This is a genomic window from Filomicrobium sp. (assembly GCF_025698805.1).
Lineage (GTDB): Bacteria > Pseudomonadota > Alphaproteobacteria > Rhizobiales > Hyphomicrobiaceae > Filomicrobium > Filomicrobium insigne.
Genome location: NZ_JAILWT010000006.1, coordinates 1 through 57,671, shown reverse-complemented (window position 1 = coordinate 57,671; position 57,671 = coordinate 1). Strand labels below are relative to the sequence as shown.

Below are 57,671 nucleotides of genomic sequence, written 5' to 3'. Positions count from 1 at the left end.
GTTAGAGGTAGAGGTGTATACGGATTGATACACTGACGATTTGGGCGATTGTGGAACGATCCCGAAGGCGGCTGCCAACTGTGCTAATTTTGTCAGTGCGTTGAGAGCACTCTTACGGAAAAAGGTCAGGTTCTCCAACAATCTCGGTCGAGCATTGGTTGCGAGGAATATCTTAATGAACTATTTTTTCGTGGGGTAAGCGAGGCACCATGAGCAATCTTAAGAACGAAGTGATCCGAGCAGTGAGGCTTGGCGACAGCGACACTGGCCGCATCGTTGGTCAATCGTTGAAAAAGTTGCGTGAACTAGCAGGTCTTACGCAGAAAGAGTTAGCCGCACGCCTTGATATCAGCCGCAGCTCAATATCAAACATTGAAAACATAGGTGACGTACACATCCATTCTTTACAGCGTTACGTCGCAGCGCTCGGTGCAACATTGCGAATCGAGGCAACTTTTCCTGCTACCGAACAACTGGCGAATCAGTTCAATTTAGCGTTCGATCCTGACACGCCCGACGAAAACCAACTTGTCTTCCCTATCTTTGGTGATGATATTTTCCGTCGCCAACGGGATGTTGTTCTTAGTATCCGCCCACAGTACACCTCCAAGATTATGGAGGGAAAAAAGACTGTAGAACTTAGACGACGCTTTCCAATTTCTGCACCCCGCGGAACGGTAGCATATATTTATTCAACATCTCCCGAGCGTGCCATGGTAGGCCGCGCCGAGATTGCTGATGTTGTAAAACTCCCGATTGAACAGATCTGGAAAAAATTCGGGAAATCCGCTTCTATTAAACGTTCCGATTTTTATGCGTACTTTGATGGTCTAAAAGAAGGCTTCGTGCTGCAATTTACTAACCCGCAACTCTTCCCTCGGTCCCTCTCTTTGTCAGAGCTTCGCGACCGGTTTGATTTCGAACCACCTCAATCCTTTCTCTATGCGACGCCGATCTTAAGAAAGGCCCTACACGATGAGTTCCCAAACGTATCTTATTGATACGAACGTCATCATAGGCCTCGAAGACAACCAAGCCGTTGAGCCCGCATTTTCATCCCTCCTCTCAGTTGCCGCCAAACACAAAGTCGACGTAGTTGTTCACGAGGTCGCTAAAGACGACCTTCTCAGAGATCGCGACCAGATCCGTCGCAATATTTCGCTGAGCAAAGTCGCAAAATTTCAGATACTTGGGAAGGTACGGGGCCTCGCAACGACCGATCTCGAAAGCGAGTTTGGTCCACTCCCTCGTGCGAACGACATTGTCGATGCGACACTATTGGATGCTCTCCATCGCGGTGCCGCAGATTTCCTTGTTACCCAAGATCGCGGGCTTCACTTGCGGGCCCGGCGCCATTCGGCAGAACTCGGCCGTCGCGTTCTCTTCGTTGCCGACGCGGTCCAACTTCTCAAAACTACGTATGAACCCATCGCGCCCCCTGTTCGTTACATCGAAGAGGTGTCAGCAAACGAAATTCCTCTTAAAGACCCGATTTTCAATAGCCTTCGTCAAGGCTACCCCGAGTTCGACACTTGGTGGAAGACAAAGTGCGTCCACGAACGCCGCACATGTTGGATCATCGATGACAACGGACTCGCGGGAATTGTCGTAAGAAAAGACGAGACAGAGACCGACACCGACGCCACCACAAAAGCCCGCAAGATCCTAAAAATTTGCACTTTTAAAGTTAGCCCAGAAAAACGTGGGGTTAAGCTCGGCGAACTCCTTTTTAAGAAGATTTTTTGGTTCGCGCAGGCAAATAGTTACGACCTCGTCTATGTCACAACCTATGAAGACCAGGAATCGCTGATCGACCTTCTCGAGTATTACGGATTCACACGAACCGCGATCAAAGCCGATGGCGAATTGATATACGAAAAGCTGTTCTCTACCGATAAACTAAAGCGCCAGCCCGACCAGTCTGACTTCGAAACCAACCGTCTCCACTATCCCCGATTCATTACTGAGCCAAACACCCGGGCCTTTGGCGTACCAATCCTTGAGGCATATCACGATACTCTGTATTCAGAGCTTTACCAGGGCACACTTGATCTCTTTGACTCCTTAGGTTTTGGAGGACCGCGCCAACCTGGCAACACAATTCGCAAAGTCTATCTTTGCCGTGCCCAATCGAATTTGGGACCAGCTGGCTCGCTGCTATTTTTCTATAAGAGCAAGTCAGATAGCCCCCCCTCTCAGGCCATGACGGCAGTCGGTGTTTTTGAGGAATGGCAAAGCGCGGAATCTACAAAAGAATTAATGCTGATGACCGGTGGTCGATCTGTCTACTCTGAAACAGAGCTCGCGGCATGGAAAGCCACGCCAGAAAAACCTGTTAAAGTGATCAACTACCTGCTGACCAACTACATTGAACCTCCGGTCTTTTTCACGGATCTCCAAAGCCTGGGAATTTTTCGGACACATCCCCCACAATCGATCTTCGAAATCAGACAGCCTAATCTTCTAAAGCTTCTACAGCGACTAAACCTCGACTTTAACACATGAATCAACCCGTTATTGCGTTTGTCGGCATCTCGGGCGTTGGAAAGTCCACGTTACTTAGAACGCTGTCCCAACGAATAAAGTTTCAGCATTTACAGGCGGGCGTATTGATTAAAGCCGCACGCGAGAACGTGCCCTCTGAAAACCTCCGGAATCAGGATATTGAAGACAATCAGCTTCTTCTTATCGAAGGCTTCCATGCCGCTAAGGATGCCAACGCTCCGTTGATCATCATAGATGGGCATACTGTAGTCGACACCCCGAAAGGGCTGATAGGAATTGAACCCATAATTTTTGCGCAACTGGGGATCACGCAATTCATATTTTTAGCAGACGACTCTCAAGCTATCAGCGCTAGAAGACTCAACGACACTACGAAAAACCGTCCAAAGAGAACTCCTGTAGAACTCGAAATACATCAAAGGCAAGCACTCTTAAGCGCCTTTAGCTCAGCGCGACACCTCAACATTCCTCTTCTTGTTGTCAGCGCGGAGCAGTTCGAAAACATCTACTCAAATATACGAAGCCTGATCCACTGTCAGGCACGTTCCAGTCGCGGGCGATCTTGACGGCGTACGCCTCCGTCGTCACCGGATAAAAAATAGGTTGCTCCGGCAGGCGCGGCGGAAACGCGCGCATATCGCTCTGCCGGATCAACTCGAGTTCAATCGGCCCCACAGGCCGCCACAACGTCACCGTTTCATCCATGGCGGTGAAGCTACAATGGCTTGAAGTGGTTTTCCACTTGGTCAGATATTCAGCCGGCAAATCAATGCATCAGGCACTCGGCATCGCCGACATATCCATCCATGCCGGCTCGAACACGTGCCCGTCGGGATCGACAAAGCTGCGCACGTACATGAAGCCCATGTCCTGACGCTCGCGCGGATCGGCCGTGCCACCCGCCGCCGCAGCAGCCTCCACCATCTCGTCCACATCCGAGCGCCGGTCACACGACAAGGCGATCAGCATGCCGACACTCCTGTGCGCGTCGGCAATCGGCTTATGCGCGAACGTCGAAAAATAGTCGTGCGTCAGCAGATGAAACATAATGGAGTCCGACCACATCATGGACGACGCGTTCTCATCGCTGAACTGGTCGTTCTTCGTGCATCCGATCGCTTCATAAAAGCGGGTCGCGGCGGCGAGGTCTTTCACCGGCAGATTGAGGAAGATCATCTTGGGCATTTCGGGCATCCCTTCGTTATGGGTTCATCTCGTAGCGAGCGCGGCCGGAGAGGCCGCGCGCGCAGATCACATCCGTCTCACTTGCCCTCCAGCTTGTCGCGAACCCGGTCGTGCACCGCCTCGGCTTCGGGCGTCATGATCTCGTTGAAGTCGGCCATCTCGTAAACCGGGCGGATCTCGATCTCGCTCGGGCCCATCATCGGATTGGGGCAGCGCTTCACCCACTCCACGGCCTCGGCCATGTCTTTGACTTCCCACATCCAGTACCCGGCAACCAACTCGCGGGTCTCCGCGAACGGCCCGTCGATCACGGTGCGCCCCGGCCCGTCAAACGCGACGCGCTTGCCCTGCGAGGAGGGCTTGAGACCATCGCCCGCCAGCATGATGCCGGCATTGACCAGTTCTTCGTTGTACTTGCCCATCTCGACGAGCAATTCCGCCGGCGGCATGACGCCTTCTTCGCTGTCCGTCGTCGCCTTCACAAAAACCATCACACGCATTGTCTCGTCTCCTTATGATCCAAGGCAGCCCCACTGGCCGTCCTGCTCATACGACGAACGGGAAACGGCCAGATCGACATCCCGGTGGATTTTTTTTTGAAAAAGAGGTCGAGAGTGGGACTTCGCCCCGTAAAATCGGGGCTGAAGCGGCGGCCTGGCACGCCGGAGAGAAGGCAAAATGGGCGATTCATTGCTCCGCACGCCCAAACACATTATCTAAAGCGTGAACACCGTACGGCGCGCCGCGTATCGAACACCGCCGCGCCGTAGTCCTGAAATCCCGAAAAATTTGATTGCAGCCCATGACCCTTGCCGAAATCAGTGACGACTTTGCCCTTCTCGACGATTGGGAAGACCGCTACCGCTACGTCATCGAGCTGGGCAAGGCGCTGCCGGAAATGAGCCCGGAGCTGAAGACGGACACAAACAAGGTCCGCGGCTGCGCCAGCCAGGTCTGGCTCGCAACCACGACGGAAGATGGCCGCCTGCAGATCATCGGCGATAGCGACGCCCATATCGTGCGCGGCCTCATCGCAATCCTGTTCGCCATCTATCAGAACCAGACGCCGGACCACATTCTGAAAACCGATGCTCGCGCGGTCTTCGCCGACTTAGGGCTGAAAGAACACCTCACCCCGCAGCGCTCCAACGGGTTCTCATCCATGGTGGAGCGCATCCGCGCCGACGCTCAACTCGCCGCCGCCAGCACGTAATAGCGGCACGCATCTTGTCGAGCTAACCCGCAACATCACCCTCGGGTCGGAAGTCAGCGGCACCCCAGTGCCGGATGCGGTTTCCGCCCGTTTGCGCGTCCGCGTGGCCAATCATTCCGTAATGCCGGGCAAGCGTCGTCAGTGCGAGCAGCAGCACAACCTTGGCCGTGCGTTGCGGCCACCCCGCACCACGCTCGACATCGGCCAGCCCCTTCAGGTGACAACAAACGTCAACCAGAATTCCAGAAAGCTCCGGCCCTGCTGCCGCTAACGCCGCCCGAACACGCTCGCGCGCGGCAAGCGCATGCCCGCGCAACGCGATCTCTCGGTCAGGCCCAACCGAACCCGGCGTCACACCACCGGTACTGCTCCAGTTGGCCGTAACCCGAGCGCCCATACTCCCACGTTCAAAATCTGCCCGCAGACGCTCACCCGCTTCAAACTGCGCCTGAGAAATCAACGGTTGCCCGTGCCGGTCGGTGCGCCGGCGCAGCCACGCCAGCGGACTTTCCGCCAAGTTCATCTCCGGCCGGGCACGCCCTCCCCCCGAAGTCTTAGGTGGATGCGAAGCAGCTGTCAGATCAGAGAGCCCCTCTCCCCTGCTCATAAGTCTCTTGAGATGAATCCGGCCGGCATTGGCAAGCCGCCATCGTCCCTCCGTCTCGCGGACAACCCAGCCGCGACGAACGAAGTCCGCCCACAGATCCGGTTGGATCTCGCCGCAAGCCGTCAGACCATCCTGACCGTCCCGCTCCGCGAGGATGGTGACGCCCCCATCATCCGTTTCCTCTGCGAGCGCAGTCCGCAATGAAAGCTTTTTCAGCGCTCGGCGCGTCGAGGCATCACGCGGAAGCTCTCTGGCATTCTCAGCCATCAGCACCTCTTTTTACTGACGAAAGGAGGTCAAAGATTCACGGCAGGATCAAATCGCGGCGACGTCACGGCAACGGTGACACGCTCCAGAAGCTCCAGGATGCGATCGAAGCTCGGATCGTCACGGCGATCCTCAACCAGCCCGCACGCATGGGCAACGGTCGTGCGGTCGCGCTCAAAAGTTCGCCCCACCTGCGTGAGGCTCATGCCGCAAACCACGTGAGCCAGATACATCGCCACCTGACGCGCCAGCGCCACTTTCGCGCGGCCACGCGTAACACCTCGCAGATCGGAAAGCGCAACGCCGAACACTTGGCTCACCGCGACTTCGATGACGCATCGCCGGGTCTTCATGACAGCCTCGCAGTAAGGCGCTGGCCCCGGCGGGGGAGCTCCGCTCTCAACAAGTGACGGCAAGTAATGAAACCCAACATCCATCATACTGTTCATCACCATGGTAATGACTCGGAAACCTTGAAGTAATCGGGTCAATTGATGTGATATATACAGCCTAGAGGATATCTAGGTGATGGGGATAAGTCGAAAAATCACATGTATTCACATAAGAAAACATAATCTATGCACAGGAGCGCATGTAATTCCGTTATATTAGTCCACACTCATCAACGGATCGGTGACAATTTCAGCTCTGCTCCAAAAGCCGAAAAGTTGAAAATGCCACCCAACACAGCGCCCCCGATCCACGCCGTCCACCCTCGAGTTAACCCGTCTATCGTCCAGGGCACTCTTGAGAGTTTACGGCGCCTCATCGCCGTCTGGCCTTGTGACGTCGCAAGTGGCGACGCCCCAGCGGCAATGGATCGATTGCTTCGCCAGCTTCGCAAAGCACTTCGGGCTGAACGGCAGCGCGGGATAGCCGGTCACTGGGCTTATGACTTAGCGCGGCATGCCGAACTACTCGCGGCCTATCGCACCCTCGCCGCCGCGCATAATGCGGCCAACCTCAGGCAACAACCTCAGACCAAAGAAAAACGGCCCCGCTTCAACACGAGACCGCTTCCTGATCGTTAACTTGCATCGCGGACTCTAAAGGCCCGCGCAATATTGCAGTTTACTTCTCGCGACGCGTGCCCAGACCCATCTTCTTGGCCAGATCCGAGCGCGCCTTTGCGTAGTTCGGCGCGACCATCGGATAATCGTGCGGCAAACCCCACTTCTCGCGATATTCCTCCGGCGACAGATTGTAGTGGGTTCGCAAATGCCGCTTGAGGGATTTGAATTTCTTGCCGTCTTCCAAACAAATGATGTGATCCGGCATAACAGACTTCTTGACCGGCACCTTGGGTCGCAGCTCTTCCCGCTCCGGAGGGGTCACGCCACCCGAAGCACGGCTCAAAGCCAAGTGCGTCTCGCTGATCAAATGCGGGACATCGGTGGCGACCACGGTATTGTTGCTCACGAACGCCGAAACGATTCTTGCGGTCAGTTCGACGAGTTCCGGCTGCGAAGAGTTCTCCATAACAGTCCTCTCTATTGCGGGTTAGGCGAACAGTTCGCGCGCCGTCCCGGCAATTTACTTCAAGTCAATACCACAAATCTCGCCAGTCTTTGTCGTTAAGACGCTAGCAATGCCTAAACAGACTCTATAAGAGTTCTAGAATTGGAGCGTCTCCGCGACAGATCCCAAGAGCCACCTTCTTGGTCATAGCGGAACCCCATTGTCAACTAAAAACCAAGTCGTCGATGACCTGAGAACTACAAAACCAGTGAATCTCCCCTCACGAATTCATCAACACTGCCCCGTTTTTCATGACTGACGTTGCCCTCAGCCAGGCGCGACATTGCGCCACCAAGTTAACATCAAATACTTAGCCACAATCGTCGAAAACTTAATTTCCCTCTTTCGAAACCCTCGTGGTCGGATATCAACTCGCTCAATTCCGTCGCCCACCCTGGCCCAAACCGCTACGCCCCGTTACAACAACCGGCTAACCCGCATCCGACAAAGCACGTACCGGAGCCATCCAACATGACCGCTCACTCCCTCCGGCCCACCGGCATTAAGCCGCCGCGCGCCACACGCAAATCAACTGCCGCTACCCATCACGGGATCACGATCGAGGACGAGTATTCGTGGTTGCGGGCAGAAAACTGGCAGGAAGTGATGCGGGCACCAGATAGGCTCGATTCCGCCATTCGAGCTCATCTCGAAGCCGAAAACGAATACACCAACGCCGCGCTTGCGAGTACCGCTACGTTACAATCCGAGCTGTTTGACGAAATGAAGGCTCGGATCAAGGAGGATGACAGCACTGTTCCCACACCCGACGGATTATGGGCTTACTCATACCGTTTCGTCACAGGGGGACAATATCCGCAACTTTGCCGCCAGCCCCGTGAGGGCGGCGACGTCACTATCCTGCTGGATGGAAACGAGCTCGCGAAAGATAAGCCGTACTGGAGTTTAGGCGGAAGCCAGCATAGCCCCGATCACAAACGCCTTGCCTATGCTGTCGACGAGAAGGGCTCGGAACTTTACACGATCCGTATTCGCGACCTCGATACGGGCCAAGATCTTGAAGACGTGATTCACGACACGCGAGGCGATTTCGTTTGGACAAACGACTCCAACACGATCGTCTATGTGCGCCTTGATGAAAATCACCGTCCGTTGTCCGTCTACCGCCACGTTATAGGGACACCCCACGCGGACGACGTACGAGTCTACCATGAGCCAGACAGCGCCTTTTATGTCGGAATCGGCAAGACCCAGTCTTCCCGTTTCATTCTGATCGACGCACACGATCACCAAACGAGCGAAGTCTACCTAATCGACGCCGACAATCCCAGCACAGAACCGCGCTTGGTTGCTCCCCGTCAAGCCGGCCATGAATATAGCATCGAGCACCACAATGATGCGCTTGTAATCCTGACCAATTCGGGCGACGCGGTAGACTTCCGGATCGTTGAGGCTCCCGTCAACAATCCTGGGCAAGAGAACTGGCGCGAAATCATCCCGCATCGCCCTGGGCGCCTTATCATCGAGGCCGTTGCCTACAAAAATCATCTGGTCCGGCTTGAACGGGAAGACGGCCTGCCGCGTATCGTCATCTCCAAATTCGACGATAGCTCAGAGCATGAAATATCGTTCGATGAAGAAGCCTACGCGCTCGGCCTGTCACACGGCTACGAATACGACACAACGGCAATCCGCTTTACGTATTCCTCCATGACCACCCCCGCCGAGGTCTATGACTACGATATGGAAAGCCGCGCACGCACATTGCGCAAACGCCAGGAAGTGCCCAGCGGCCACAACCCTGCCAACTACGTGACACGACGCCTGCAAGCGCCAACTGCCAATGGGGAAACAGTTCCAGTCTCCCTCCTGTATCACAAGGACACCCCGCTTGACGGCTCCGCGCCCGCACTTCTGTACGGCTATGGCTCTTACGGGATTTCGATCCCGGCGTCGTTCTCCACGACGCGCTTGTCACTTGTTGATCGAGGCTTTGTCTATGCCATCGCCCATATTCGTGGGGGCAAGGAAAAAGGCTATCGCTGGTACACGGACGGAAAGCTCGAAAAGAAGACAAATACCTTCAAGGATTTCATCGCGGCCGGAGAGCATTTGGTCAGTGAGGGCTTCACCAAACGCGGACGCATAGTTGCCAACGGCGGGTCCGCCGGAGGCATGCTCATGGGAGCCGTCGCAAACATGGCACCAGACCTGTTTCTCGGCATTATCGCCGACGTGCCCTTTGTCGACGTTCTAAACACGATGCTCGACGCAACACTTCCGCTCACCCCGCCTGAATGGCTGGAATGGGGCAATCCGCTGAAAAGCCCTGAGCAGTTCGAAATCATCCGCTCCTACAGCCCCTACGACAACGTGAAGGACCAGCCCTATCCACACATCCTCGCCTATACCGGACTGACAGATCCTCGCGTCACGTACTGGGAGCCTGCCAAATGGATCGCAAGGCTGCGGGAACACAATACATCCGACAAGCTGGTCCTATTACGTATCAACATGGAGGCTGGCCATAGTGGAGCATCAGGTCGTTTCACGGCACTCAAAGAAACAGCCCACGATTATGCGTTCGCATTGTTGATCGCCGGCAAAACCGAAACCGCCGTCAGCTAAATTTCAGGCGCTCATGCGCGAAAGCGGCAGCCATCCAAACCACAAAAAAGGGCAGTCCCAGGACTGCCCTTTTTTTCGCAACTTGAAGATCGTTCGTAAAAAAAGAAAAGGCCCCTTGCGGGGCCCCTCCGAATGCCTGGATCTCAGGCTGCCTGCACCTTGAAGGCCGGCGTATTCTTAACCTCCTCGAGCGCTGCTCCGGAGCGTAACGCGATACCAATATACCGGACTCGTCCTGCAATCTTCGCTTTCTGAATACCCAACTCTCCAAAATCTCGGCCGAAAGTTGGAAGTGCTAGAGGCTCCTTTTGCTGTTCTTCACACCAAGCACAGTAGTCTTCATAAAGTGCAGTTGCAGTAAGGCTCGATCCATCCTGTGTTTCTATCCGTTCCTTATAAAAGCGCTCCACATCGTTTTCTGGAGCAACGAGTCTCTGAGGCACAATCGACTTGTTGATGTTGTCGTTTGCGCCAGAACGCGGCTTTTCAATCGCAACGGGCACCGGAACCACAGCTGGGTTCGGGACCGCCACCGCTGCCGCGGCGGTGCTGGCCGATGCCAAGATTGGCGCGGCCGGGCTTTGGCGTTCGTAGAGACGCCACTGACTAAAGGCAATGTACATACCGAAACCGGAACCGATCTCGAGCAGCAGAGCAATGAACAAGGTCATCGCAAGCTGGATCTTATCGACATCGAAACCCGTAATCTTAGCAATCACCGCAGCCTGCGGATCCGCCTCTGTCATTGCCTTTGAGCTATCTACCTTCCCAAGCTGGGTTTGCACTTCAGCAATGCGAGTCTCAAGCACAGATGCCTGCTCGGCTGAAGCCAACTCCGAGACAAGAGCGTGATAGCCCTCACAGAAGGTTCGACTCTTAGAAGCCGTAACATCCGTACAGCCACTGGTCGAAGCCCAACGTCGCTCATTCTTCGCAGCATCAATCTCGGCCTGAATCGTTCCAGCGGGGCGATGCTGCGGCACCCAGCCGAGCTGCTCCTTGGCACGCGCGAGATCAGCGCTCAAATTTTCATACAGCGTTTTCTCGTGAGCGCGCTCACCCGCAACATCGAAGCGGTTAAGAGCAGCATGACCAAACGCCGAAGTGAGCGAATACGCCGTGACGACAGTCCACACGACGAGCGACGCGGCCGCCTGGCTCCATGCCTTGTTTTTTATTGCGGCGAACAGAAAAAATGGCACCAGCGCCTTTAGACAGTCTGCGGCGGCGCTGGCCGCTCCATATATCTGGCCATCAAGCTCGGTCCTACCGAGACTCAAGCCAAACCGCCAATTCATGGCGGCTGATACCGCCAACAATACACCGGCGGCAAGAATTCCTAATACCCCTAGAGCATGCCTCATAGCCCTCTTTCCCTCAGTAGGGCTGGCGTGTGACGCGAAACAATAACTATCCAGCCTCGTGCACGCGTCCTGCAGAAGAGGCTTGCAGGCAATCCAGAAACACGCGGAACCGGCGTCAAAACATCACCGCGCATCAGATCTTTCCGTGAGCGTCCGGCACCATCCCCAAATAGTGACCGGCAGGCAGATCGAAGCGTGACTTTGCAGACGCACTAGAACCTGGACACTCCCACTCTTGATCATCAATCCACAGGAGCGATCGCCGCTTGATTCAACCTGTGGAACGTTTTTCAACTGAGCGGGAGATACTTGAAATTAACGCAATACGAATGCCCCTCTCCGCCGAGGACTACGCGATTCGTAGCTTATTGTTAAGAGAATCAGCTTCGTAGATGGCGAGCCAAACGACCACGCAAAATTCACCAATTTCGCAATTCTCTGGCCCACCAGCAAACTATCAACAACAGAGCACCAAAAGACTCACCATTCATCCACACTTGGTGAAGCACACTGCCCACAAGGCCCCAATGTAGCAAGCATGCAACAAGAGGGCTGATCTCGGTACGCAATCCCCCCGCCTGCAATTTCATCTGCCTCAATCGCTCAGCAATTCGTGACCCAATCTGCGCCCCGCCCAGTCAATCAGGACTAGCGAACAGGCAGGGAACGCACTATTCTGAAGCGGATCACGTCCGGGGAATTTGAGGAGGTTTAGGCAGCGGTTGGATTCGGAACCGCGACGGCGCGCGCACGTTCACCTGGAGCGACCGGGCGCACAGTACAGGGTTCTTAGTTATGCGTAGTCTGTTTGGGTTATTCTTGCTGGCAGCGGGGCTAGGCATTGGCGCCTACTCATTTTTCCCTGACGCGATGGAAGACCACGTCCGTCTCGGTCAGCTCTCGAGAATTATAACGCCCGTCTCCTCCAGCACGGGCGCGCCTGCTCAACGCCAACTGCGCTCCTTTTCGCCGTCTTCGCCCTTGTTTGCGCAAAGCTCGAACGACGCAGCAGAGCACGGCGTAATCTCTGCAGAAAATAACGGTCCACCGACTGTGGTCGCACGCCGCAATCTTGTCCGCCCCGCAACAGGAATCGCGGCCACTACGCCGGCGACATTGATAGAAACCGGCACGACATACGCAATCCATTCATCGCCGCACACGCGTTTCACGCGTATTGTCGAAGTACAAGAAGAACTAAAGCGTGTCGGATGTTATTATGGCTATCTCGACGGCGATTGGGGCCCAGCATCGAAACGAGCCATGCAAGCCTTCGTCCGCAAGGTGAACGCGTCCCTCCCGATCGAAGAACCCAACGAAATACTTCTCGCGCTGTTAAAGGCCCATCCAGCAAACACATGCGCTGAAGGTTGCGACCCTGGTCTGGTTGAAAATGCGAACGGCCAGTGCGTCCCCAACACGGTATTCGCTCAGGACACGTCGCACAGCAGTCCGAATCTTTTCGCCCCGCCACGTTTAGCGCAGCGTTCGACAACAACAGGATGGCAGGCCGACGTGGAGACAAGCGGCTATAACAATTTGCCACCTCTGGTATCCGTCTCAGAAGCACGTGAAGCTCCTCCTGGTCGTATGTCAGTCGGAGGACCAATCAGCGGAACAGTCACGCAGGGAGTGGCAGACGGTGGTGCAGCACTCCCCCAGATCATGCCGGCACCAAAAGACAGTGGGCCTGAGCTACGTACCGCGACAGCAGTCGCAGTAGCAGACCCCGTCGACCAGCCGGTGGAGATCGAGCGGCCGGTGACCGTCACGAAAAAACACTCGAGCCGACGGCGCTATAGTAAGGAGACCCGCCAAAAGCGGCTGATGCGTCAAGCCTTCGGCGACGTTTTCTAAAACTCGCGTGTGGTTTCCCAGCAACAAGCATCAACTAGGCTTGCGTCTGCGACGCAAGCCAATCCAAATATCCCTGTGCACCATGCGTGACTTCGAACACCAGGAGTGCGGGGGTCTCATAAGGATGCTCGACCTCAACAGCCGCAATCACCTTCGCCGCCAATGCTGCCCGTGTTTTTATCAGCATAATCGCTTCGGAATCGGTCGTAAGCGCCCCCTCCCAACGATAAATAGACGTCATCTGCGGTATTATGTTGACGCAGGCCGCTAGTCCATGATCGACGAGCTTTCCGCCAACGTCCTTCGCGGTAGCCGTATCGGGAAAGGTCGAGTAGATCATGACCATCTTTTCAACCTCGCTCATCTCAACCGAGCCTCCTTGCCTCTTTTAACCATCTGATCGGGGCCTACGCGAGCAGACTGATGTCCAAATCTGCCAAAACCTTCGAACGTATTGCCTTCGTCGCCTCTGGTGTGCCGGAGGCCCGCGATGCGTTACGTCGGCTCGCTCACCGCTACGGCAACTCGCCGCCGACTGACGCAGACGCCATCGTCGCCCTCGGAGGCGACGGCTTGATGCTACAAACGCTGCACCGCTACATGAACAGCCGCATTCCAATCTACGGTATGAATCGCGGTTCGGTTGGTTTCCTGATGAACGAATATCAGGAAGACGACCTTCCCGATCGGCTGCGCACGGCGCGCATTTCACGCATTCACCCACTCGCAATGCACGCCTACGATTGCAACGGCAAAGCTCACAAAAGCTTAGCAATCAATGAGGTCTCCCTCTTCCGTCAAACACACCAGGCCGCCAAGTTGCGCATTTCGGTCGACGGTAAAGTACGCATGCAGGAATTGATCTGTGATGGCGTACTGATTGCAACGCCAGCCGGATCGACAGCCTACAACCTGTCAGCCTATGGCCCGATCTTGCCGATCAATGCGCCTTTGCTGGCGTTAACGCCGATCAGTCCGTTCCGACCGCGTCGCTGGCGCGGGGCCCTTCTGCCCAATAGCGCCCGTATCGTCATCGAAGTTGTTGAGCCAAACAAACGCCCGGTCAGTGCGGTCGCCGACCATTTCGAAACTCGCGACGTCCAACGCGTCGAGATCGAACAAGCGCATCATGTCGAGTTGCTGATGATGTTCGATCCCGGCCACGACCTCGACGAACGAATTCTGGCTGAACAATTCCGATATTGACGACAGGAGGCCTCGCTCATTCCCGACGAGGCCCGTCCCATCTCACCATCAGGCGCGCCAGTACGTAACGTGTTCGCTCAGCAGCGGGCGATCACGATCTGCCTGAGGCTCTTGTGCGGTGCCGATATAGACGAAGCCGGCGATCCGCTCATCCGCCCCGATGCCAAAAGCCTCACGGACCATGGGGCTGTAAGCAACCCACTCCGTAATCCATGCTGTCGCAAATCCCATGGCATTTGCGGCAAGGCATAAGTTGTAGGCAGAAGCTCCAGCCGACAGAACCTGCTCCCATTCCGGCACAGCAGGTATATTCTGGGCTCGGGACACGACGGCAATCACGACGGGCGCCCGTTCAAAGCGCTGCCGCTCAAAGATAATACGAGTTTCGCTCGGCGGCTCGCTTTCTTCCGCGACACATGCTTGCGCGAACACATCTCCCGCCTGTCCGCGCGCCCCACCGGCAAAAACGATAAAACGCCATGGTGCCAATTTCTTGTGATCCGGCACCCGCGCGGCAATTTCCAGAATCTGCGTAAGCTGCGCATCACTGGGGCCGGGTTCCATCAACATTGCCGGCTTCGCTGAACGACGCGTCCGCAAAAAATTCAGCAACTCGGCATCCGGTGTTATCGTCATTGTGTATTTGTCCTTGAACGTATCGATGCGACAAAGCTCTACCTTGAGCATGCTCTCCTAAATGGGCTGTCTCGCTTCCGCAAACGCGAACCGCTACAATCTCCGCCATGAGACCTGCGCGATTCTCCATAGCCCTAGGGCGTTCCATCCTGCTCATGCTGCTTCTGGCAGTATTTGCAGCTCGGCAAACCGTCACCGCAGCCGAGACAACGGACGCGGGCCCGACGCTGATCATCCTTTTCGACAGTTCCGGATCAATGTGGGGACAGCTGCCTGGCGGATCGCAGGCCAAATACGCCGCTGCACGTGACGCTCTCCTCCAAGCGCTGCCGGCCCTGGATCTCAACGCCCGAACCGGGCTCGTTACCTTCGGCCGGGGCTGTAACGGGGTCGATGTGGTTTTGCCGCCCGACGTTCGTCCGAGAGACCGGACAATCGCACCTATCAACAGTCTCAATCCGCGTGGCAAGGGCCCTCTGGCCGATGCCCTGTCGCGTGCTGCAGAGGAAGTTGAACCTGGACGCCGGGCCAGTCTGGTCGTGATACACGACGGTCCGGACAACTGCCGCCAGGATACTTGTACGATTGCACAAAGAATTGCGGCTGCCCACCCCGGCATGCCCATTCATCTCGTCTCTCTCGGTCTCGATGCGACCGAAACGGCGGCAGTTTCATGTATTCCAGAAGCAACGGGCGGCAAAGTTTTCCCGGTACGCTCGTTGTCCGAAGTGCGTGGCGCGATTGATCAGGCCATAGCGTTAGCTATGACGAGCGGAGTTCCCGCGCCCTCGCCCGCACGACGCAAGGGGGCAGAGCCAGAAACACCCAAGCAAAAGCTGCCGGAAATACCCGCCGATGCCCCGCCGCATTTGGTCGTCTCAGCCACTTTGGGTGACACGCAAGCTGTCGACAAGCCCGTCCACTGGCGCATTTTTCGCGAAGATGACAAATCGAAGCCCGTTCTCGACATTTTGGAAACGCAATTCGCGGTGCCGTTACCAGCAGGCAAATATATCGTAGAAGCCGCCCTCGGTCGGGCAAAGGCAACCCAAACCACTGAAGTCGCTGGAAAAGGACCAACAGCTGTAACGATCAGCTTTTCCGCAGGTATCGCCCGTGTCGCAACCCGAATTGGCAACAATCAAACATCCAAGATTCCAGTGCTCGTAAGCGTCGCGGAGCTCTCAGAGCCGGCAGCAAACGGCGCAGCAAAAACATCTCCGCTGATGGTCATTCATTCTCCATCGAGCGAATTTGTGCTGCCCGCAGGCTATTATCGCATCACGGCAGAGAGCGGATTAAGTCGGGTGACACGGGACATCGCCATTAAAACTGCCGAGATAGAAGCGGTGAATCTGGACCTAAGCGCAGGCCAGCTTCATCTAAGCGCGGTTTCTGCCAGCGGGGCCCCGGTAACGGACAACTTGACGTACTACTTATCCGTCGATGACCCCAATACACCCGGTGGCCGTCGCGAGGTGCTGCGCACGGCGGCCAGTTCACCGATCCTGGCCGTTCCGGCAGGGACGTATTACGTCAAGGTCCGCTCCGGTCTCTACGAGAAGTATGACCAGATCGCCGTTGGTGCGGGGAGCACTGTGGAGCGCGCAATTATCTTAGATGCTGCACGCTTGCAGGTTGTCGCAAATGTCTCGCTGGAACCTAGCAACGGCGAATTCCCAATCGTATACCGAGTTCTCTCGCAGGGACCTTACGCACAAGAGGTCGCAATGAGCTGGGAACGGACACCACAGTTCACCCTTCCGCCCGGACGCTACCGGATTGTCGCTGAAATTGGCGCACGCAACGTCAGTGTAACGCAGGACATCGAACTCGCCCCCGGAACGAACAAATCCGTCACATTGGCGGCACAAGCTGCCGAGTTGCGGCTCCGTATAGCCGAAGGCGCCGGAGTCGTAGCAACAAACCGTTTCTGGGAAATCCGCTCAGCCTCCGGCCAGATCATCTGGCGCACTAGTCAACATACGCCACGCGCGCTTTTGGCACCGGGCCGCTACGAGGTACGCTGCGAACTCCGGGACCGCACATTGAAGGGCACAGTGGAACTGGCCAACGGCCAATCGCTTATCGCGAAACTAAGTGAGCAATAACAAAGACCCCACTGTCGAAAGTTGCCGCGTCCCGATTTCCGCCTGTATGCACTATTATAGCCGCAACAGCTTATCCGCGGACGAACCCGGACCACCGTTATGACTAACTCTCTCCGCCACATCCTCCTCACCGCCCGCAAGTGGGGCGGCGCTGCCGTTATCAGCGCCATCGCCGCCAGTTCACAGGCGTTGGCGCAAAACCCTCCTTCCATGGAGCAGCCCAATGAATGGGGCGCAGGTATCAGCGTCGACCAACCAGATCCGGCCGATCAATCTTCGACAAACACAACGATCATCAAGCGCAGCGCACCGGCGCCGGCGGAAGCCTCGAACGACGAAAACGATGCTTTAGATAACGTCGCACAGGTCCGCTTCGTCGCGATGTTAACGGCCGACGGGCAGTACATCGACAAAGGCGTAACGTGGCGCATATTCGAAGACCCGGGCGACTGGCAAGTGTCTCCGAAACTGATTGAAACGCACCGCACCGCCAGACCGTCGCTTCAGCTCAAACCTGGAAAGTACATCGTAAACGCAGCCTTCGGTCGAGCGAATTTAACTCGGAATCTGACCTTCAAAGGAGGCGATACCGCCACTGAGAGGTTCATCATCAACGCAGGTGGACTGCGAGTTCAAGCGCGCGTCGCCGACAAAAACGCCACGGAAAATACTGTGTCCTTCGATATATATGAGGGCGAACGAAACCAGCTTGGCGAACGAAACCTCGTCATGAGCGGAGCAACACCCAACGTCATCATCCGTCTCAATGCCGGCATTTATCACATTATTTCGACGTACGGAGACAGCAACGCCGTTATCGCAACAGATGTGACCGTGGAGGCGGGAAAACTGACGGAAGCCACCCTATCCCACGCCGCAGCAAAGGTGACGCTAGGTCTGGTAACGCGTCCAGGCGGCGAAGCTCAGCCTGCCACACAATGGACGATCGCAACCCCGGAAGGCGAAGTCATCAAGCGCAGCGTCGGCGCTCTTCCAACCCATATCCTTGCGCCTGGAACCTATAAAGTTACGGCAAATCACGCCGGCCGTATCTTCGAGCAACAATTTCAGGTCGAAGATGGACAGATGGCGCGCATCGAAGTCCTGATGCAGTAACCGGAAAGCCGCTCTACCAGCTTACCCTAGGGCCCACAGCACCCTCTCAGAAGTCAGTCAGGACCCAATCTGTAGGGCAGCCATTCCGCTGCATGCGCGCATCCACGTCCACCTTCTCATCGGCCAACTCGGCAAGCTCAAAAAGGCTGCGCGCCATTTGCCAATGCTCACACGCCATGGTCAGATCCCCGGCACGGTGCGCAATATCGCCAAGCTCCAAACGTGCCCGGGCGTGGACCCCTGGATTGTTGGCTTGGCTTGCAAAAACGACTGATTGCCGCAAAGAAGCCGCTGCACCCGCTTCATCTCCTGCCTCCCGATCCAACAGAGCGAGGGAGAGATAAAGCGCTGCCAACGGCCCCGGATCACCGACGCGCTCAGCCGCGGCAATATCAGCTTGAACTTGGTTACGCTGAGGCGCGGCATGATCAACAGCTGCGCCGCCCACACCCGCCACATCGGACGCCTCGGGCTCAGACACGACAGCGTCTGTCCCTGCGGAAGCTGCGCCCGGCTTAGGAGCAAAGTCCGCAACCCGCTTAACTGTCTCCGCAACGGGCGAGGTCAACGGCGCGACAGCGTGTCGTTCGTGTGAATCAAAATCGATAGAAGCGTCCTTTCGTCCGCTCCAACCTGCCCATAGGGAGGTGAGCGCAATGATCGCCAATACGGCGAGCGGCGATGCGACAATTGCCCATCCGACGGGCCCGTCGATCGACACAAGAGGGTTCATCCCTCGTCTCCCAAACGCCTACCTCAACGGCATAGCATACATAAGACCGCCCTCTGCCCAGAGCTTGTTAAGTCCACGCTCCAAACGCAGAGGCGACCGGCTCCCGAGATTACGCTCAAACAATTCCCCGTAGTTCCCGACCTGCAGGATAGCTTGATAGGCCCAGTCCGCGTTAAGCCCCATCGCCTGGCCGAAATTGAAGTTCACCCCCAGCAAACGTCGCACGCTTGGACGCGTACTGGAAAGCTTAGCTTCTGCGTTCTTGCTTGTAACGCCCAATTCTTCCGCGCGGATCAATGCCATTAAGGTCCAGCGCACGATACTGAACCATCTTTCATCTCCCTGTCGCACCGCTGGCCCAATCGGCTCCTTGGAAATGGAGTCTGGCAGGATCGCGTGCTCTTGTGGGACTGGAAACTTCATCCGAGCCGCAGCCAAGATGGACATTTCGCCAGCAATCGCGTTGCACGAACCAGAAAGGTAAGCGTTGACGACATCCGTCCAACTGTTTGAAGCAACGGGTTGATAGCGCATGCCGCGCATCTCGAAAAATTCAGCGACCTCTGCTTTCCCGCGAGCTCCTTCAAGCACACAGACGGATGCACCTGATAACTCAAGAGCGCTGAAGATATTTTGCGAGCGGCGCACCATAAACATGGTGCCGTCATGAAAGAGCGTATCGACAAAGCGTACACCCAGTTCCGTGTCCCGGCTCAGCGTAAAATCAGCACCGCCCGCCAGCACATCTATCTCCCCTCGGGACAACAGACGATAGCGCTCAGAATTGGAAACAGCCCAAAATTCGATGGCATCCTTCGAGCCCAGCGCCGCGGCAGCAAGCGCGCGACAGAAATCAACCTCTAACCCAGACCATCTGCCGCGGGCGTCGACTTGCGAAAATCCAACCACATCAGCGCGCACGCCGCAGACAACGTGACCACGCGCCTTGACGGCATCGAGCGTCGTCGCCGCGTTCACCACAGCGCCTGGCGAAGCCGCAAGCACTCCCAACGTCAAGGCCGCGTAAAAGGCGCGGGACAACTGAGCCAATACCCAACTTGTCAAATGCAAGTTCCCCAGAACATCACCGGCGCTACGACAGACGCGAACAGCACCTACCCGTGGCACGTGCACTCAAACGTCTCCGCATCCCCTCAATGCGCCCCCCGCGCACTAAGGTGAGCCGGTTCAAACTTCAATTCGGACCCTCGGGTGAAAATGCAGAATTGCTTCGCACCTCAAACCAAACGTCCCAAGCCCGCACCTCACGGGCTCTCCCCCGTCAACGTCTTCTACCGTTGCCCAGCTAAGGTCAAGCCTTGACCTTTGACGCGTGCTGGTTCACTGGCTGGACATACCTCATGATCGAAGAGCCCATGTCAAAACCAACCAAACCTGCATCCACGCGTCACAAATCGTCAACCGAGGCAGTACATTCCGGACGCGATCCATCTGCCAGCTACGGCTTTGTGAATCCGCCCGTGTATCGGGGCTCCACCGTGGTCTTTCCAACGCTGGATGCTTTGACGGTGCGCGATCAGCCTTACACCTACGGTCGCCGTGGCACGCCGACAGTGTCCGCACTTCAAGAGGCTATCTGCAAGCTTGAAGGCGGGGATGCGACCTTTCTTACCGCGTCGGGGCTTCAGGCTGTCACCACCAGTCTGTTGGCTTTTGTCGAAGCCGGTGACCACGTCCTTATAACGGATAGTGTCTACCAACCCACGCGCCATTTCTGTGACACGGTTCTGGCCCGCCTGGGAGTGACAACAACCTACTACGATCCGTGCATTGGATCCGACCTTGCTGCGCTCATCACCCCGCAGACCCGCGTCGTTTTCACGGAAAGCCCAGGATCGCAAACCTTCGAGGTTCAGGACATCCCGGCAATCTCCGAAATAGCGCGCACGCACAACCTTTGGCACGTAACCGACAACACCTGGGCGAGCCCACTCTATTTCGACGCGTTGGCCCACGGTGCGGACGTATCGATACAAGCCGCAACCAAATACATCGTCGGGCATGCCGACGCGATGCTCGGTGCGATAACCACCAATACACGCGCCAAGCCTCAAGTACTGCGCATGCACGGCGCGCTTGGCGTTTGCCCCGGTTCGGAAGAAACCTACCTTGGTCTGCGCGGCTTGCGCACACTCCCCTTGCGCCTCGAACGGCACTTTCGTTCGGCTCTTGAGATCGCCTCATGGCTGGAGGCACGCCCCGAGATCGAACGCGTTCTGCATCCAGGTCTCCCGAACGATCCCGGTCACGCGATTTGGAAACGCGATTTTACCGGTGCCTCCGGCCTCTTTTCCGCAGTGCTAACCCCCGCACCTAGGGAAGCCGTGGCAGCCTTCGTTGATAGCCTCGAATTTTTCGGAATGGGGTATTCCTGGGGCGGCTATGAAAGCCTCATCCTTCCTTTCGACCCGAGATCGTATCGCACTGCTACGAAGTGGGAATATGATGGGCAGGCCCTGCGCTTCCACATTGGTCTGGAAGACGTCGACGATCTCAAAGCCGATCTCGAAGCAGGCTTCGCAAGATTTAATGCGGCCCGACAGTCCTAGCTGCCCGAACAGGCCCTTCTCACAGATCATCCAACATCGTTTGCTCAACGAAGCATGCAACCGCTTGACCGGCGGAGAATTACTCTAGCAATTTAGACTATTACCCCAGACAACCGGTTCGCGGCAGCCGGGCGATCCGGGCACGAGAGATGGTTTTGAGGGATAGCTCATGACGGACCTCGCCAAGCCAGCCGACCACTCCGCTGAAGCAGCGGGCCCCACATTAAAGCGGGTGATGGGGCCGTGGTTGCTCTTATTGTTCATCATTGGCGACATTCTCGGCACAGGCATCTATGCCCTTACAGGACAAATTGCCGAACACGTCGGCGGCGTTGTTTGGCTCCCGTTTCTCGTTGCCTTCGCCGTCGCGCTGCTCACCGCGTTTAGCTATCTCGAACTCGTCACGAAGTATCCGCGGGCGGCCGGGGCTGCACTATACGCTCACCGCGCATTCGGCATCCACTTCGTCACGTTTATCGTAGCCTTTGCCGTCACGTGCTCCGGCATAACCTCTGCATCGACAGCATCACGTGCTTTCGCCGCCAACCTCTCGAACGCATTTGGATTAGGCCTCGATCAGGGAGCCAGTATCACGCTAGTTGGGCTGGCATTTATGCTGGCTATCGCCCTCATCAACTTCCGTGGTGTGGGTGAGAGTTTAAAGGTCAATGTTGCACTGACAGTCATAGAACTCACAGGACTGCTCATCATCATCACAATCGGCTTGTGGGCGATCGGAGCGGGCCAGGGAGATGTCTCCCGTGCCATGGAGTTCAAAACCTCCGAAGACGGCAGCTTTATTTGGCCGGTAATCGCCGCCACCACGCTGGCATTCTTCGCCATGGTCGGTTTCGAAGATTCCGTCAACATGGCCGAGGAAACCAAGGACCCGAGCCACATATTTCCCAGAATTCTGCTGATGGGATTACTCCTCACAGCAATTATCTACGTCCTCGTATCCATATCTGCGATTACGCTCGTTCCACCCGAGCAACTAAGTCAGGGCGAGACACCGCTCTTGCAGGTCGTGCAAGCGGGAGCGCCCAGCTTTCCTATCGAGATCTTCGGTCTGATCACCATGTTCGCGGTCGCCAATACCGCGTTGATCAACATGATGATGGCGAGCCGCCTCATCTACGGCATGAGCCGGGAACACGTGTTGCCTCCCGTTCTGGGAAAAGTCCACGCAGAGCGCCGAACACCCTATGTCGCCATCGCCTTCACAACGCTACTGGCCTTCGCCCTTATTACGTTTGTCGGTGAAATACCAGCACTCGGCGGAACCACAGCACTCCTGCTTCTGTGTGTATTCACCGTCGTCAACGTAGCCGTACTAATCCTCCGCAAGGAGAACGTAGACCACCGACATTTCCGGGCTCCAACGATAGTGCCCATACTTGGCATGTTGTCCTGCGGCTTCCTCATCGGGCCGTGGACCGGTCGCAACCCAGATCAATACCTCATTGCCGCCGTTCTTATTGGCATTGGCATCGCACTGTGGTTCGTAACCGTATGGATCAACCGCACAATCGGGCTGCAACCGGAAATCTTGGAACCCGACGATATCGCGGAGTTAGGTCCGCGCAACTGAACCACCGCGTTCCTCCACGTCACAGCTTAATCCCGCTGAAACGTGTCAGCCGGACATCGCAAGCCCTTTACGCGCTCTCATCACCTTTGATCACGCGTTCCATCCAATCCTCGGCCGTGATTTGTCCCTCTTTTTCAACCGCCGCAGTCTCAGCAGGACGCAACACGTCCTGGATCTCGTCGATCCGCTTCCATCCACACAGCGGGGTCTCAACGCCATCACGCGGCACATAACGCGAAGACTTCACCTTCTCGTAGCGATGCACGTAGCGTGGACAATTGGTCCAGATCTCGGAAATGGAAACGCGGACAGCCAGATCGGCTTCATTGAACATCTCCAGAAGCGGTCCGCTACGGACGAGCTCCGCCCGCCCCTGCAGACGCAAACGGTTCGGTTTGTCGAACGCAATAAACAGCATACCGATCTCTGGGTTCATGTTCAGATTGCCCATCGAATAATACATGCCGTTGCCGTCGTAGTTAGGAAAGACAACGGTCGTGGGATCAATCACCCTGACCAAACCAGGATCGCCCCCTTTGTAAGAAACGGTAGGTCGTCCGCCGTGGTCAAGCGTTGACAGGAAAAACATGTCACGGCTTTCAATGAAAGCCTTCGTAAGATCGTCCACCTCTGTCCTGGCTGCAACCAGCTCAATACGGTCGGCCAATTGCCGGCTTTGGAATTCGTCTTGAAGCGCGCGATGCTGTGGCCCGAAAAGACGGCTCATTGGCGTTCTCTCCATCGTTTCCCGTTTTTAAATTATGAAGGCTTTGCATTGCACCCTAACGCAGCAAATGCACGATGAATATACGTCGACGAAAAACTTGTCTCGGGACAGAATTCTCAGAGGAATGGAAGCAAGTGCCACCGGAACTTGCATATCATCCCGCGAGTCTCACCAAAGCCCCTATAACGCCGGCAAGGCTCTCGCCGACGATAAATCCAGCCGCGACAACAACGATGCGCCGCTTAGACCACTCGGGATAAAGCCGCGCAATAACGGCAGCGGCTGCAGCACCCAAAAACAACGAAAACGCATTCCATGCCGGGATAACAAATGCGAGTCCAATCGCGGAAGCGCTCGGGATAACGCGTTGCCAAGTTTCTGAAGCGAAAGCCTCGGCCACAGCGAGGCCAATACCGACAATCGCCGCAATGACAATCGCTGAAATCGCGCCAGGCGGCATCGCCTCAAGGCCTTCGCCGAGAACCTCCGCAACAGCCTTCCAAGTCGCGACCGCAGGCGCTGGCCACTCTGCCGTAATAAGTTGAGCCTGTGGATCTGGGATCAACACAAGGTATGTGAGCGCGGCCACAAACGCTCCGGCCAACACTCCAAAAACTTGAGCGACAATCTGAAACGAAGGTGTCGCCCCAATGAGTTGGCCCGTACGCAGATCATGCATGAGATCGGCGCATTGCCCCGCTGCCCCACCCGTGACGTTGGCTGTCATGAGGTTCGCTGTAACATTCCCTGGAGAAATCGCGCCGAACGTGAGCTGAGTGATCTTTCCCAGCGCCCCGATCGGCGTGATGGCGGTTTCCCCCGAAACGCGTGCCGCCACAACCGCCAAAACATAACTCAGAAGGACAGCAATGACGGCCTCGAACAAGCCGATGGAAAATATTGTGCTCTGGGCCGTCACCGACAATCCCAGCACCACAACAAACGCGGCCAACAATACACGCATATTGATCGGCCGTTCCTGGACCGCGAAATCGTCCCTACGTTGCGCCCGCTGCTGCAAGGCCATCCGTATCATCGAGAGGCCGAATGCGGTCAGGGACGCTGTCACCATCAACGTCGCACCAGGCCACAAAAGCCACTCAACGAGCGGAGCAAACCACACCGCATCACCATCGGCAGGTTGGACCCAGCCGTAGCTCAGAGCCAACGGGGCGAGACCTCCCCACGCAATCACCGCACCGAGAAGCATCGAAACACCGATGCGAAGCCCGGCAATGGCGCCAAACCCCACCATCAACAGCGATGGGTCAAGCGCTAGGCCGAGGTTAGACGCCGAGACAGAAATGTTCCTGCCACTCTCCGTGGTCATCGTTGCTTGTAAGCCCGGCGCCAACGGACCAACATTCAGCCGCGTAACAAGCAGCTTTAGGCTCGCGCTCAGAGCAGCAGTGAATGACAGCAATCGCAATCGGGCATGAGCTTCCTCTCCGCCCTTGTGAATCTCCCCCATCGTCTCGGCCGTAACGACACCGGAAGGAAACGGCAAACGTTCGCGCAAAAGAAGCTGATTGCGAAGCCCGGCAGCAACGACGATCCCAAGAAGGCTCACGACAATCAACCAGAAGCTAAGCACGTAAAACGAGAGCGTCTGTCCCGTGAGAAGCGCGAGGGCAGGAATAGGAGCTGCGAGACCCGCAGCAATAATCGAAGCTGCAGCCGAAGCCGCCGTCTGGTTGATGTTATTTTCGCGAAGCCCCCACGGGCGTCCAAAACCGGACCGTTCAGCAGCGGTCCAAAATGCGAAACCAATCAACCCCGCAGCGACGGACATGTTGAATGTCCAGCCGATTTTCAAACCACTATAGACATTGCACGGCGTGAGAAGCGCGCCGATCACCATGCCAGTCATCACGGCTCGGACAGTCAATTCCGGCAGATATCGTGCCTCGACCGAATTTGGTGTCGCTACAGTGACGTCGCACCTTCCGCATCTAAGCGCTCACGCGCGCCCGTTGAGCACCGCAAACTGAGTACATCAAGTATCCGACCCAACATAAACCGCTAAACTTGGGCAACTGTTGCACGCCCTCGCCAATCACACCAGTTGGCGTCCCCGATCTTCGTGCGAGACGTAAGGTCAAACGCCCACCGCGAAGAAAACGGCGCGTTAACCGCTTCAAGCAATTACCGGAATAACTTGGTTGAAGCTATGGTGACAACGCGTTGTATGAACTACATCATTAGCACGTTCGTGAACCCTCCCCCGTTTCACGAACTCATTGCCCTGACCTTTTTTGTATTTTTCGGAGTTCATAAAATGAGGACATTTATCCTTGCGGCCACCCTAGCAGCTCTGACATTCCATCCTGTCTACGCTGAAGAAGACTGCGACAAAACCTGGAACGCATATGATTTGAACTCGGACGGTTATCTGAAAGGCGACGAAGCCAGGAAATTCAGAGACGATATGAATATTAGAGGTATCACTGTCGGTGATACAAAGGACGGCAGCATCTCCGCAAACCAATACGCGAAAGCCTGCGAAAGCGACTTCTGGGAAAAAATCTCAGAAGATACCCGTTGATGAGCGGTTGCAGGATACGGGCAACGAACGCCTGTTCACTGCCTTCCCTCACAACTCATTGCGCCCTGCGCTCAGAAGCGCAGGGTTCCCCCGTTTACGTCACTGCACGAACACGGAAACTGAGCAGGTTTTGTCGGACGTCAAGATGGCGGCGCGCTTGAGCCTAGCTGCAATCCGCAGGAAACTATGAGCGTCGTATGGTGGCCAGCCCCAATCCGATACCAATAAGCGTAGCGCCAACGAGATGGAAGGAAGCAAAACGCTCTCCAAGCAGAAGGATGGCGAGGCCGCTGCCGAAGATCGGCATGAGATGCACGAAGTGCCCGGCCATATTGGCGCCTGCCAACTCCACGCCGCGGTTGAAAAATAAGTAAGACAGGAAGCCGGGAAAAACCGCTACGTACGCAACGGCGAGGGAAGCTGCCCAAACAGGCTCTACCCGTGCAACCGTCAGGTGCTCGTAAACGTAAAGTGGCAGCAGCATGGCTGCCCCAATCGCAAATGTCGCCGCGAGAAAGCTCAGCGGATGGACGGCGGGGCGCTTACGCAGCAGCGCCGAATACATCGCGTAGGCGGCGACCGCCGCAAGCACCCACACATCGCCCGAATTGAGCGACAGAGCCGCTAGCGCGCCCCAATCTCCCCTTGCCGCGATAACTGCGACGCCGCAGATCGAAATCAATACGCCCAACGCCTGCCGGACGCTGGCCCGCTCTCCGTAGAGGAGAAATACGGCGGCCAGAATGATGACGGGCATCGCCGACTGCAGAAGCAACGCGTTGACGGCCGTCGTCGTCTGCAAACCGACGTAAACCAGCGTATTAAAGGCGGCGATACCGAAACCACCGAGCAGCAGCAGGATAGGCCAGTGCTTCTTGAGCATAGGCCAGTCGCGTCGAATTTGTGGCGCGCCAACAGCGACGACAAGTATAAGCCCAAGCGTCCAACGCCAGAATGCAAGAGCAATAGGCGGCACGATGCCGGTAGTCGCCCGACCGACGATGAAATTTCCGGACCAAAAGAGCACGGCAAGGGCCAACAGAATATACGGCGAGTGCCAAACGCGAGAGATCGCGAACTTGACGACATCATAAAACTTGCGAGCAGGCGGGCCCGCAGGCTCAGGATACGACATAGCAATCAACCAAAGAATAGGAGGAGGAGCATGGTGGATTTGCGCACCCAACGTCAGGTCAGAGGCGCGTTCGAATATGCTGCGTACAGAGAGACACCCGTGCGGTAACTCGCAACGCGAGAACTCCGCGCTGAATTCTATCATCCACCTTCGTTAGCATAAATAAGGCTGACCTGTTCTGAGTTCACGGACACCAATTCTCTACGACATTTATGAGGTGTAGCGCGACGGCATAGCCCGCGCACCTGCCACAGGCCGATTGACACTCTGCAGACACAAAATCCACTGAGACCCGTGTGTGAACGCGCGCCGTTCCGCTTTAAAAGGGAACATATTCATTACTCCTCAGTTCAAGTTAGTTATATATTGGCTGCCGGTGGAGGCTAAGCCATGCCTGAACTGGTTCTGTTAGACATATTGGGAGCGTGCGCCCTGCTGATATGGGGCGTCCGAATGGTGCGGACCGGAATTTCGCGAGCGTTTGGAGCGAGGCTTCACCATTGGCTTGCCCGTAGCACGGGTAACACCGTGTTTGCGTTTGCAACAGGACTTGCCACGACCTTTGCGATGCAGAGCAGTACAGCGACTGCAATGATTGTCGCTGCCTTTGCAGGCAAGGAACTCATCACCACGGCGATGGCTCAAGCAGTAATGCTCGGCGCTAATGTAAGCACGAGCATCGCCGCAAAAATTTTAGCTTTAAATCTTCACTGGCTTGCGTCCGTACTGCTCATAATCGGGGTTACCGCCTTCCTTTCAACGGATAATTCGCGCCGCCGGGCGCTCGGACGTACTGCGATCGGTTTGGGCCTAATGTTGCTGTCCCTCCGACTACTTGCCAGCGCGACTGAGCCGATGGGTCATTCCCCGGCTCTGGCTTTGGTTATGTCACTACTTGAGCGCGCGCCCTTCCTCGCGCTCGTTCTGGGCGCAGCAATTGCTGCCATCTTCGCTTCAAGTCTCGCGACAGTGCTTGTGCTGATGTCCTTGAATGCGACTGGGGTGCTGTCTACGGACCTGGCAGCCTGGATGGTACTCGGTGCAAACGTTGGCGGCGCGTTGCCTCCCTTCCTGACATCGCTCCCTCTCGGGCCAGCGGCACAACGGGTGACACTCGGCAATCTTTTGGTGCGCGGCATGGGAGGCCTCGCAATGCTGCCGTTTATTCATCCGCTCTTGTCGTGGCTTAACCCGATTTCCGGCTCTGCTGGCCAAGCCATCATAAATTTCCATGTCATCTTCAATTTGCTCCTCGCTGTCGTGACACTACCTCTCGTGCAGTTGATTGGCCGCGGACTCGCTTGGCTCCTCCCAGTCGATCCGACAGAGACAAGCACCGCTCGCCACCTTGATAACGCGTCACTATCGGTGCCTCCTTTGGCCCTGGCGTGCGCGGCACAAGAGGCTCTGACTGTCGCGGAGATGATCGAAGCTATGCTTCAAACTGGCCTGAAGGCCTTCAACTCAGGCGATGAGAACCGCAGAGCTGAAATGGTCAAAATGGATGATCAAATCGACCAACTGCAAAATGAGATAAAGCTTTACTTGGCTCGGCTCGGTCGTGAGGAATTGACGGACGAAGAAGAACGGAAGCGCTACGAGATTTCGCTGTTCGTAATAAACATGGAGCACATCGGCGATATCGCAAGCACCAATATCGCGCACGCGATCCGCCGCAAAAACAAAAGGCGTCTCACATTGTCGGACGAAGGGCTCGACGAAATTTCAAACCTCTATGGATTGGTCATCGAGGAACTGAAGTTAGCGCGCGGTCTTCTCGTCTCCTCAGACCGTTCGATAGCGCAGAAACTTCGAGACGTTGACGTGGAGGTGAAGCAATACAGTCGCTTCTCCGAAAGCTCCCATCTCGAACGTCTACGCGAAGGCCGCACCGAAAGCGTTCGGACGAGCTCCTTGCATCTAGACCTCCTCAGAGACCTAAAGCGCATTAGCGCTCATCTGACCTCGGTCACCCACGGTCACTAAGGCGTAGTTAGGTTGCCAAAAAGGGTAGCGTCTCAGTCAACGGCTCTGCGCACGGGCATATCGGCGACCGTATGTCCGGCAAGAACCGATGACGCCAGGGCTTGTCGAAGGCGCAAGGGCTGAGTGGGTTTGTAGAGAAGTTTGTAGCCGTTTCGTTCGGCCTCTTGCTCCAGGAGTCGGCTTGAGACTCCAGACAGAATTATCGCCGGAATACGGAGACCCAGTTCATCCTCCATTTTGCGTAACAAATTCACTCCGGTGTCATCATTCTGTAGCAGGTAATCGACGATGATCGCCTGTAGTGGATCACCTGCTGCAAGGATGGCCAATGCGTCGTCCGATGTTTGAGCGGTGATGACCGTGCATCCCCAATCTTCCAACGTCGATTGGACTGCCTTGAGAGCAAGAACGTCGTCATCGACGACGAGCACCAAAGCTCCAGCCACATCAAGATGTTTATTTGCCGTCGGGTTTTGACGGGCCGGAGGCGTGCCGGCCGCGCGCGGAAGCGTGATGGAAAATCGCGTGTGCTTGTTGGGTACTGAAGCAACGTGCACGGCATGATTGAGGAGCCTGGCGGTGTGTTCCACGATAGAAAGTCCAAGGCCCAGTCCGGAGCCGAAACCAACTCCACCCCTATGGTCCGGCTTGTTGGCGCCTCGGTAGAACTCTTCGAAAATGTGCACGATCTCGGATTGAGGAATGCCTATTCCGGTATCCCAGATCTGTATCTCGACGGAATCACCTCGCGAACGACACCCGATCAGGACGCGCCCCTCTTTCGTGTTCTTGATCGCGTTGGAAAGCAAATTGCTGAGTATGCGATAAAGGAGAGCTGGATCGCTCCTCACCAGGAGCGTCGAACGGATCGATTTAAGATCTACGCCCTTTTCCGCGGCGAGCCCCTCGAATTCGCGTTGTAGACGGTCGAGCAATCGCGAGACGGGAAATTCTTCGGTCTCCGGTTTGATGACGCCAGATGCCAACTTTGAAACATCGAGAATATTTTCAAACATTTCGCAAAGCGTCTCGACGCAAGCATTGACGTTGATGACCGTCTGCTTGGCTTTGGGCGATTCAACCTGTTGCACCAAGTTCGAGACAAATAGGGTCATCGCATGCACCGGCTGGCGAAGGTCATGACTCGCGGCGGCAAGAAAACGCGACTTCGACGCATTCGCCGCTTCCGCTTCCTCTTTAGCTCGAACGAGTTCAGCCTGAGCGCGCTCGCGTTCGACAAGCTCGCGCTGCAGCTGCTCGGTGCGCCTCTCCACACGCGCCTCAAGTTGTTCGTTGGTCCGGTCGCGTTCCGCCAGAGAGGCCCTCAGGTTTCCGGTTAAAAGATTTAGGATATCCCCCAACCGTCCAAGCTCATCCTGACTACGCAAATGCACGCGCGCAGTCAGATCTCCCGAGACTTGTTTCTCGGCAACAGCGATCAAATGTCGGACGGGGCGCACGACCGTCATGAACATGAAAATAAATGTGACAATGACGGAAGCGGCCGCAGCAATGGCTGCAATTGAAAGAATACTGGCACGCGCCCCCCAGAACGGGCCGAAAAGCGCAAGATCGTTCGTCACGAGTTCAATACGATATGGCGCCCCCCCGGCAACAGCACGTTCTGTGTAAGCGGTATGAGCGCCCTCATCCGCGGGGAAAGCGCTGACGTCATCCGTCCACATGAAGGATTTGCCGCTTTGATATAGCGCGACAGACGTGTGGTTGGCAGGAGCGAAGGACTGCAGGAATTGCGGTGACAGTCGTTGACCTACGACAACGACACCTGTTGCCCCACTCACGCCCTGCGTGACACGGATCGCGACAAGCGCCAATCCGTCCTTATATGGCGCTATACCTGAAACCGTCTTGGGCTCTTCACTGGCCGTACCCGCTACGATCTCACGGACGATAGGCGCAAATTCATCATAGTCGCCAAAGTAACTCGGTGACTGTGCGCGGGCGAACGCACGACCGTCGAGATCGTAGAGGTTGATGATGTCGATGCTGGAATGACCGAGAAAATTCATGATCGTGTTCAGCGGGTTGTACTGATCTCCGATCAACAGGCCATTTTGCACACTTGGGTTGTTCGCCAGTAACTTCGCGACATCCAGCAGCTTGGAGCGGTTCCCTTCATAGAGTGTGCGTACGCGCCAAGTCAGCTCTGCTTTCTTCTGAGCGACGCTTGATTGATAAACCTTGTACTCCTCGTTGAGGATCAGTCCCCCCAGGGTGGCAGCGAGAAGAGTGAGCCCCGTTATGGGCGCGAGCACCTTAGCGGCAAGACCGATTGCTGGCTTGCGCCGTCTCACCGAAGCTTGGCCGGTCGGGCTTCGCAAATATGAAGCTTCCATCGGTGAATTCAGCATCTCACGCTCTACTTCTCCTCACCAATCAAGCCAGGCGCTCTTGCTACAAGCTGAACGACATCGCGGACGGGATCGTAATAGGAGTCGTCCTTGACAACGTATCCCGCAGCCGGGAGCCCTCGGAAAAGTACTTCATTTGCCATGAGCAACGCGTTGCGAATCTTGTTCTGCATTGCCTCTGGCACAGTCGTGTTGGCGGCAATTCCAAGATTGGGGATCATTCCTGTCTTGGCCACGATCTTGAAGATCGGACCGTGCTTGCTGATGGCCTGCTTAAGATTGTAGTCCCACGTGGCGCCGGCATCGATGCTGCCGCTGGCAACGGCATCGGTAACTCTCGGCTGGCTGCCCAGAAAGTACACCCGGCTAAAGAAGGCCTTATAGTCGATGCCGTGGCGGATGAAGTAGGCCACCGGATAGACATATCCGCTCGTCGATTGCTTCCGGACAAACCCGAAGCGGCTGCCCCGTAAAGACTCCAGACCCGTTATGTCATCTCGATCAGAGCGCGTGATAATAAACCCTTCATATGACGGGCTCTTTTTCTGGTTTCCGAAGTCCCAACTGAGTTCAGTCACAAGCATCGCGACACGCGGGTTTCGCTGCTTAGCTAGGACAAAGGGCACTGGTGATATTGCCGCGAGATCAATGGATTCATTGGCCAGAAGCTCAATGGTCTCGCCATAGCCAGCAGCACCGACGATCACGAATTCAGCACCTACCCTTTGCCCAAGCCATTCAAGCAATGGCTTGTAAAGCACACGAATATCGTCGTTGGACTGACCATGCTGCCATGGTGTAACGCCGAATCGATAATGAGGCAGACCAGAGATATCGCCGGCGCTAACCACATCGATCTGCGCAAACAGAAGCAGTATCCCGAAAAAATGCTTCAGTTTGCGTATCCAGCCACGTGGAATACGACCAAACGGAACACCTTCAGCGACATCGCCTCTTTGCATGGGCCTACGCCCCATCACCAGTTTTCAAAATAGGAGCGTGCATAACTCATTTGCTTTCCGATCCATGCGGAGCCGCGTTGAGTTGATGAGCGACGAGGGCGGCCTGCGTTCTGTTTTCCGTCCCAAGACATTTCAATATAGCCGCGACGTGCAGCTTTACGGTTCCCTCGGTCATCCCGAGCGAACGAGCAATGAGCTTATTGGATTTTCCGGTTCCGATCTCGGCCAACACATCTCGCTGCCTGCTGGTGAGCAGCGCAATACGAGCGTCTTCTGAATCGGGCTTAATCGCTGGAGGATCGGATTGGTTGGTTGGGCGTCCGTCATTGCGCGGCTGAATGCAGACCCGTCCTGTCAGGATGAGCCTGATGGCGCTAAGCATCTCATCCTTCTTCATCGATTTTGGGATGTAACCGTAACACCCTGCCTTCATCGCGCGCTCGGCATCCACTCGCGAGTCGGACCCGGAAATAACGATGACAGGGGTAGTTGGACGGCAAACGTGGAGCTTCTCGACGACCGAATGCCAATCACCGCTCCCCATGTACAGGTCGAGCAAAATCAGATCGAGATCAACGTTGATGGTCGAGACACAGTCGATCACTTCGTCGAACGTTTCGGCCTGAAAAATACGGATATTCGGTCCAAGGCCATCCAATATAGAGGCAAGGGCCTCACGATAGAGAGGATGATCGTCGGCAACGAGGATGTTCATGGCGTAGAGCCCCTGGAATCTGCACAGGCAGCGATGTACTCCAGAAGATAAGAGATCATATCGGACACGTGCGCCCCCGCAATGCGGGCCTTAGTGCGCGCCAAGCTTAAGCCTGCGCACGCACCATTGCACACAAAAAGCATGTTGCATTGCAAGACGCCCCCGCGGCGGCGAAAGAAGACGATGACCTCTGGGATGCTAGCCAAAAGACATATGCCTTCTGGTTAGGCGAACGTCTTAGCCCCCTGCCATTCGAGATAGGCCGCACTATCTCGCATGCCGGTTAGACACCCCCCGCACTGAACTGAAAACATGCAGACGGCAACCACGTCACTGCGCACGTGTTGCTCAATGACGCTGCGCAGTCCTCAAGCAAGCAAGGACAATTCGGCCGAGTTCCAAGCGCCAGCAAAAGGGCGGGGAATAACACTCAGTCCGCTATGCGCTGACGCCAACAATCAAAATAGCGCGCTCGCAAAAACCGTCGCAAGCAACGCATGTTGGGAGGAAAGTGCTCAATGAAATTTACCGATATTCTTCTGGGTTTAGGCGCAAGTGCTTTGTTACTTTGCACGACCGGAACCACCAAATCCTATGCTACTGAAACTGCTGGCGAGGCTCCGCCAAAGCTAATCGTTTTCATGGCGGTCGACGGATTTCCGCAGGAGCAGCTCGTCAAATATTACGATCAATACGGCAAGGACGGTTTTCGGCTGCTTCTCGACAAGGGCGCGTGGTACGGCAACAATCACTATAGCCACGCCACCACCTATACCGGCGTGGGGCACGCGACGCTGTTGTCGTGTGCGCACCCCTACAAGCACGGCGTAATTGGGAATGATTGGATTGACCGAAAGACACGGGAGCGGGTCTATTCGACACAAGATAACCGCTACAAATACCTGGACGAAGAAACGTCCAAGCACGCAGGAACATCTCCGTTCAACATCAAAGTGACGGCAGTCGGTGACGAACTGAAATACGCAAATAGCCAATCGAAAGTGATCGCAATCGCAGGCAAGGACCGCAGCGCGATTGGCCTCGCCGGTCAAAACGGCACGGCATACATGCACAGCACAAAAACCGGCCGCTTCATCACCTCAAATTACTATATGCCGGATTATCCAGAGTGGTGGAAAGCCTATTACAAGGATAAGCCGCAGGACAAATACTTCGGCCAGCAGTGGACACTCCTGTTGCCGGAAGAAGCCTACGCAAGGTCAGCTCCCGATGACCGGCCATGGTCGACGAATTACAAAGGGCTCGGCACGAAGTTTCCCCATCCGATCAGCGGCGGAGCGAACGAACCCAGCAAGAGCTACTACGACGCGATGATCTGGTCGCCATACGGTGACAACCTCATGCTGGATTTCGCCAAGGCCGCGATCAAGGGAGAGAACCTCGGCAACAACCCCGCCGGCGTTCCTGATTTGCTCGCATTGAGCTGGACCAGCCACGACTATGCCAACCACCTGTTCGGTCCGGAGAGCCGGCAGTCACACGATCAGACCGTTCGTCTAGATCGCGTCTTCGCCGAGCTATTCGAATTCCTTGACCAGGAAGTGGGTCTAGACAACGTGATTATCACGCTGTCCGCAGACCACGGCTTCATGAACATTCCGGAATTCAGCGCAAGTAGGAATCTCGATGCTGGTCGCATCGATCCAGAGAAGTTGATCGAAGCCACCAACACTGCGCTCTCCGAGAAGTATGGAGAGGGCAAGTACATCATGACCTGGTGGAATCCGAACCTCTACCTCGACTACGACCTGGTCGACAGCAAGAACCTTGACCGCGAGGCTGTCGAGAATACGGCACAGAGATTTCTGCGCAGCTATCCAGGCGTGGAGGCTGTATTCACCCGCACGCAACTCGAAGAAGGCCGTATGCCGAACACGAAGCTTGCCAAGCAAGTAACGCTCGCTTGGCACCAGCAGATCAGCGGCGACATCGTCATCATGAACAAGCCCAACTGGTATTTGTTCGCCAAGCCTACGGCCTACGCTTCAACCCACGGATCGCCCTGGTCCTACGACACCAACGTGCCGCTCGTCATGTACGGCCCGAAATGGATAAAGGCTGGAAAGTACGGCGACTCGGAAACCGTTGATCTGGCGCGTACGCTGGCCTTCATCCTCAACGTTCGCCCGCCAAATGGCTGCGAAGGACGCGTGCTGTCAGAAGCGTTGCAGTAGGCAATCCTGTGCCAGATACAGCGCAAACCCGCGTGCTGGACCTCTCTCAAAACGGAGGTCCAGCACCGATCGTTGAGATGTCTGGGCTCAAGATAAGTTACCGGACAGGTGAGATGTCGTTCACGGTTCTTGATATCGATGAGCTGGCTCTGCCTGCAGGCCTCTCGATCGGGTTGTCCGGTCCCTCCGGCTGCGGAAAGAGCACGCTGCTAAATCTGTGTGCCGGCCTTCTTAGACCCACTGTCGGCAGCATCCGCGTGGATGGAGAGGAACTGACGGGGCTAGGGCAAGGCGCGCTGGATAGATTCCGGGCCAAGAAAATTGGTTACGTTTTCCAAGGCTTCAATCTCATTCCTGCGTTGAGTGCTCTTGGAAACGTTGAACTTCCGATGCGGCTTTCGGGCTCGATGCCCGCCTCGCTCCGCCGCGCACGAGCACAAGAGCTTCTGGATCGCGTGGAACTTGGCACTAAGGCCCGACAAAAGCCGAATCAGCTTTCGTTCGGACAAATGCAGCGGGTTGGGATTGCGCGTGCCATTGCCGGGCATCCTCGTCTGCTGCTTGCAGACGAACCAACAGCCAGCCTTGAGCCGGGACTAGGATTAAGCATCGTGCGGTTGTTGATCGCGGTTGCCAAAGAAAACAGCGCAACCTTGGTGGTCGCCACCCATGATCCCGCGGTGCTGACGGAACTCGATCACACGCTCACAATGTCAGCCATCAACAGAGCCATGGAGGTGAGTTCATGACCTCTGTCTGGTTGGCGTTGAGCTACCTGCGTGCCCGCCCTTTGCTCAACGGGCTTACGGCGCTGGCCGTTGCTCTCGGCATCTCGATTGTCGTCGCCACCACCACGCTGTCCAAAGCCGCACGGCAAAGCGCGAGCGAAACAGCGGGAGGATATCAGTTATTGCTTGCCGCGAAAGGGAGCCAGATACAGGCTGTCCTATCGACGCTGTTCTTTGCCGAAGCCCCAACAGGCAACATCCCCATTGAGATCTATGAACAGGTGCACGCCGATCAAGGCGTAACGCTCGCTGTTCCGTTCAACTTCGGAGACAGCTTCAAAAGCCATTTGATCGTCGGAACGACACCCGATTATCTCCATCTTATCAGACGAAACCGGCGCAGTTCTCAACAAACCCTCCTAAAAGGCAGATGGCCGGAACACGCGTTTGAAGCCTCCCTTGGAGCGGCCGTCGCGCGAGCGACCGGGCTCACAATAGGCGACACGTTCACAGCCGCGCACGGTTTCGTCGAATTGCCGGAAGATCTCTCCGACCATCACAAAGCGCAACCTTATACCGTGGTGGGCCTTCTCGAAGAAACACGCGCACCGACAGATCGTGCGATTTTCACAACGCTAGATACCAGTTGGCGAATTCACGGCCAGTTTCACGACGCGTCGTCAGACGCACACGATCATGAAGGCCGTCAGATTACAGCCGTGCTCATCGAAGGCCGCGGGTATGCCGACGTGGCGCGCCTCAATGCTCTCATGGCACAGCGCATGGATGTACAGCCGATCTTTCCGGGGCGCACAGCGACCCAAGTGCTCGGCTACCTGCAACGAGGACAATCGCTCGTCACATCCATCGCATGGCTCGCAGCGCTCATAGCTTGCCTCGGTATTATGATCTCTCTCTTTGCTGCAGCGGTCGAACGACGCCGACAGATCGCCACGTTGCGGGCCATTGGAGCTTCGCGCGCAACTGTGTTGGGCGTCATGGCCATTGAGGGGCTATTCATCGCCGGCCTTGGCGCCGTCATCGGTGTCGCATTCGGTCGGTTAATGGCCGTCGCCATAGCGTGGCAACTGGAACAATCCAACGGCTACCTGTTGACCATTGGCCAAGCCGGCTTGGCAGAGATCACGGCTATCGCTGTCGCTATGGCACTCGGATTGCTCGCCGGATTCATCCCAGCGCTTTTGGCCTTGCGCGAGGACGTCGCCAAAGGCCTCGCAGCCATGACATGAGGCACTATGAAAAACCAAATCATCGTATTTTTCGTATCTGCCCTAATGATGGGAGCGACCATGACGAGCAAATCATCGGCTGCGATGACACGTGTTAAATTTACCGACTTTTTCGTCGGCGAGACGTATCAGGTCGGCCCGGGGATGAAGCCTGAGTTTAACCTCTCCGAATCCATCCAGGCTCTTCACGGCAATACAATTGAAATTCTCGGATTCATGGACGGCATCCTTCCGCGTGATGGCATGCATTTCATGCTGATCCGTGAGCCGACCGCTCTCTGTCCCTTTCACACGTCGAGCTTTGACTGGGCTGCTTTCATGCCCGTCTTTCTCTCAAACTCGACCGAATACATTGACGGTCCAATTCGCATCGTAGGCCGCCTCGACGTGGGACAAAAGACGGACGAAATGGGGCTCGTCAGCTATGTCCGCATCTACGATGCGTCCATTGCCCGCGCGCAATAAATCGACCTCTGAGATCCTTATCGTGCTCAAGACAATTCGCTCTCACGTCGAGATTGCATTCCCAGGCACTCAGCGAACGCCACGGTTCGAGCTCGGCGATTCCGATGCATTTTTCTCATCGGCCAACGTGGCCCCCTTCATCAGGCGGTGATCAAGAGCAAATCGTTCGATTTTTTTAAAAGAACCAGGGCTGATTCTCCTTGTGGAGCGCTTCGAATGCTCGAATCTCGTCCGCATGTTCGAGCGTTACGCCCACCGGATCCAGGCCTTTGATCAGCATGTCCTTCCGCGTAGCATCGATGTCGAACATAATCTCCTCGCTGGTGGCATCGAGAAAGATCGTTTGCTGTGCGAGATCGATGGTGAACGTGTTCCGCTCGGGATTGCTTGCATAGTGAGCGAGCATTGCAACGGTTTCCGGAGGTAGGACAATCGTCAGGAGGCCATTGTTTTTGCAATTGTCATTAAAAATGCCAGCGAACGTTGTTCCGATAAGCGCTCGGATACCAAGCTGCGACAATCCCCACACAGCATGCTCGCGGCTCGAGCCGCACCCGAAGTTAGGCCCCACAACAAGGAACCGGCATCCTTCGTAGCCGGGCTTGTTCAGAACAAAATCCGGGTTTGGTTTGCCGTCTGCGAAGCGAAGCAAATTGAACGCACCGACATCGAGCCCTTCGCGATCCACCCCCTTCAAGAACGTCTTCGGCATGATAATATCGGTGTCGATGTTTGGCGCCAAAAGCGGAGCTGCTGGCCCCGTTACAGTGTGAAAGGGCTCCATAGTTTATGCTCCGCTTCTGAATTTTCGAACGTCGGTGATGTGCCCCTCGACGGCAGCGGCAGCGACCATCGCGGGGCTCATCAGGTGCGTCCTCGCGCCGGCCCCCTGACGTCCTTCGAAATTACGGTTTGTGGAAGAGGCACAGCGGTCGCCGGGTTTCAGCACGTCGTCGTTCATGGCAAGACACATCGAACATCCCGATTGTCGCCATTCAAACCCGGCATCGATAAACTTCTGCGAAATTCCCTCAGTTTCCGCCTGAGTACGGACCTGGGTCGAACCCGGCACGACAATCGCACGCACGTTCTGAGCCACCTTCCGCCCATCTAGAACTTGGGCCGCATCACGCAAATCCTCGATCCTCGAGTTGGTACAAGAGCCAATGAAGGCGTGACTTATGGGAATGGAAGCGATCGGAGTTCCTGGCATCAGGCCCATGTATTCGAGCGCGCGCAAATCCGCCTTACGTCTCGTCACATCGACCTGCGTTTCCGGGTGCGGTACGACATCCGTTATGGTTGCGGCCTGATCAGGGCTCGTGCCCCACGTCACCATGGGGGCAACGTCAGCAGCGTCGATTTTCAGCTCCCGATCGAACCGCGCATCTGCATCGGACTTCAGCAGATGCCAACTCTCGACTGCGGATTCCCACATCGCTCCTCGCGGCGCTCTGGGACGCCCGCGGATGTACGCGATGACCTTTTCATCAGGGGCCATCACAGCGCCACGCGCTCCTGCTTCAACGATCATGGTACAGACCGTCATCCGGGCCTCAACGCTCATCGCGTAAAGGGTATCGCCAGCAAATTCCACGGCGTAGCCCGTCGCTCCATCTGCACCGATGCGCCGGATGACCTCCATAACGATATCTTTGCTGGTAATGCCGACCGCCGGGGGACCAGTCACCGACACGCGCATGGTCTTTAGACGACGATAGACGAGGGTCTGGGTCGCCAGATAATGCTCAATGTCGGAGGTGCCGATGCCGAATGCAACCGCGCCGAGCGCGCCGTAGGTAGTAGTATGACTGTCTCCGGCGGCGACCACCATGCCGGGCATGACAAGCCCCTGTTCGGGGGCGACGACATGCTCGATCCCTTGCCGTTTATCCAGAATGTCGAATAGCTCGATGCCGAAGTCTCGGGCATTCTCAGCAAAGTATTCCACCTGTCGCTGGCCCCCGGCATCCGGCATACGATCTGTGCGATGGGCAGCCGTTGAATTAACGTGGTCGACGACCATCAAAGCGGCCTTGGGATTCCATACTTTGCGGCCGGCTTTCCGCAGACCGGTGAAAGCCTGAGGACTGGTGTATTCGTTGAGAATCGTTCGGTCGACGTAGAGCAGAATGAGCCCCTTATCATCGAGCGTTCTCACTGTATGCGCATCGATGATCTTGTCGTAGAGCGTTCGTGGTGTCTTCATGGCCGCCTCGATTGTAGATCCGGATGTCAGGCGTTTTCCCCCTGGATCGCGTCGATCACCGCCGCCGTAACGTCTGCGGTCCGGGCCTTACCGCCGAGGTCTGGGGTGTGGAAACGCTCGTCCGCCGTTACGCGTTCAACGGCTTTCATCAGGCGGTTCGCGGCATCGTTCTCGCCGAGATGTTCGCACATCATGACCGCCGTCCAGAAAGTCCCAATAGGGTTGGCAACACCTTTACCCGTGATGTCGAACGCCGATCCATGGATGGGCTCGAACATGGAAGGGAAGTTCCGTTCGGGATTAAGGTTCGCCGTCGGCGCAATGCCGAGCGAGCCGGCAAGTGCGGCGGCAAGATCCGACAGGATGTCGGCGTGTAGGTTGGTCGCCACGATCGTGTCGAGTGATTCTGGCTGCATCACCATGCGCACGGTCATCGCGTCGACCAGCATCTTGTCCCAAGTAACGCCCGGAAACTCCTTGGCGACCTCAGCGGCAATCTCGTCCCACATGACCATAGCGTGGCGCTGCGCGTTGGACTTTGTAACGACGGTGAGATGTTTCGCTGGACGTGATTGTGCCAGCTTGAAACCGAAACGGATGATCCGCTCCACCCCAGGGCGCGTAAACATCGCGACATCCGTCGCCGCTTCCAGCGGCGAACCTTGATGCACCCGGCCGCCGACACCAGCATATTCGCCCTCTGAGTTCTCGCGGATGATGACCCAGTCGAGCTCCTTCTCAGTGACGCCGCGGAGCGGAGATTTGATCCCCGGCAGAATGCGGGTAGGGCGCACGTTGGCGTACTGGTCGAAGGGTTGGCAGATGTTGAGTCTCAAGCCCCACAGCGTGATGTGGTCGGGAATCTCTGGGTGACCGGCCGACCCGAAAAGGATCGCGTCATGGTCACGGATCTGGTCTCGGCCATCCTCCGGCATCATACGACCGGTCTTCTTATAGAGCTCTCCACCCCAGTCGAAATGGTCGAAAGAGAACTCAAAATTGCCGTCGCGCATTGCCAGCGCATTAAGGACTTCTATTCCCGCCGAGACGACTTCTGTCCCGATGCCATCGCCTGGAATCGCAGCAATTTTGTACGTGCGCATTTTCTTCTCCGATACTGATCTTGCAGATTTGTCGATAGAGCCTCACCTCAGAACAGCACGTCCTTGGGAAGCCGGATCAGAAGCACCTCCGACATCAGCAGGTAAAATCCCGCGACAATGCCACAGGCCACGATCAGGTATGCAAACCAGCGCAAGACGCCGATCCTGTCGTGATTTGAGATGAAGGTAACGACTACGAATCCGACGAGGCTTGCCACGATGAAGCCGATCTGGTCGATGGCGACAGCCCACGCGGCCAGTGCGAGGGTCACCGCAACGCGCCGCCACGTCGATGGTTTCGAGGCGACCGATCGATCATCCGGCAGACCGTCAGCTGGCGCAGCGGGTCGCAGCAAGTTCACTGCGATGAGAACCAAACAGAAGGCGATCATTGCTGCGGAAATGGTGGTCGGAAACACCGAGCCCAGGGGGCTCATGTCAGCCGTGCCCATGATTGCCAGGACACCGATGACGATGAGCAATCCAGCAATCGTCATGCCCGGATAATCGCGGTATTTTAGAGGCTTGACTGGACGTGCGTCTTCTTCCGCTGATCTCGGGAGGTCAATCTCCATGGCTTTCTTCGGCATGATATGGTCCGCGATCAGCGGATAGAACAAGGTAAGGGCTGCCGCTACGATCAACGCAATACTGATGGGCCTGCCGAAGAACATGCCGAAGACATTCTCAGACGCACTGCCAATGAGATAACTTTGTACGAATCCCTGCTCTGCAATCTTTCCGAGAATCAAGCCCAACACGATCGGTGACGCGGCGAAGCCGAAGCGTTCCAGCACCCAGGCGATCACGCCAAGCACAATCATCATGTAGGTGTCGCTGATATCGCTATGGATCGCGAAGCTGCCGATGATGACAAGAAACGCGATCGTCGGAGTGAGCAGAGCCTTGGGAATAGAGATGATGGAACGATAGGCATAGCGCCCGATCAAAAGACCGACCGGCAGCATCAAAAGCGTCGCAATCAATAGTCCGAAGATGAACGTGTAAACGGTCCCAGCCTGATCATTGAAAAGCGTCGGGCCGATCTTGATGCCTTGAACGAGAAGCGCTCCGAGAATGATCGCATCAGGAGGTGTACCGGGAATACCCAGCACCAGCGTGGGGATGAAGCCGCCGCCGACGGTGGCGTTGTTGGCGGATTCCGTCGCAATGATCCCTCCCGGATGCCCTGTCCCGTATTCCGAAGATTGTTTCGAACTGCGGCGCGCTTCGGTATATGCGACGAGTCCAGCAATTGACCCTCCGGCGCCTGGCAGAATTCCAATGACGGTTCCGATGACAGAACTACGGATCAGGTTGAACTTCTCCCGGAGCGTAGTTCGGAACGCTTCTCCCAAGCGAATTCCGCCATCACCATCCGAAACCTTCAAATGCGGATCACGCGTTGCCACCAAGTCGATGATCACCGGAATACAGAACAGCCCGATCAAACCGGAAGTAATGTCGATCCCACCGAGGAGGATCTGGGTATCCAGCGTGTAGCGCACATCGCCGCCAACGACCGCGACACCGATCATGGACATCAGAAGGCCGATACTCGCGCCGATCAATCCCTTGATCGTATTTCCGACCGAAAGCACCGAGATCAGCGTGAGCCCGAATACGGCAAGCCAGAAGTATTCCGGCGGGCCGAACTTGAGAGCTACTTGGGCGAGTGGCGGAGCCAGGAGCAGTAAACTCAGCGCCCCGACGATGCCGCCGGCAACGGAGGCGATAGTCGCGATGCTTATGGCAAGCCCACCGTCGCCGCGCTTGGCCATTGGATAACCATCAAAGGTCGTGGCGATCGCCGACGGCGTACCCGGCGTGTTGACGAGGATCGCGGCGAACGCGCCCCCATAGATCGCCCCTGTGTAGATGGCGCCAAGAGCAATCAGTGCGCTCGCCGGATTCATCGTGAAGGTGAAAGGCACAAGGACGGCCACCGCCATGGTTGCCGACAGCCCCGGCAAAGCGCCGACGACTGTTCCCAGAATTACCCCGCCCAGCGCCAGAAGGAGATTGAACGGCGTAAGCGAATCGATGAGGTACCCCAGGAGTTCCATGGCGGTGGCGTCCTTCCCTCTCGGTGCTTGAAGTGCGGATTACTTCTTCTTCAAACCGAGCAGTTCGGCCGCTTTGGCATATTCTGCCTTCTTGCCTTCGACGAACGCCCCGACCTTGTCGTAAGTGACATCGGTCAGAACAAATCCGCCGGCTTCCATTTTCTCGCGAAATTCCGGATCAGCATTGATTGCCGCGACGAGATCGGACACCTTTTTTCGGATCTCGTCGGATGCCCCTTTAGGCACCGAGACGCCACGGTAGGCTCCACCAACGAGGTCATAGCCCAGTTCCTTGAACGTCGGCACGTCGGGGAAAGCCGGCATGCGTTCTTCGGAAGCGACCGCAAGCATCCGGATGGCATCACCTTGCTTGATACCCGACGGTGCATAGTTGAAACCTGCCAACGTCTGGCTTCCAACGAGCGCGGTGATGGCCGGCCCAGTGCCACTGAAGGGAATATAGGTCGTCTTTACTCCGGCCAGTTCGTTGAATTGCGCGGCCGCGAGGTGGTTTGCGGAGTTAGACCCGGAACCTGCGAATGTTACGACGCCGGGGTTAGCCTTCGCGAATTCGACGAGGTCCTTGAGCGTTTTGAACTTGCTGTCCTTCGGAACGAAAATCGCGTTTGGCGTGTAGTGGAAATAATGAACCGGCGTCAGGTCGTCGGTCTTGTAACCGACATCCTTGATCATGGGCTGCAACACCGTATGTGGCAGGTTGATGCCCATGATCGTATGGCCGTCGGATTCCATGCCGTTCAGCTTCGACCAGGCCTGCGCACCTCCCGCACCCGCCATATATTGGATCACCACCGGCTTGCCGGCATGCTTTTCCCAAACAGATTGCTGAAAACGCGCCGAAATATCGGACTCGCCGCCAGCATTGAACGGAATGATGTAGTCGATCGGCTTGCTCGGAAAGTCCGCAGCCAGCACCGAACCGACGCCTAGGGTTGCGAAGGCAATCGCCGTAGCAATCGCTCTTGTTGGAGTTTTCATGGGGTTCCTCCTTGAAGACATGATTGACCGTTCGGCCGAGCAGCTGTCCGGTTCCGTGAGACCGACTCCAAGTGCTGGCACAGTTCAGCCGCGGTACGGCCGGACATGATCATCTGAATCGGATCTTGTTGGCCTCCAGAACGTCCTGAAGTGACCTTCGCCAAGTCCGACGTTTCCTCCGACTTTTACGGGTCTCTGCCGGCGTACATCGCCGATCCCTCGCCCGTTGTCCGCGCCCTGATGCGCGCGATGCGATTAACAATAATGCAGCCTAAAAAGATGATAATTTCATTCGGTTCACTTGATTATGAACCTGGAGTTACGAATGACGGCCGAGACCGACCTAGCCTTTTTCATTCTCCTCGCGCGCAAGGGCAGCTTCGCTGCGGCGGCGCTGGAACTCGGCGTCTCGCCGCCTGCGGTCAGCAAGCGGCTCGCTAAACTGGAAGACCGGCTTGGCGTCCGTCTTCTCAATCGCACCACGCGGCGCGTCAGTATGACGGGCGAAGGCGAAGCCTATTACGAGCGTGCGATCCAGATTCTTCGAGACATTGATGATCTGAACGAGTCGTTGACCGACGCGAGCGCGACCCCGAAAGGCCTGCTGCGCATCAACGCGACGTTCGGATTCGGACGTGAGCACGTTGCCACGATCGTCTCGGAATTCTCGAAGTGCCACCCGCTCGTGGAAATACAGCTCGTCCTCAGCGATGCGCCATTCAATCTCGTGGAGGAACGGTTCGATCTCGGAATACGCTTCGGAAGTCAGCCAAATTCGCGTTTGATTGCGCGCAAGCTCCAGTGCAATCGGCGGCTGATGTGCGCTGCGCCGAGTTATCTCGAACAGCACGGTGCACCTCAGCGCCTCGAGGACCTTGAGCACCACAACTGCATTGTTCTGCGACAGGACAACGAAACCTACGACCTTTGGAAATTACAGCGAAACGACCGTTTAGCGACGATCAAGGTAAGAGGAGCGCTCAGCAGCAATGACGGCGAGATCGCGTTGAAGTGGGTGCTCGACGGGCATGGAGTGATGCTGCGGTCGGAGTGGGACATCTTGCGCCACGTGGAGGCGGATCGGCTTCGGCTTGTGCTGCCTCGCTACTCCCAACCAGACGCTGACATCTACGCCGTTTATCCGGCGCGTCACAATCTCTCCGCTAAAGTCCGAGCGTTCGTAAATTTTCTTGCTGATCGACTAAAGCAACGTTTTGGCGAACTGCCAGCATCATGAATCTTAAATGCGCTGAGGATCAACCGCGCAACGAACAAAGCTCCCGACCTCTGGCTCTTCTAGTCAAATTGCCCTACGATATGTAATTGGCGCGTCGCTCTTCGACGCCCCCATAACGCCGTAATCAAGACACTGCAGCTGGCCCCGCCGACATGATCATTTAAGCAATGTATGATGAAACCGATCGCCTCAACTGCGTCTTCCATGCTCTATCCGATCCGACCCGTCGGGAGATAGTCAGCCTGCTTGCGGTCAGGCCCTACAGCATCACAGAATTGGTTCCTCCATTCTCAATGTCGCTGTCAGCAATCTCCAAGCATGTGAAGTCCCTTGAACGGGCAGGTATAGTCTACCGGGAGGTAAGGGGCCGCAATCACATTTGCACTTTAAACGCAGATGCGTTGAATGAGGCCTACACTTGGCTCTCTGGATACGAACGCTTCTGGAATCAACGACTGGATGCACTCGAAGAAGTACTGCGTCGAGAGGGTAAAAAAGATGAGAACTAGCGCGCGAAACCGTCAGAAGAATGTCGCGGTAACTCTGGTTCGAAAAATTCAATCCTCTTCAGAAGCCGTTTTTGCTGCATGGACCGAGCCGAGGCTAATTGCGCAATGGTTGGCTCCAGGAGCTGATAGCGTCACAGCCGTCACTGCAGACCTCCGACCAGGGGGGCAATACCGTATCGACGGCCTCCATGGCGACGGCAGCGCATATTCTATAACCGGCACGTATATCGAGATCATTGAGAACAAACGAGTATCTATTACCTGGACATATGATGGGCCCGTTTCAGCACTGCGAGGCGCCACGTCCTTAGTGATTGCAGATCTTCGGCGTAGAAGTTCCGATGTCACTGAACTGACGCTCAGCCACGAAAAGCTCGCTGACCGCGAGGCCGCCGAGCTCTACCGTATCAACTGGAGCAGGTGCTTGGAAAAATTGGAACCAACTTCCAGGCTCCACCTTCCTATTGATCAGCAAGAAGCCGACAACCCTAGCAGAGAGTTTTTTACTGATGAGCACCGTCGTCTCCAGGATCGTAATGGCACTCGAAAGCTAGCCGATCGCCTTCAGGCGCTCACGGTAAAACACGAATTAAATGTCGTGGACGCCGTGTTTATCGCTCGACAGAATATGTTTTTCCTAGCCACGACCGATGCGGATGGACAGCCTAGCTGCTCCTATAAGGGCGGAGCCCGAGGCTTTGTTAACATCATCGACAATAAGACATTAGCATTTCCAGACTTTGACGGGAATGGAATGCTAATTTCTGTTGGCAACATTAGCGAGAATGGCCGAGTCGGCTTGCTATTCGTCGATTTTGAAAAGCAAGCGCGATTACGGGTGAACGGACGCGCTCAGATATTCACGGAAAACGATAAGCTTTTTAGTCGGTACCCGGGCGCGCGGTCAATCGTACGCATTGCAATCGATGCGGTATTTCCCAATTGCCCTCGGTATATTCATAAAATGGCTCTCGTTGAGGAGTCGCCTTTCGTACCAGATGGCAAGCATCCAGTTCCCCGAACGGATTGGAAGTATCTCGCTGCGTTCTCAGATGTAGTGTCCGAAGATGAAGCGGGCGTTGAAACGGATCTCGACAAAGCTTTGAGCCGAGATTGATCACGGTTTAAACCTCAGAAGCGCCGGTCTTTAAGACAAGTTTTCGCAAACAGATTCGTACAAATCTTTGTTGCTCGTAATTGCAATTCCAAATGCTTAAGACATAAAAATAGTCCGACGCATTGCGCCGGACTAGTCAAATCTCGCAACCGCGATTTTAGGAGGAAGCGCTAAGGGAGCGAGAATACCGTCAGGCTGCCGCCCAGGTTTGTGTATTGCTTAAGGCCAGCGTAACCGCCGACTGCACCCAGACCATCATTGGGATTAGTCAAACCGGCAGCCAAACCGATGCCGGCCCAACCGCCGACGCCCGAGTAGACACCAACAAACTGATTGCCTTTGTGCTCGTAGGTGAACACGTTGCCAACGATGCCGGATGCGGTCTTGAACTTAAATAGTTCCTTGCCGTCTACAGCACTGACAGCCTTCAGGTATCCTTCAAGAGTGCCGTAGAAAACAACGTCACCAGCAGTAGCAAGCGCGCCAGACCAAACCGAGAACTGTTCAGGGACCGACCACTTGATCTCTCCCTTCCCAGCATCCCAAGCAATAAAGTTACCCATGCCGCCATGACTGTTGGGAGCAGTGTACATCGACACCGTCGCGCCAACGTACGGCTGACCCGCAGTGTAGCTCACCCGGAACGGCTCGTAGTCCATGCAGACGTGATTGGTCGGCACGTAGAAGAGACCACTCTTTGGAGAGAATGCCGCCGGCTGTTGGTCCTTTGTTCCAAGCGCAGCCGGACAAATTCCCTTCACGTTTACATCTTCACCGTTTTGGAATGTTGAATACTTGGCGACGACCTTCGGACGCCCATATGTTGAGCTCTTGGGATCCAAGTCCACACCAGACGTCCAGTTGACAACCGGATCGAATTTCTCAGCAACGAGCGGAATTCCCGTCTTTCGATTGATCGTATAAGCTAAGCCATTTCGATCAAAGTGGACTAGCGCCGGAACAACCTCTCCATTTACCGGAATGTCCGCAAGTATCATTTCGTTGACACCGTCGTAATCCCATTCGTCAAACGGTGTCATTTGATAGGCCCACGCCGCAACGCCAGTTTCCGGATTTCTAGCGATTATCGCCATCGTCCATTTTTGGTCGATGGGCTTCCCATCCGGACCAGCACGCTGTGCAGGATTCCAAGTCGACGGATTTGCCGTCCCATAATAGATCAGATTGAGTTCGGGATCGTATGAGAACCAACCCCACGCTGTTCCTCCGCCGATCTTCCACTGATCGCCGTTCCAGGTTTTGAGGGACGAATCCCGCCCAACCGGCTTACCCAGGGATGTTGTCCTCTCGGGGTCAAACAGAATTTCATCGTCCGGACCTGTGGCGTAGGCACGCCAAAGGCGTTTCCCATTCTTGATGTCATAAGCCGTCAGGTGACCGCGCACACCAAATTCAGCGCCAGAATTACCAACGATCACTGCGTTCTTGACGACAAGCGGTGCAGCAGTCCCCGACTCACCCTTTTTGGGATCGCCATTCACTGCCTTCCAGATTTCTTTCCCCGTTTTCGCATCGAGAGCTACGACAGCAGTGTCGGCCTGATGAAGAAAGATCGTTCCATCCGCGTAAGCGACACCTCTATTCACTGTGTCGCAGCACATTATTGCGACCACTGCGGGGTCTTGCTTAGGGGCATAAGACCAGAGAATCTTCCCCTCGCTGTTCAAATCCAACGCATAGACGTTGTTTGGGAACGGGGTATGCACGTACATGACATTGTCAATCACGAGCGGCGAACCTTCGTGGCCCCGCAACACGCCCGTCGAGAAAGTCCAGGCGACCTTGAGATCTTTGACATTAGTCGTGTTGATTTGATCCAGCTTGGAATACCGTTGATTGTAATAATCACCGGATTGCATCGCCCATTGTTTTGGATCGCTCGTATTTTTTGCGACGTCATCATTGGCGATAGCAGTTGTCGCAAACATACTGACCAAGGTCAGCGCTAGCCCTAGTTGGCCCTTTGCCATCTTTGTTTCCTCATCCAATATTAAATTGGTGTCCTTAGGGCCGCGGGCTTGCAACATTTTCCCTCAACCCATTGGTTGAATATCCCTGCCCTATCGGAAAGTCAACCATTCGGTTGAGCGATGACACTGCTCCGGAGCGGCATCAGGGCCTTCCCGATGTCCGCGAGCCGCAATCCGAAGCTATAGTGGTGCCGTTCAACTTCTTCTTGCCCGCCAAGACGAATGCCGAAGCGGTAGTTGAGCACCGCCGAAACCCGGCAAAATCGGACCATCAATCACCAACGCCTTCACGCCTCGGGCAGACGCCACGATCGCTTCCCAGATGTCGACGGTGAAGCGCAACTTGAGCGCCGCGATCCTGTTGGCCGCACCCCTCTGAACTTGTCCCTCGCAGAATCTGTTGGTTGAACCGCCCTCCGCCAACTTGATCACTGCCAGCGGCACCAGACGCTTTGACCTACCCGCTCCGTGACAACCGGAGGGGCTCGCTGTTCAACGCTGGCCCTCAAGGACGCGAAGCGTTCTCTAAACTGTCTTGGCCTGCTAGACCTCCAAAGAGGGGGAACACAACCCCAGGCACAGCACGCGTGCAACGCCGCAGGCCGCAAACCTACATTTCGACCTGCAAACCACGGTAAGAGTACGGATTGTTACGGAAGGAAGGCGCTTCGCCCTGGTGGCCCGTTGGTAGCCTGGGCCCAGCGCCCCTAAAATCGGTCACTAAATTAGCCAATGAAGTCATTGGCGATCCCGGCAGGATTCGAACCTGCGACCTACTGCTTAGAAGTCGTCCATCGCCATTCCGGAGAGTTACGGAACAATACGGTATCATACTGACTCTCCATGGTTTTTCAGGCTGGCCAATATTATCCGACCACGTACAATACGCCCTGTTACCGCTTTGCCCTGGTAGCCCATTGGTAGCCCGCAGCACCTTCACCACGAAACCACGTGGTAGCCCGGACCAATACAGCATCAGGCAACCCTCAACCCAACAGGGCGGCAGATGAACATCATAAAGTCCATTACCCAAACCACCATAAAGGCCCTAGGCCCCGGCGACACCATCCGCGATACCAACCTCAGGGGCTTCGGCGCACGACGTCGCAAAAACACCATCACTTTCTTTGTTAAAACCCGTTACAGGGGAAGCCAGCGCTGGATCACCATCGGTTCACATCCCGCATGGTCGGCCGACAAAGCGAGACAGCGTGCCTCTGATATCCTGCGCAACGTCGATAAACATTTCCAACGCACAGTCGCCTCGCCCGCAACCGCAGATCCCTACCTTACGTTCAAGGAAGCTTTCGACAGGTTCGCCGTCGCCCACGGTCCCTTCATTAAACCGCGCACGCTCAAGGAATACACACGCATCGCGAATAGGGTCATCGTTCCCTATTTCAAGGATAAGCCCCTCAAGGACTTCAAACGAGCGGATTGTTCGGCGTTCCATCAATCCCTGATCATGGTCCCTAGCGCAGCAAACCATGCGCGCGCCCTTATCAGTCTCGTCTTCAACTGGGCCATCATCGAGGAGCTTATCCCCGAAGCATTGAACCCCACCAGAGGCGTTCGCAAATACAAAGAAATCAGCCGCGCCCAATTCCTATCGCAAGACGATCTCAAACGCCTGGCCAAAGCCATGCACGAAGCACTACTCCGGAACGAGGCTTCCCGCATCCAGGTGGCAACCATCCTGTTGCTTCTCTTCACCGGAGCACGGCGCAGCGAAATCTTCACGCTCAAGCGCAACTACGTCGACCGCCACCGCATGATCGCCCACCTGCCCGACAGCAAAACCGGCAAAAAGGTCCTCCACCTGGGTCCCTTCGCCATGAGCATCCTGGATGCCATTCCGGAGGTCGACGGAAACCCCTATTACATGGTCGGACGTAAAGCCGGGTCATGCATCAGCGAAATCAAAAAGCCCTGGGACAAGATCCGCAAGCGCGCAGGTCTTGAGGGTTTCCGCCTGCACGACTTCAGGCATTCGTTTGCCAGTTTCGCCGGCGACCAAGGTGCTTCAGCTCGCGCCGTCGGCGCACTCCTCGGACATGCCAGCATCGAAACCACCAAACTCTACCTGCACATCTTCAACCAGAGAGCCAAAGAGACCTCACGCCAAACCGGACAAGCCATCGACAACATCCTCTCCGGCGCTTTGATTCTTCAAACGTCGCCGCCACCTTCCGGGAATCAAGCCACGCATTCAGATCCGCAAGATCATACAGAACGCTAGACCGCCCTTCGGCCAGCTCCAGTAATATAGAAACACGCCATTGAGTTCCTTGTGGATTTTTAGAGGTTTTTTACCAGTTCTACGTACCTGCAGAACGCATTGACCAGCTGTATCTGTCTAGGTGTTCGGCACTCAGCTTCGAAGAGCTGCGCTGAGCTAACGATGATCGAGATGCACTTGGCTCGTGACGTCGCCACGTTCAGACGATTCAGGCTGTAGAGAAATTCCATCCCTCGTGGGGCATCCGCATGGCTTGACGTTGCCATTGAGTAGATGGCGATCGGCGCTTCCTGCCCCTGAAACTTATCGACGGTCCCGACGCGAGCGCCGGGAAGTCGTTGCTGAATTTCGAAGACTTGTGCGTTGTACGGCGTGATGATGACGATATCGTCTAGCGTCAGTCCGTGCTCGTTTCCGTCGCGGTCGATCCACGTCGCATTGCCGGCCAGGATTTGGTTGACGAGCTTGCTTACCTCTTCGGCCTCTTCCGGTGAGCAGTTCTGATTGCCCGTGTGGTGCACCGGAACATAGCGCAACCCGGAGCCGCTGATTGCGCCGTCTGACTCGATGACTTGCGCCCTGAGCCCGGGCTTCGAAGTAAGCTTGTCGTCATAAAACAGTTCAGAAGTGAAGGCGCAGATGTCGGGATGCAAACGCCAGGTCTGTTCGAGGAAGAGTCCGCGGTCAGCCGGCACCGTGTGGGCATCGCCAAGTATGTGCGTCAGAGCTGAAACGTCTGTACCTTCCGGATGAGTGCCCTGCATCGGCTGGTCGAGCTGTTGCGGGTCCCCGAGCAGAACGACGGTCTTGGCTGCTTGCGAAACCGCCAGAACATTAGCGAGAGACATCTGGGCGGCCTCGTCTACGAACAGCACATCGAGTATTTCGAAGGCGTCCTGCCTTGCCCACAGCCACGCAGTCCCGCCGCCAACATTCACGTTGCCGCCAAGCGCATTTATCAAGTCTTCGCTCCGCTTTGCGAAGGTGAGCCGATGCTGAGGTTGGCCAACCTTGTCCGCCTTGTGGCAGCATTGGACTCCAATGCCCAGATCGTCGGCAGCTTCAATCGTGCCGTCGATGAGGTTGCGAATGACCTTGTGACTATTCGCCGTAATGCCGACCGTCTTTCCCTGACGGACCAACTCGCAAATCATTCTCGCGCCGCTGTATGTCTTGCCTGCTCCTGGTGGACCTTGGATTGGCAGGACGCCACCCTCCAGATGGCTGCAAAGTCTGACGGCAGTTGCGCTGGCCGCTTCACCTTCATAATGGAGAGGTTCGCCGCCGGTGCGCGGGGCGATCCTCAGCAGGAGATCGCGCGCCGCCTGATACGGGCCATCGCCCTCGATACCGTTATCGGCAACGTATTCGCCAAGCCGGACCAGCGCATCTTTCATTGGCTGCGTATCGATAACCTTATGGGCAAATATCGCCACGGGATTGATGCCGGCAGAATCTTTCCGCTTCTTGATGTCGATCGTTCGGTCATCGAAGGAGATCGCGGCGACCGTTCCGAACTTCTCTCCGCCTTGCGAGCGAAGCTCTTCGTCACCGCGCAGATCCGTCTCTTGCGGCGGAAAGCTATAGCGGTGTATCGGCGCTGTGTTGGTACCGCCCGCATTCCCGACATAGGACAGGCCAGACAGCCCGGCACGCTCATCCAGCAGATCTTCTGCCGAGAGGTCGGACAAGCGGAATAATTCCCACCAGAGCGCTTTTTCTTCCCTTCGATGCCAATCGAGAATGTTAGCGAGTATCCATCTCGCCTGCTGCTCGTCGTTCCGTTCGTCCGGATCGACGGGTATGTCGCCGGTCAGCCGATCGATGATCGCATTAATCTTCAGAATCCAGGTGGTGATGCGCTCATTCGGCGAGCCGTCACCGGCCTCGGGACGCGGAACATCGGTCCCTCTTGCGACGACTTGATTTCGCAGTTCCTCGAGCCAGTTTCGCAATCCTTCGGCGGCAAGGCAGTCGTCCTTGTTGTAAGCGAGAACGGCTTCCTTCGTTTCCTCCGAGATGGACGCCGTGTCATCGAGTTCAAGGCCAGTCTGCATTGCAGCAAGCGCGGTCCCGGCATCGGCAAGGTCTTTCTCGCGAACAAACGAGAAGAACGGTTCCATCTGCTTGATCGAATAACTTTCCACGCTCGCTCGGACCGTGTGCCGCACGACCTGGTAGAGATCAACGAACAGGCCTGCCCTCAACATCCTGTCAATTTCTTCCTCACGTGTCGCATAGCGCCCCATAAGGCGCTTCATCGCAGCGGGCTCGTAAGGTGCGTAGTGGTAGATGTGAAGGTCGGGGTAAGTTTCCCACCGAGCCATGACGAAGTCGACAAACCGCTCGAACACTTTCTTTTCATCTTCGCGGGTGAAGGCCCAATCGCCGACATAAAGGAAAGAACCGTCCTCCTCGAACACATAGCCAAAGAGATATTCGAGCCCGTGTTCGCCAACGAACGGATCGCCTTCAAGATCGAAGAAGATATCACCGGGTGATGGTTCGGGAAGTCGCGTGAGCCCCAAGCCCTCCAAGACCGGCAGAAGTTCGAACTTGCGCTCGCCGCTTTGCCGCGCTTCGACCTGGATGCGCGCTTGTTCCCGAATGCGCTCGTACGAGTCAGCCGAACCGCGGTCGGGCTTCCAGCTCAGCGGTAAGGGCATCGTTGCCAGTTGCTCGACCGTAGAGACTTCGCGCCGCTTCAGTTCATTGATCTGGACTTTGGAGATTCCGGCGACAAGGCAAAGGTGGTCATCATCACGGCGGCGCTTATCACAGCTCTCCCGCCATCGGCAGATGTCGCAATACTCTTTCGGATCAGGGTAGGTCTTTGCAGTTTCTTTGGCTGCCAGGTCATCGATTAGGCCCCGCTTCACTTTGCGAAAGTATGCAGCAGAGTCCGCGAACCTGTAGCGCCGGGGTTCGAAGTCCGACCAAGGCGCAACGACGTACATATATTCGGGCGCGACGCCTTGAGCTTGAGTCAGCAGATCCGAATAGAGCGCGAGCTGCAGGACCGCACCTGCTTTCGTTTCACGTGCGAGCTTGGTGTCGATCACTTCGTATGACCAGTCACCTAAGTTGCTGGGTCTATCATCGACGCGCCTCAGGATATCGGCGCGTCCGATCCAGCCATCATCCGAAAGCGCGCCTTGCGCTATGACTTGCGCGCCAGCACGCATGGCATCAAGCGTTTCGGTGACGGCCTTGTCATACACATCGACACCGTCGATTCGGACAACCTCGATCCCCGATGCCTCGAGATGGTCGATATAACTCTGCTCGTGCTTCGTGCCGCGCTCGGCGAGCACCATGAGGAGCGGGTCCCAAACCTTCGGTTTGGCAAGCGTGCCTTCGGCAACTGAACGGTCAAGCGACGTCAGATGCCGACAGTTCAAATGTCCGACAAGATCAGTAGCGCTAAGTTCGAATTTTCCCCCGCGTTTTTTCATTGGGATACGATATGCCTTTAATGCTCAGCGGGCAAAAAGTAGCTGCCGACGGTCCACAAGTTACCGGCTATTTTCGGCGCTCCCATACCTCTCGCCATGCGGCGTACTCGCTTGGTCTGATGCCGCAGCAGGCGAAGTTGCCTTCATGAAGACTAGGAGTTCTGCTTCGGCGACCTCGATGAAGCGTGCTGGTCTTCTTCCGGCAGTTCTTTGTTGGCAAAGGGCAACTTGGGCTGCCGCTCGATTCTGTTTCATCGCCTCGCGAATTATGGTGGCGACCAAACCGGACAAGCCATCGAAAATATCCCGCCCGGCGCTATGATTCTTCAAACGTCGCCGCCACCTTCCGGGAATCAAGCCACGCATTCAGATCCGCAAGATCATACAGAACAGGACTCCGCTTCCCCAGACCAAGTCGAATGAACACCGGGCCACCGCCCTTGATCCGGTAATCCTCAAGGGTCCGTGGGCTGATATGCAGATATGCCGCTGCCTGTGCCGTTTGCAGCAGCGTCTTTCTCTCAGGAATATCCGCCACGGGCCATTGCTCTTGCGTTTGCATCCCTCTGCTTGCAGATTACAACGTGATCGCCGCTTCGCAACACGGGAGTCCACAACGTGGCCCCACCAGACCTGACAGAACTTCAAGCCGCCTGCACCGCCGCGCATGACGAGTATCGCACGGCACGAAAAACGTTGGCCAACGCCATCGGCAAGGATGAGCGCAGCGAAGACATGCGCGACATGATCGCCTCCACCATCGATATCGGCCTCAATGCAACGCTTCACCGCCTCAAAACCGACGACCCGAAGATCGTCGAAGCGATTGAACGGTTGAGCGAAGCCTCCCATCACCTCGGGCTCGCCATCAACGCCCGCGAGGAAGCCCAAATCGAGAAGAACCTCAACCATCACCGCGTTTACGTCGATGATGGCCGCGAATTTACTTTGGACCTGAAAACGGGAACCTGGACCTACCTCGATGCCCCCGACCGGCCCATCAAGCTCTCTTTCGTCAAATCCGACAAACTTCCCTTCGCGTTGCCGGGCTTCGAACCGAAAATGGACCCTCCGAAACCAACCAAGAGCCGAAAACGCTCTCCCCGCATGTAGGCTTGCCTGCAACACTCCCGTTTGAACTTGTATTGCTTAAACTGCTAACTGCCTACGTCGTGGGCAATTCACATTGCCGACTCACGTGGTTAGCGGGGTAGGCTCCCCTCATGATCATCACCCACACCGTCAACCATCAGGGAAAGCACCGCGTTTATCTCGGCGGAAACTTCTCCCTCAAGGCTTGGCTTGAGCAAAAGGACGACACGCCCGCTTGGACATTTGCCTTCGACGCCTCAGAAGCGCCAGCCCACATGTCCGATCCCGACGCCATGCGCCAATGGGCCTACGGGCTGCTATCCGAGTTGGCCAAAGCCCTTCATGTGCAGCTGCGCGACCTCATGACTGTGCCCTTCGATGTCATCGCGAAACTGCACACAACATCCGCGCTGCATGACAAGCGCATCCCTTCACCCCAGCGCGAGGTCATCGAAACCGGCTACATGCCAACTCTGCCAGGGCTCAAACGCACCAAGGCCGACTTTACCGCGAGCGATTTCAAGGCCTACCACGACAAAGGACGCTCGCGCGGCAAACGATGATCGCAACCCGTCTCAACAAATAAGGCCCCACGTTTAGGGCGGGGCCGAATGGCGAAGGCCGCAGTCCTTTCGGTGGCCCATCACCGGCACGGTCATCGCCTCTTCAAGCTGTACCGCACTGCCATCCTAGCAATACCGAATGCGTCCGAAACCCCTCGCGCCTGCACCATAAGCACCCATCTGTTGTATACACTCCATCACCGGCTGTAACTACTTCACGGGGGGTTCGGGGGGCGTGAAGCCACCCGTGCGCAGGGTCTGTATTCCGGTTCCTGCATGCACTTGCCTCTCCCAAAAGCACCCTCATGCCATCCAGACGCGGCGCAAGTCCTTGTGATGGCGGGGGATGATTTTCACCTAGGCAGGGAACGTGGCGTCGATGCATCGATGCTGCCCATACACAGGGCATACCGCTGGTATGCAAAGTGAAGCTAAGAGAAGGTTGAAAGGAACGGAGCGAGGTATGCCTTTGACCACAATTTTGGTCAAAGGCGGCGCCTTCGGCGCTGTGGCGCCGGGGCAAGCCCCGGCTCCCCGCTCCGTTCCTTTCAAGGAAAGCCATTAAGATGCCGCGCAGATGTTCAAAACGCGCCGCCCAGGGAGAAAAGGTGGTCCAACCACGATTCCTGAAGGCGAGACTGAGTGAAGACGACCATCGCCAGATGCACCGCATCGCCGCGGAACGCGGCATCAAGATATCCCGGTTGACCAGAACGATTTTGCAGGCGCACCTGAAGGGGATTCCCGTGCGGCTGCCGCATCCGCACGGCATCACCGATGAACTGGTCCACCAGCTGGCCCGTATCGGCAACAACCTGAACCAGCTCGCCCATCAGGCCAACATTGGCTATGTCGCCGTACCCATGCAGGAAATCCGCAGCTGCATCGACGCCATCAACCAGAAAGTGGCGCAACTCTGATGCTGGCGAAGGTCGCGCCAACG

The 57,671-nt window shown here is 56.2% G+C and carries 50 protein-coding genes and 1 pseudogene; 25 read left to right on the top strand and 26 right to left on the bottom strand.

Features of this window, described 5'->3' with window-relative positions:
• Nucleotides 1-209 precede the first annotated feature (209 nt).
• Genes K5845_RS15390 through K5845_RS15380 form a run of 3 tightly spaced genes read left to right on the top strand, consistent with a single transcriptional unit; the run spans nt 210 to nt 3,071 of the window.
• Nucleotides 210-1,001 carry a helix-turn-helix domain-containing protein gene (locus K5845_RS15390; RefSeq protein WP_287959407.1) on the top strand — a complete coding sequence of 264 codons (792 nt, stop codon included), beginning with the start codon at nt 210-212 and terminating at the stop codon, nt 999-1,001.
• Nucleotides 976-2,505 (top strand): PIN domain-containing protein, encoded by a 1,530-nt coding sequence (locus K5845_RS15385; RefSeq protein WP_287959406.1) that lies wholly within the window; start codon nt 976-978, stop codon nt 2,503-2,505. The genes K5845_RS15390 and K5845_RS15385 overlap by 26 nt, the downstream gene beginning before the upstream one ends.
• Complete coding sequence (locus K5845_RS15380) at nt 2,502-3,071, top strand: ATP-binding protein (RefSeq protein WP_287959405.1); 570 nt, start codon at nt 2,502-2,504, stop codon at nt 3,069-3,071. Before K5845_RS15385 ends, K5845_RS15380 begins: the two co-directional genes overlap by 4 nt.
• Here the strand turns inward: K5845_RS15380 and K5845_RS15375 are convergent.
• From K5845_RS15375 to K5845_RS15365, 3 genes and pseudogenes are all read right to left on the bottom strand, one after another.
• Nucleotides 3,022-3,210: pseudogene (locus K5845_RS15375) on the bottom strand (ADP-ribosylation/crystallin J1); the annotation flags it as partial. The gene K5845_RS15380 and the pseudogene K5845_RS15375 overlap by 50 nt on opposite strands.
• Nucleotides 3,211-3,279: 69 nt before the next feature.
• Nucleotides 3,280-3,690 carry a VOC family protein gene (locus K5845_RS15370; RefSeq protein WP_287959404.1) on the bottom strand — a complete coding sequence of 137 codons (411 nt, stop codon included), beginning with the start codon at nt 3,688-3,690 and terminating at the stop codon, nt 3,280-3,282.
• 77 nt (nt 3,691-3,767) lie between these two features.
• Entirely contained in the window at nt 3,768-4,190 is a 423-nt protein-coding gene (locus K5845_RS15365; protein ID WP_090229897.1) for a YciI family protein, read from the bottom strand.
• A 302-nt stretch (nt 4,191-4,492) separates the two neighbouring features.
• On the opposite strand from K5845_RS15365, the gene K5845_RS15360 reads away from it, so the two are divergent.
• On the top strand, nt 4,493-4,903 hold the full coding sequence (locus K5845_RS15360; protein ID WP_046478341.1) for a SufE family protein: 411 nt from the start codon (nt 4,493-4,495) through the stop codon (nt 4,901-4,903).
• A gap of 22 nt (nt 4,904-4,925) precedes the next feature.
• On the opposite strand, the gene K5845_RS15355 is transcribed toward K5845_RS15360, so the two are convergent.
• A complete protein-coding gene (locus K5845_RS15355; protein WP_287959403.1) occupies nt 4,926-5,777 on the bottom strand; it encodes a DUF6456 domain-containing protein in 852 nt (283 codons plus the stop codon).
• A 29-nt stretch (nt 5,778-5,806) separates the two neighbouring features.
• Nucleotides 5,807-6,232, bottom strand: a complete 426-nt coding sequence (locus K5845_RS15350) for a helix-turn-helix domain-containing protein (protein WP_244464902.1) — start codon at nt 6,230-6,232, stop codon at nt 5,807-5,809.
• 219 nt (nt 6,233-6,451) lie between these two features.
• On the opposite strand from K5845_RS15350, the gene K5845_RS15345 reads away from it, so the two are divergent.
• Nucleotides 6,452-6,808, top strand: coding sequence for a hypothetical protein (locus K5845_RS15345; protein WP_287959402.1), 357 nt, complete (start codon nt 6,452-6,454; stop codon nt 6,806-6,808).
• A 40-nt stretch (nt 6,809-6,848) separates the two neighbouring features.
• On the opposite strand, the gene K5845_RS15340 is transcribed toward K5845_RS15345, so the two are convergent.
• Nucleotides 6,849-7,256: a Ros/MucR family transcriptional regulator gene (locus tag K5845_RS15340; protein WP_046478339.1), complete on the bottom strand. Its 408-nt coding sequence runs from the start codon at nt 7,254-7,256 to the stop codon at nt 6,849-6,851.
• Nucleotides 7,257-7,766: 510 nt separating this feature from the next.
• On the opposite strand from K5845_RS15340, the gene K5845_RS15335 reads away from it, so the two are divergent.
• Nucleotides 7,767-9,884: a S9 family peptidase gene (locus tag K5845_RS15335; RefSeq protein WP_287959401.1), complete on the top strand. Its 2,118-nt coding sequence runs from the start codon at nt 7,767-7,769 to the stop codon at nt 9,882-9,884.
• Between the two features lie 143 nt (nt 9,885-10,027).
• Here K5845_RS15335 and K5845_RS15330 read toward each other — a convergent pair whose 3' ends face one another.
• Entirely contained in the window at nt 10,028-11,248 is a 1,221-nt protein-coding gene (locus K5845_RS15330) for a hypothetical protein (RefSeq protein ID WP_090229889.1), read from the bottom strand.
• Between the two features lie 795 nt (nt 11,249-12,043).
• On the opposite strand from K5845_RS15330, the gene K5845_RS15325 reads away from it, so the two are divergent.
• Nucleotides 12,044-13,105: a trypsin inhibitor-like cysteine-rich domain-containing protein gene (locus K5845_RS15325; protein WP_287959400.1), complete on the top strand. Its 1,062-nt coding sequence runs from the start codon at nt 12,044-12,046 to the stop codon at nt 13,103-13,105.
• Nucleotides 13,106-13,139: 34 nt separating this feature from the next.
• Here K5845_RS15325 and cutA read toward each other — a convergent pair whose 3' ends face one another.
• Nucleotides 13,140-13,469: a divalent-cation tolerance protein CutA gene (gene cutA / locus K5845_RS15320; RefSeq protein ID WP_287959399.1), complete on the bottom strand. Its 330-nt coding sequence runs from the start codon at nt 13,467-13,469 to the stop codon at nt 13,140-13,142.
• Between the two features lie 59 nt (nt 13,470-13,528).
• Between cutA and K5845_RS15315 the strand changes: the two genes are divergently transcribed.
• Nucleotides 13,529-14,311, top strand: a complete 783-nt coding sequence (locus K5845_RS15315; RefSeq protein ID WP_046478334.1) for an NAD kinase — start codon at nt 13,529-13,531, stop codon at nt 14,309-14,311.
• 48 nt (nt 14,312-14,359) lie between these two features.
• Here K5845_RS15315 and K5845_RS15310 read toward each other — a convergent pair whose 3' ends face one another.
• Entirely contained in the window at nt 14,360-14,947 is a 588-nt protein-coding gene (locus K5845_RS15310; protein WP_287959398.1) for a nitroreductase family protein, read from the bottom strand.
• A 107-nt stretch (nt 14,948-15,054) separates the two neighbouring features.
• Here K5845_RS15310 and K5845_RS15305 point away from each other — a divergent pair, with 107 nt between their 5' ends.
• Both K5845_RS15305 and K5845_RS15300 read left to right on the top strand, forming a co-directional pair.
• Nucleotides 15,055-17,058 carry a vWA domain-containing protein gene (locus K5845_RS15305; RefSeq protein WP_287959397.1) on the top strand — a complete coding sequence of 668 codons (2,004 nt, stop codon included), beginning with the start codon at nt 15,055-15,057 and terminating at the stop codon, nt 17,056-17,058.
• Nucleotides 17,059-17,157: 99 nt separating this feature from the next.
• Entirely contained in the window at nt 17,158-18,174 is a 1,017-nt protein-coding gene (locus K5845_RS15300) for an RgsD C-terminal domain-containing protein (protein WP_287959396.1), read from the top strand.
• A gap of 46 nt (nt 18,175-18,220) precedes the next feature.
• On the opposite strand, the gene K5845_RS15295 is transcribed toward K5845_RS15300, so the two are convergent.
• Together K5845_RS15295 and K5845_RS15290 are read right to left on the bottom strand one after the other, a co-directional pair.
• On the bottom strand, nt 18,221-18,907 hold the full coding sequence (locus tag K5845_RS15295) for a hypothetical protein (RefSeq protein WP_090229877.1): 687 nt from the start codon (nt 18,905-18,907) through the stop codon (nt 18,221-18,223).
• Between the two features lie 18 nt (nt 18,908-18,925).
• Complete coding sequence (locus tag K5845_RS15290; RefSeq protein WP_244464901.1) at nt 18,926-19,972, bottom strand: amino acid ABC transporter substrate-binding protein; 1,047 nt, start codon at nt 19,970-19,972, stop codon at nt 18,926-18,928.
• Between the two features lie 311 nt (nt 19,973-20,283).
• On the opposite strand from K5845_RS15290, the gene metC reads away from it, so the two are divergent.
• Nucleotides 20,284-21,477, top strand: coding sequence for a cystathionine beta-lyase (metC, locus tag K5845_RS15285; RefSeq protein ID WP_287959395.1), 1,194 nt, complete (start codon nt 20,284-20,286; stop codon nt 21,475-21,477).
• Between the two features lie 169 nt (nt 21,478-21,646).
• Nucleotides 21,647-23,068 (top strand): APC family permease, encoded by a 1,422-nt coding sequence (locus K5845_RS15280; RefSeq protein ID WP_287959394.1) that lies wholly within the window; start codon nt 21,647-21,649, stop codon nt 23,066-23,068.
• Between the two features lie 67 nt (nt 23,069-23,135).
• Here the strand turns inward: K5845_RS15280 and K5845_RS15275 are convergent, their stop codons facing one another.
• Together K5845_RS15275 and K5845_RS15270 are read right to left on the bottom strand one after the other, a co-directional pair.
• Nucleotides 23,136-23,795 carry a pyridoxamine 5'-phosphate oxidase family protein gene (locus tag K5845_RS15275; protein WP_046478331.1) on the bottom strand — a complete coding sequence of 220 codons (660 nt, stop codon included), beginning with the start codon at nt 23,793-23,795 and terminating at the stop codon, nt 23,136-23,138.
• 154 nt (nt 23,796-23,949) lie between these two features.
• On the bottom strand, nt 23,950-25,683 hold the full coding sequence (locus K5845_RS15270; protein ID WP_287959393.1) for an OPT family oligopeptide transporter: 1,734 nt from the start codon (nt 25,681-25,683) through the stop codon (nt 23,950-23,952).
• A 300-nt stretch (nt 25,684-25,983) separates the two neighbouring features.
• Between K5845_RS15270 and K5845_RS15265 the strand changes: the two genes are divergently transcribed.
• Entirely contained in the window at nt 25,984-26,340 is a 357-nt protein-coding gene (locus K5845_RS15265) for a hypothetical protein (RefSeq protein WP_046478329.1), read from the top strand.
• A gap of 184 nt (nt 26,341-26,524) precedes the next feature.
• Here the strand turns inward: K5845_RS15265 and K5845_RS15260 are convergent, their stop codons facing one another.
• On the bottom strand, nt 26,525-27,619 hold the full coding sequence (locus K5845_RS15260; protein WP_287959392.1) for a DMT family transporter: 1,095 nt from the start codon (nt 27,617-27,619) through the stop codon (nt 26,525-26,527).
• A gap of 246 nt (nt 27,620-27,865) precedes the next feature.
• On the opposite strand from K5845_RS15260, the gene K5845_RS15255 reads away from it, so the two are divergent.
• Complete coding sequence (locus K5845_RS15255; protein WP_287959391.1) at nt 27,866-29,461, top strand: Na/Pi cotransporter family protein; 1,596 nt, start codon at nt 27,866-27,868, stop codon at nt 29,459-29,461.
• Nucleotides 29,462-29,493: 32 nt separating this feature from the next.
• On the opposite strand, the gene K5845_RS15250 is transcribed toward K5845_RS15255, so the two are convergent.
• From K5845_RS15250 to K5845_RS15240, 3 genes are read right to left on the bottom strand one after another with little or no spacing between them, the layout of a single operon-like run.
• On the bottom strand, nt 29,494-31,833 hold the full coding sequence (locus tag K5845_RS15250; RefSeq protein ID WP_052744014.1) for an ATP-binding protein: 2,340 nt from the start codon (nt 31,831-31,833) through the stop codon (nt 29,494-29,496).
• Nucleotides 31,834-31,841: 8 nt separating this feature from the next.
• A complete protein-coding gene (locus K5845_RS15245) occupies nt 31,842-32,795 on the bottom strand; it encodes a phosphate/phosphite/phosphonate ABC transporter substrate-binding protein (protein ID WP_287959390.1) in 954 nt (317 codons plus the stop codon).
• Nucleotides 32,796-32,841: 46 nt separating this feature from the next.
• Nucleotides 32,842-33,510 (bottom strand): response regulator, encoded by a 669-nt coding sequence (locus tag K5845_RS15240; RefSeq protein ID WP_046478326.1) that lies wholly within the window; start codon nt 33,508-33,510, stop codon nt 32,842-32,844.
• 518 nt (nt 33,511-34,028) lie between these two features.
• Here K5845_RS15240 and K5845_RS15235 point away from each other — a divergent pair.
• Genes K5845_RS15235 through K5845_RS15220 form a run of 4 tightly spaced genes read left to right on the top strand, consistent with a single transcriptional unit; the run spans nt 34,029 to nt 38,148 of the window.
• Entirely contained in the window at nt 34,029-35,705 is a 1,677-nt protein-coding gene (locus tag K5845_RS15235; protein ID WP_287959389.1) for an alkaline phosphatase family protein, read from the top strand.
• 8 nt (nt 35,706-35,713) lie between these two features.
• Nucleotides 35,714-36,454, top strand: a complete 741-nt coding sequence (locus K5845_RS15230; RefSeq protein ID WP_287959388.1) for an ABC transporter ATP-binding protein — start codon at nt 35,714-35,716, stop codon at nt 36,452-36,454.
• Complete coding sequence (locus tag K5845_RS15225) at nt 36,451-37,683, top strand: ABC transporter permease (RefSeq protein WP_287959387.1); 1,233 nt, start codon at nt 36,451-36,453, stop codon at nt 37,681-37,683. The genes K5845_RS15230 and K5845_RS15225 overlap by 4 nt, the downstream gene beginning before the upstream one ends.
• Before the next feature lie 60 nt (nt 37,684-37,743).
• On the top strand, nt 37,744-38,148 hold the full coding sequence (locus tag K5845_RS15220; RefSeq protein WP_287959386.1) for a hypothetical protein: 405 nt from the start codon (nt 37,744-37,746) through the stop codon (nt 38,146-38,148).
• A gap of 175 nt (nt 38,149-38,323) precedes the next feature.
• On the opposite strand, the gene leuD is transcribed toward K5845_RS15220, so the two are convergent.
• The 5 genes from leuD to K5845_RS15195 are packed head-to-tail and all read right to left on the bottom strand — an operon-like array spanning nt 38,324 to nt 44,525.
• A complete protein-coding gene (gene leuD / locus K5845_RS15215; RefSeq protein ID WP_090229859.1) occupies nt 38,324-38,932 on the bottom strand; it encodes a 3-isopropylmalate dehydratase small subunit in 609 nt (202 codons plus the stop codon).
• Between the two features lie 3 nt (nt 38,933-38,935).
• Nucleotides 38,936-40,357, bottom strand: coding sequence for a 3-isopropylmalate dehydratase large subunit (gene leuC, locus K5845_RS15210; protein WP_090229857.1), 1,422 nt, complete (start codon nt 40,355-40,357; stop codon nt 38,936-38,938).
• A 26-nt stretch (nt 40,358-40,383) separates the two neighbouring features.
• Nucleotides 40,384-41,460 carry a tartrate dehydrogenase gene (locus tag K5845_RS15205; RefSeq protein ID WP_046478322.1) on the bottom strand — a complete coding sequence of 359 codons (1,077 nt, stop codon included), beginning with the start codon at nt 41,458-41,460 and terminating at the stop codon, nt 40,384-40,386.
• A 47-nt stretch (nt 41,461-41,507) separates the two neighbouring features.
• The gene (locus K5845_RS15200) at nt 41,508-43,526 is read right to left on the bottom strand and encodes a tripartite tricarboxylate transporter permease (RefSeq protein WP_287959385.1); all 2,019 of its coding nucleotides are present in this window, start codon (nt 43,524-43,526) and stop codon (nt 41,508-41,510) included.
• A gap of 39 nt (nt 43,527-43,565) precedes the next feature.
• Nucleotides 43,566-44,525, bottom strand: coding sequence for a tripartite tricarboxylate transporter substrate binding protein (locus K5845_RS15195; protein WP_046478320.1), 960 nt, complete (start codon nt 44,523-44,525; stop codon nt 43,566-43,568).
• Nucleotides 44,526-44,850: 325 nt separating this feature from the next.
• On the opposite strand from K5845_RS15195, the gene K5845_RS15190 reads away from it, so the two are divergent.
• The 3 genes from K5845_RS15190 (at nt 44,851) to K5845_RS15180 (ending at nt 47,388) form a co-directional block, all read left to right on the top strand.
• On the top strand, nt 44,851-45,762 hold the full coding sequence (locus K5845_RS15190; RefSeq protein WP_287959384.1) for a LysR family transcriptional regulator: 912 nt from the start codon (nt 44,851-44,853) through the stop codon (nt 45,760-45,762).
• 167 nt (nt 45,763-45,929) lie between these two features.
• Complete coding sequence (locus K5845_RS15185; protein WP_046478318.1) at nt 45,930-46,271, top strand: ArsR/SmtB family transcription factor; 342 nt, start codon at nt 45,930-45,932, stop codon at nt 46,269-46,271.
• The gene (locus K5845_RS15180) at nt 46,168-47,388 is read left to right on the top strand and encodes an SRPBCC domain-containing protein (protein WP_287959383.1); all 1,221 of its coding nucleotides are present in this window, start codon (nt 46,168-46,170) and stop codon (nt 47,386-47,388) included. Before K5845_RS15185 ends, K5845_RS15180 begins: the two co-directional genes overlap by 104 nt.
• 170 nt (nt 47,389-47,558) lie before the next feature.
• On the opposite strand, the gene K5845_RS15175 is transcribed toward K5845_RS15180, so the two are convergent.
• Together K5845_RS15175 and K5845_RS15170 are read right to left on the bottom strand one after the other, a co-directional pair.
• Entirely contained in the window at nt 47,559-49,379 is a 1,821-nt protein-coding gene (locus tag K5845_RS15175; RefSeq protein ID WP_046480287.1) for a methanol/ethanol family PQQ-dependent dehydrogenase, read from the bottom strand.
• A gap of 101 nt (nt 49,380-49,480) precedes the next feature.
• Nucleotides 49,481-49,651, bottom strand: coding sequence for a hypothetical protein (locus K5845_RS15170; protein ID WP_160298726.1), 171 nt, complete (start codon nt 49,649-49,651; stop codon nt 49,481-49,483).
• A 734-nt stretch (nt 49,652-50,385) separates the two neighbouring features.
• On the opposite strand from K5845_RS15170, the gene K5845_RS15165 reads away from it, so the two are divergent.
• A complete protein-coding gene (locus tag K5845_RS15165; protein ID WP_052744018.1) occupies nt 50,386-51,618 on the top strand; it encodes a site-specific integrase in 1,233 nt (410 codons plus the stop codon).
• 59 nt (nt 51,619-51,677) lie between these two features.
• Here the strand turns inward: K5845_RS15165 and K5845_RS15160 are convergent, their stop codons facing one another.
• A complete protein-coding gene (locus K5845_RS15160; protein WP_046478317.1) occupies nt 51,678-55,073 on the bottom strand; it encodes a TM0106 family RecB-like putative nuclease in 3,396 nt (1,131 codons plus the stop codon).
• Nucleotides 55,074-55,389: 316 nt separating this feature from the next.
• Entirely contained in the window at nt 55,390-55,611 is a 222-nt protein-coding gene (locus K5845_RS15155) for a helix-turn-helix domain-containing protein (protein ID WP_244466778.1), read from the bottom strand.
• 80 nt (nt 55,612-55,691) lie between these two features.
• Here K5845_RS15155 and K5845_RS15150 point away from each other — a divergent pair, with 80 nt between their 5' ends.
• The 3 genes from K5845_RS15150 (at nt 55,692) to K5845_RS15140 (ending at nt 57,648) form a co-directional block, all read left to right on the top strand.
• Entirely contained in the window at nt 55,692-56,186 is a 495-nt protein-coding gene (locus K5845_RS15150) for a hypothetical protein (RefSeq protein WP_046478315.1), read from the top strand.
• Between the two features lie 110 nt (nt 56,187-56,296).
• Nucleotides 56,297-56,728, top strand: a complete 432-nt coding sequence (locus K5845_RS15145) for a hypothetical protein (RefSeq protein ID WP_046478314.1) — start codon at nt 56,297-56,299, stop codon at nt 56,726-56,728.
• A gap of 566 nt (nt 56,729-57,294) precedes the next feature.
• A complete protein-coding gene (locus tag K5845_RS15140; protein ID WP_287959382.1) occupies nt 57,295-57,648 on the top strand; it encodes a MobC family plasmid mobilization relaxosome protein in 354 nt (117 codons plus the stop codon).
• The last annotated feature ends 23 nt before the right edge of the window (nt 57,649-57,671 follow it).

Coding starts and splice junctions, on each gene's coding strand:
- K5845_RS15390 (WP_287959407.1), top strand. CDS start 210: ATGAGCAATCTTAAGAACGAAGTGATCCGAGCAGTGAGGCTTGGCGAC.
- K5845_RS15385 (WP_287959406.1), top strand. CDS start 976: ATGAGTTCCCAAACGTATCTTATTGATACGAACGTCATCATAGGCCTC.
- K5845_RS15380 (WP_287959405.1), top strand. CDS start 2,502: ATGAATCAACCCGTTATTGCGTTTGTCGGCATCTCGGGCGTTGGAAAG.
- K5845_RS15370 (WP_287959404.1), bottom strand. CDS start 3,690: ATGCCCAAGATGATCTTCCTCAATCTGCCGGTGAAAGACCTCGCCGCC.
- K5845_RS15365 (WP_090229897.1), bottom strand. CDS start 4,190: ATGCGTGTGATGGTTTTTGTGAAGGCGACGACGGACAGCGAAGAAGGC.
- K5845_RS15360 (WP_046478341.1), top strand. CDS start 4,493: ATGACCCTTGCCGAAATCAGTGACGACTTTGCCCTTCTCGACGATTGG.
- K5845_RS15355 (WP_287959403.1), bottom strand. CDS start 5,777: ATGGCTGAGAATGCCAGAGAGCTTCCGCGTGATGCCTCGACGCGCCGA.
- K5845_RS15350 (WP_244464902.1), bottom strand. CDS start 6,232: ATGGTGATGAACAGTATGATGGATGTTGGGTTTCATTACTTGCCGTCA.
- K5845_RS15345 (WP_287959402.1), top strand. CDS start 6,452: ATGCCACCCAACACAGCGCCCCCGATCCACGCCGTCCACCCTCGAGTT.
- K5845_RS15340 (WP_046478339.1), bottom strand. CDS start 7,256: ATGGAGAACTCTTCGCAGCCGGAACTCGTCGAACTGACCGCAAGAATC.
- K5845_RS15335 (WP_287959401.1), top strand. CDS start 7,767: ATGACCGCTCACTCCCTCCGGCCCACCGGCATTAAGCCGCCGCGCGCC.
- K5845_RS15330 (WP_090229889.1), bottom strand. CDS start 11,248: ATGAGGCATGCTCTAGGGGTATTAGGAATTCTTGCCGCCGGTGTATTG.
- K5845_RS15325 (WP_287959400.1), top strand. CDS start 12,044: ATGCGTAGTCTGTTTGGGTTATTCTTGCTGGCAGCGGGGCTAGGCATT.
- cutA (WP_287959399.1), bottom strand. CDS start 13,469: ATGAGCGAGGTTGAAAAGATGGTCATGATCTACTCGACCTTTCCCGAT.
- K5845_RS15315 (WP_046478334.1), top strand. CDS start 13,529: ATGTCCAAATCTGCCAAAACCTTCGAACGTATTGCCTTCGTCGCCTCT.
- K5845_RS15310 (WP_287959398.1), bottom strand. CDS start 14,947: ATGACGATAACACCGGATGCCGAGTTGCTGAATTTTTTGCGGACGCGT.
- K5845_RS15305 (WP_287959397.1), top strand. CDS start 15,055: ATGAGACCTGCGCGATTCTCCATAGCCCTAGGGCGTTCCATCCTGCTC.
- K5845_RS15300 (WP_287959396.1), top strand. CDS start 17,158: ATGACTAACTCTCTCCGCCACATCCTCCTCACCGCCCGCAAGTGGGGC.
- K5845_RS15295 (WP_090229877.1), bottom strand. CDS start 18,907: ATGAACCCTCTTGTGTCGATCGACGGGCCCGTCGGATGGGCAATTGTC.
- metC (WP_287959395.1), top strand. CDS start 20,284: ATGTCAAAACCAACCAAACCTGCATCCACGCGTCACAAATCGTCAACC.
- K5845_RS15280 (WP_287959394.1), top strand. CDS start 21,647: ATGACGGACCTCGCCAAGCCAGCCGACCACTCCGCTGAAGCAGCGGGC.
- K5845_RS15275 (WP_046478331.1), bottom strand. CDS start 23,795: ATGAGCCGTCTTTTCGGGCCACAGCATCGCGCGCTTCAAGACGAATTC.
- K5845_RS15265 (WP_046478329.1), top strand. CDS start 25,984: ATGAACTACATCATTAGCACGTTCGTGAACCCTCCCCCGTTTCACGAA.
- K5845_RS15260 (WP_287959392.1), bottom strand. CDS start 27,619: ATGATAGAATTCAGCGCGGAGTTCTCGCGTTGCGAGTTACCGCACGGG.
- K5845_RS15255 (WP_287959391.1), top strand. CDS start 27,866: ATGCCTGAACTGGTTCTGTTAGACATATTGGGAGCGTGCGCCCTGCTG.
- K5845_RS15250 (WP_052744014.1), bottom strand. CDS start 31,833: ATGCTGAATTCACCGATGGAAGCTTCATATTTGCGAAGCCCGACCGGC.
- K5845_RS15245 (WP_287959390.1), bottom strand. CDS start 32,795: ATGCAAAGAGGCGATGTCGCTGAAGGTGTTCCGTTTGGTCGTATTCCA.
- K5845_RS15240 (WP_046478326.1), bottom strand. CDS start 33,510: ATGAACATCCTCGTTGCCGACGATCATCCTCTCTATCGTGAGGCCCTT.
- K5845_RS15235 (WP_287959389.1), top strand. CDS start 34,029: ATGAAATTTACCGATATTCTTCTGGGTTTAGGCGCAAGTGCTTTGTTA.
- K5845_RS15225 (WP_287959387.1), top strand. CDS start 36,451: ATGACCTCTGTCTGGTTGGCGTTGAGCTACCTGCGTGCCCGCCCTTTG.
- K5845_RS15220 (WP_287959386.1), top strand. CDS start 37,744: ATGACGAGCAAATCATCGGCTGCGATGACACGTGTTAAATTTACCGAC.
- leuD (WP_090229859.1), bottom strand. CDS start 38,932: ATGGAGCCCTTTCACACTGTAACGGGGCCAGCAGCTCCGCTTTTGGCG.
- leuC (WP_090229857.1), bottom strand. CDS start 40,357: ATGAAGACACCACGAACGCTCTACGACAAGATCATCGATGCGCATACA.
- K5845_RS15205 (WP_046478322.1), bottom strand. CDS start 41,460: ATGCGCACGTACAAAATTGCTGCGATTCCAGGCGATGGCATCGGGACA.
- K5845_RS15200 (WP_287959385.1), bottom strand. CDS start 43,526: ATGGAACTCCTGGGGTACCTCATCGATTCGCTTACGCCGTTCAATCTC.
- K5845_RS15195 (WP_046478320.1), bottom strand. CDS start 44,525: ATGAAAACTCCAACAAGAGCGATTGCTACGGCGATTGCCTTCGCAACC.
- K5845_RS15190 (WP_287959384.1), top strand. CDS start 44,851: ATGACGGCCGAGACCGACCTAGCCTTTTTCATTCTCCTCGCGCGCAAG.
- K5845_RS15185 (WP_046478318.1), top strand. CDS start 45,930: ATGTATGATGAAACCGATCGCCTCAACTGCGTCTTCCATGCTCTATCC.
- K5845_RS15180 (WP_287959383.1), top strand. CDS start 46,168: ATGAGGCCTACACTTGGCTCTCTGGATACGAACGCTTCTGGAATCAAC.
- K5845_RS15175 (WP_046480287.1), bottom strand. CDS start 49,379: ATGGCAAAGGGCCAACTAGGGCTAGCGCTGACCTTGGTCAGTATGTTT.
- K5845_RS15170 (WP_160298726.1), bottom strand. CDS start 49,651: ATGGTCCGATTTTGCCGGGTTTCGGCGGTGCTCAACTACCGCTTCGGC.
- K5845_RS15165 (WP_052744018.1), top strand. CDS start 50,386: ATGAACATCATAAAGTCCATTACCCAAACCACCATAAAGGCCCTAGGC.
- K5845_RS15160 (WP_046478317.1), bottom strand. CDS start 55,073: ATGAAAAAACGCGGGGGAAAATTCGAACTTAGCGCTACTGATCTTGTC.
- K5845_RS15145 (WP_046478314.1), top strand. CDS start 56,297: ATGATCATCACCCACACCGTCAACCATCAGGGAAAGCACCGCGTTTAT.
- K5845_RS15140 (WP_287959382.1), top strand. CDS start 57,295: ATGCCGCGCAGATGTTCAAAACGCGCCGCCCAGGGAGAAAAGGTGGTC.